Below are 56,175 nucleotides of genomic sequence, written 5' to 3'. Positions count from 1 at the left end.
GCCTCGGCTTCGCGCACGATCCGCGACACCAGCTCGGCGCAGCTCGGAATATCATGGATCAGGCCCTGCACCATCCCTGCCGACCATACGCCTTCGTCGGTGTCGCCGTTGACATAGACCATCTTGCCGCGTGAGCCGGCGACCAGCTCCTTGACCTGCTCGAAGGTCGCGCCCTGCTTCTCCAGCTCGATCACCTGTTGGCTGATCGAGTTCTTGGCGACCCGCGAGGTGTTGCGCAGGGTGCGGAAGATCAGGTCGGTGGAGCGCTCGTCATTGGCGACGATCTTCTCCTTCACCGCCTGATGGATCGGGCTCTCCTTGGTGCACATGAAGCGGGTGCCCATGTTGATGCCGTCGGCGCCGAGCGCCAGCGCCGCGACCAGGCCGCGCGCATCGGCGAAGCCGCCGGAAGCGATCATCGGGATCTTGATCTTGTCGGCGGCGGCCGGGATCAGCACCAGGCCGGGGGTGTCGTCCTCGCCGGGGTGGCCGGCGCATTCGAAGCCGTCGATCGAGATGCCGTCGACGCCCATCCGCTCCGCCGACAGCGCGTGGCGGACGCTGGTGCATTTGTGCAGCACCTTGACGCCGTGCTTCTTGAACTCCTCGACGTGCTCCTGCGGCTTGTTGCCGGCGGTCTCGACGATTTTGACGCCGCTCTCGATGATGACGCGGCGATACTCGGCGTAAGGCGGCGGCTTGATCGCCGGCAGGATGGTGAGATTGACGCCGAACGGCTTGTCGGTCATCTCGCGGCAGCGCGCGATTTCCTTGGCGAGATCTTCCGGCGTCGGCTGCGTCAGCGCGGTGATCATGCCGAGCGCGCCGGCATTGGCGACGGCGGCGACCAGCTCGGCCCGGCCGACCCATTGCATGCCGCCTTGCACGATCGGATGCTCGACGCCGAAGGCTTCGGTGAAACGGGTCTTGATCATCTGGTCCCCCTTGGACATTCCGGCGCCTGACGCGCCTGTTGCTGTTGCTGGCGGCCGGGAGATTGCCGAAGCGCCAGCGAAATGTCCAATGCGTGGGGAGGGGAGTGGTGCGCGTCTCCCGCGTCATTCCGGGGCGCTCGCGCAGCGAGCGAACCCGGAATCTCGGCGGAGTGAAAACAACTTCGGGATTCCGGGTTCGCGCTGCGCGCGCCCCGGAATGACGTGTGTTGGGGGGCGAGAGTGTCAGGCTTTCGCCGTCTGGCGGAATTCGTTGTGCAGCTCGCCGATGCCTTCGATCGCAATGGTGACGGCGTTGACTGGTTCCTTCATCACGCCGACGCCGACCGAGGTGCCGCAGCAGATCAGGTCGCCGGGCTCCAGCGTCATGTCGTGTGACAGCAGGCTGACGAGCCTGGCGGGCGCGAAGATCATGTCGGCGACCGGATAGTTCTGCCGCTCGGCGCCGTTCAGGATGGTGCGGATCGACAGCGCCATCGGATCGAGCCCGGTGGCGATCGCCGGGCCGAACGGACCGAAGCCGTCGAAGCTCTTGGCGCGCGTCCATTGCGGGAAGCTCGGATCGCGATTGAGGATATCGGCGGCGGTGATGTCGTTGACGCAGGTGTAGCCGAAGATGTGCGACGCCGCGTCGGCTTCGGAAATGTTGCTGGCGCGCTTGCCGATGACGATGCCGAGCTCGCCCTCGTACACCACCTTGCCGTCGTAGGACGCGGGACGGTTCACCACGGCGCCATGCGCAGCGACGCTGGTGGTGGCTTTGAGGAAGTACAACGGCTCCGGCGGAATCGACTGATCGAGCTTGGCCGCGAGCGCGCGAAAATTGTTCCACAGCCCGATGATCTTGCCGGGCGCGCAGGGGCTGAGCAGCTCGACGTCACCGAGCTGCAGCGTCTGCCCGGTCAGCTTGTTGGCGCCGAACATCTCGCCGTCGCGCACGGCGATCTCGGACTGCGCGATGGTGCCGAACCCGATCGCGCCGTCTTTCCGAAAACGAACCCATTTGGTCATGGCGGAGTGTTCCTCAACTCGGAAGTCATTCCGGGGCGCGCGTGAAACGCGCGAACCCGGAATCTCGATGGACTAGGCGTGCTAACAACCTCTGGATTCCGGGTTCGCTCGCTGGCGCGAGCGCCCCGGAATGACGGGGCGTGGGACGGTGAACCGTCAGTACAGCCCCGCCACCTTGGCGCGCTGGATGACGAGGCCGAGCACGGCGTCGAGCGCGGGCGTCGGGATGCTTGTCATCCGGCCCATCTCCTGCACCACGGTGACAAGGGGATCGATTTCCATCGGCCGGCCGCGCTCGAGGTCCTGCAGCATCGAGGTCTTGTGGGCGCCGACCTTGCGGGCGCCTTCGATGCGGCGCTCGACGTCGACCCGAAACTTGACGCCGAAGGTCTCGGCGATCTGCTGCGCCTCCAGCATCACCGCCTTCGACAGCGCGCGCGTCGCCGGATCGGAAGCGATCACGTCCAGCGTCGCATGGGTCAGCGCGCTGATCGGATTGAAGCAGACGTTGCCCCACAGCTTCAGCCAGATTTCGTCGCGGATGCGGTCGAGGATCGGCGCCTTCAGCCCGGCGGCTTCGAACACTTTCGACAGGTTCTCGACATCGGCGGTGGTCTCGCCCGAAGGCTCGCCGATCGGGAACTTGTCGCCATAGACGTGGCGGATCACGCCCGGGGCCTCGATCTCGGTCGCCGGATAGACGATGCAGCCGATGCCGCGCTCCGGACCGAGCTCCTTCCATTGCCGGCCGCCGGGATCGATGCTCTCCAGCGTGCGGCCTTCGAATTCGTTGCCGCCGTGCTTGTAGAAGTACCAATACGGCACGCCGTTGACCGCGGTGACGATGCGGGTGTGCGAGCCGAGCAGCGGCTTCATCGCATCGATCGCGCCGGTGATCGAATGCGCTTTCAGGCAGATGATGATGAAGTCCTGCACGCCGAGCTCTGCCGGCTTGTCGGTCGCCTTCGGCCGAACCACGCGCTCCTCGCCGTCGATCAGCAGCTTGAGGCCGTTGTCCTGCATCGCCTGCAGATGCGCGCCGCGCGCCACCAGGCTGACGTCGGCCGCGCCGGACTGGGCTAGCTGAACGCCGAGGTAACCGCCGATCGCGCCGGCGCCGTAGATACAGACTTTCATCGGATATCCTGAACTCATCGCCGCTAGCAGCCGGCGATCGTGGGTTTTGCGACCGCGCGCGGCGCGGTGCGGTGGAACTTATCGATCAGATCGGGATCGCGTGCAAGCATGCTAATCATTCCGCTCCCGCGGGGCGGGGACGTTCGCGGCGTGCGGCGAGCAGCCGGGAAAAGCCGTCATTGATCGGCGACCAGAACAGCGCGACCAGCGCCAGCACCATGATGCTGCCGACCAGGCCGTTGGAAAAGAACACGCCGAGCGAGCCCTGCGAGCCGAGCAGCGACTGCCGGAACGCTTCTTCCGCCTTGTCGCCGAGCACGATCGCCAGCACCAGCGGCGCCATCGGGTAGTTGCACTTCTTCATCAGATAGCCGATCACGCCAAAGCCGAGCATCAGCATCACGTCGAAGGTGGAGTTGTGCACCGAGTAGGCGCCGATCGCGCACAGCACCAGGATCAGCGGGGCAACGATGCTGAACGGGACCCGTAGGATCGCGGCGAAGATCGGCACGCAGGTCAGCACGATCACCAGCCCGACGATGTTGCCGAGGTACATCGACGCGATCAGGCCCCAGACGAACTCCTTCTGTTCGACGAACAGCATCGGTCCGGGCTGCAGGCCCCAGATCAGCAGGCCGCCGAGCAGTACCGCGGCGGTCGGCGACCCGGGAACGCCGAGCGACAGCATCGGCAGCAGCGCGGCGGTGCCGGCTGCGTGGGCCGCAGTCTCGGGCGCGATCACGCCCTCGATCTCGCCCTGGCCGAAATTCTTGCCGTTCTTCGAGACCCGCTTGGCGATGCCGTAGCTCATGAACGAGGCCGGTGTCGCGCCGGCCGGGGTGATGCCCATCCAGCAGCCGATCACGCAGGACCGCAGCGAACTCATCCAGTAGCGCGGCAGTTCCAGCCAGGTGTGCAGCACCACGCGGAGATTGATTTTGGCCTTGCCGCCGCGGAAGCTCAGGCCGTCCTCCATCGTCAGCAGGATCTCGCCGATGCCGAACAGGCCGATCACCGCGATCAGGAAGTCGAAACCGTTGAGCAGTTCGGTGTAGCCGAAGGTCAGACGGAGCTGCCCGGTCATCGAATCCAGTCCGACCGCGGCGAGGGCGAAACCGGCCATCATCGCCGCGACGGTCTTGAACGGCGGCTCCTTCGACAGCCCGACGAAGCTGCAGAAGGCGAGGAAGTACACCGCGAATTTCTCGGCGGGACCGAACTGCAGCGCGAACCGCGCCACCAGCGGCGCCACCAGCGTGATCATCACGATCGCGAACAGCGCCCCGACGAAGGAGGAGGTGAAGGCCGCGGTCAGCGCCTCGCCAGCCTTGCCCTTCTGGGCCATCGGGTAGCCGTCGAAGGTGGTGGCGACCGACCACGGCTCGCCTGGAATGTTGAACAGGATCGAGGTGATCGCGCCGCCGAACAGCGCGCCCCAATAGATGCAGGACAGCATGATGATCGCCGAGGTCGGCGGCATGCTGAAGGTGAGCGGCAGCAGGATCGCGACGCCATTGGCGCCCCCCAGCCCCGGCAGCACCCCGATGATGACGCCGAGCACGATGCCGATCACCATCACCAGGATGTTGAACGGCATCAGCGCGACCGAAAAGCCGTGAAACAGATTGGCGAGCTCTTCCATCCCCGATCAGTCCCCGCACTAGAGCCCGAGCCAGTCCTCGAGCGGACCCTTGGGCAGCGGCACCAGGAACCAACGCTCGAAGATCAGATAGGTGACCACCGGCGTGCCGATCGCGACCGCCAGGACGATGTGCCATCGATATTTGCCGAGCCGTCGCATGAACCAGCCGATGAACAGCGCGCTGGACACATACAGACCGAGATACGGCATCGTGCCGACGAAGATCGTGCTCGGGATCAGCACGCTCATCACGTGACCGAGCTGGCCCCATTCGGCGAACAGGCGGCCGTGGCGATCGCGCAGCGCGCTGATCAGGTTGATCACGCTCGCGGCGACGATCAGCAGCCCGACATAGAACGGGAAGAAGCCGGCGCGCGGTCCCTCGGCGCCCCAGCCGATGCCGGCCTTGAGGCTGCCGATCACGACGACGACGCCGAACGCGGCGATCAGCACGGCGACGATCGCCTCGACCGATTTGTGCGACGGGCCGAGGTTGATGTCAGGCGGGCTGGACATCGGCTGCCCCGGCGGAGCGGCGCGGCGCGACGACCGGTGTCGCGCCGCCCTGATCGATCACAGCCTCGCCCACGTCAGTTACCCTGCGCCAGAAAGCCGGCTTCCTTCATCAGCGTCTCGTGGCGCTTCTCCTCGTTCGACACCCATTTGGCGAATTTGTCGCCGGTCATGAAGCTGGTGTTGAAGGCGCCGCTCTTCATGAAGTCCTTCCACTCGGGGGTGTCGCGGACCTTCCTGAACAGATCGACATAGTAGGCGACCTGATCCGGCTTGGCCTTGGGGCCCATGAAGATGCCGCGCAGCATCACGTATTCGATCTCGAGCCCCTGGGATTTACAGGTCGGGACGTCCTTCCACGCCTTGCCGTCGGCGACCGGCTCTGCGTAGTCCATCGGCGCGGCGTCGAACACGCACAGCGGCCGCAACTTGCCACCGCGCCATTGCGCCACCGCCTCGATCGGATTGTTGACAGTGGAGTCGATGTGATTGCCGACGAGCTGCACCGCGACCTCGCCGCCGCCCTTGTAGGGGATGTAGGTGAGCTTGATTCCCGCAGCCTTCTCCAGCGCCACGGTGATGATCTGATCTTCCTGCTTCGAGCCGGTGCCGCCCATCTTGATCGAGCCGGGCGGCGCCGCTTTCACCGCCTCGACGTAGTCTTGCGCCGTCTTGTACGGCTTGTCGGCGTTGACCCAGAGCACGAATTCGTCGAGCGCCAGCATCGCCACCGGGGTGAGATCCTTCCAGTTGAACGGAATGCCGGTGGCGAGCGGCGTGGTGAACAGATTGGACAGCGTGATGATGATCTTGTGCGGGTTGTTGCTCGCCGCCTTGACGTCGAGGAAGCCTTCGCCGCCGGCGCCGCCGGACTTGTTCACCACCACCAGCGGCTGTTTCATCAGATTGTACTTGGTCACGATGCCCTGGATGGTCCGCGCCATCTGGTCGGCACCGCCGCCGGTGCCGGCAGGAACGATGAATTCGACCGGCCGGGTCGGCTCCCAGGCCGCGTTCGCCGGAGCGGCCGGAAGGCCCGCGGCGACCGCCACCACGACGCCAAACGCAAGACGAGCTAATCGACGTGTCATGCCGTTTCTCTCCCTTGGAATGAACGCCGATCTTGACCGTCGGCTTGATGCACTTATCAGTTGCTATCCGAGCGATGTTCCCTCAACCTGACGTTGCTTGCAAACGAAATCGTCGCAAAGCGAGAGTCTGATTGGAATAGTCAGTACCGTGGTGGCGCGCAGCCAGACCGCGCGGTGCCCGCGCGGTCCGCTGGTGCAGCGATGCAGCAATTACTCCGCCGCCTGCTTGCGCGGCGGCGTGGTCGCGCCCGAGTCGTGGATCTCGGCGACGTGGGCGTCGCTGTAGCCGAGGACGTCGCGCAGAATTTCATCGGTGTGTTCGCCGAGCAGCGGCGAGCGCTTCACCTCGGTGGGGGAGTCCGACAGCTTGATCGGGTTGCCGACCGACAGATACTTGCCGCGGGTCGGGTGATCGACCTCGACGATGGTTCCGGTAGCGCGCAGCGACTGGTCCTCGGCGAGTTCCTTCATCGACAGGATCGGTCCGCAGGGGATGTCGTCGGCATTGAGGATCTCCATCACCTCGAACTTGGTCTTGGTCATGGTCCATTGTTCGATCCGGGCGAAGATCTCGTTGAGCCGCGACAGCCGAGCCGGCGGCGTGGCGTAGTCCGGATGCGTCTTCCAGCCGGTCTCGCCGATCACGTCGCAGATCTTTTCCCACACGGGCGCCTGGGTGATGACGTAGATGTAGGCGTTCGGATCTTGCTCCCAGCCCTTGCATTTGAGGATACGCCCTGGCTGGCCGCCGCCGGAGTCATTGCCGGCGCGCGGCACCGCCTCGCCGAATTCGATGCCTTCGCCGAACTGGCTGTATTCCTTCAACGGGCCATGGGCGAGGCGCTGCTGATCGCGCAGCTTGACGCGGCACAGATTCAGCACACCGTCCTGCATCGCCGCGGTGACGCGTTGGCCGCGGCCGGTGTGGTGGCGCTGATACAGCGCGGTGACGATGCCGAGCGCGAGATGCAGCCCGGTCCCGCTGTCGCCGATCTGCGCACCGGTGACCAGCGGCAGGCCGTCGCGGAAACCGGTGGTCGAGGCGGCGCCGCCGGTGCACTGCGCGACGTTTTCGTAGACCTTGCAGTCTTCATACGGTCCGGGACCGAAGCCCTTGATCGAGGCGACGATCATCCGCGGGTTGATCTCCTGGATCTTCTCCCAGGTGAAGCCCATCCGGTCGAGCACGCCGGGGCCGAAATTCTCCACCAGTACGTCGCAGGTGCGGATCAGCGCGGTCAGCACCTCCTTGCCTTTCGGGTTCTTGGTGTCGAGCGTGATCGACCGCTTGTTGTGGTTCAGCATGGTGAAATACAGGCTGTCCACTTTCGGGATGTCCTGCAATTGACCGCGGGTGATGTCGCCGCTGCCGGGGCGCTCCACCTTGATCACGTCGGCGCCGAACCACGCCAAGAGCTGTGTGCAGGTCGGGCCGGACTGGACGTGGGTGAAGTCGAGAACGCGAACGCCGTCGAGCGCCTTGGTCATGGTCGTGCTCCTGTTGTCTCCTGCGCGCCGAAGCGGCATCTCTCCCGTCGGTGCGTCCGCCGCGGCGATCCGTGGCGGACGTCCTTGTTCTGTCGCATCGGCCGGTCGCCGCGTCAGGCGAACAGCTCCTGGCCGTGGGCCTCGACGTAAGCCGCCAGCCGCAGCGTGTGATCGCGCGCCAGCTTCTCGGCGAGTTCGGTGTCGCGTGCCTCCAGCGCCTCGATCATCGCCAGGTGCTCGGGCAGGGAAGCGGCGATGCGCTCCTTGCGGCCGATGGTGAGCTGGCGATAGCCACGGACGTGGATCAGGATGTCGTTGGTCATGTCGACCAGCACCGGCGACTCGCTGAGCGAGATCAGCGCCTGGTGGAACACGATGTTGGCGCGGGAATATTCGTCGATATGATCCTGCGGCAGCCGGTCGGGTCCGAACTCCTTGAACACGTCGCGGAGCGCCGCGATGTCACGCTTGCGCGCCACGATGGTGATCAGCCGCGCCGCCATGCTCTCCAGCGCCGCCCAGGCGCGGATCATGTCGACGATCTCCGCCTTGGTCCGGCGCACCACGATGATGCCCCGCCGCGGCACCGCCTTCACCAGGCCTTCCTGTTCGAGCATGGCGATCGCTTCACGGATCGGCGTGCGGCTGACGCCGAGCTTGTCCGATAGCGCGCGCTCGTCGAGCATCACCGGCTCGGGCGTGGTGTAGATGTCCATCTTCAGGATCGCCTGCTTCAGCGCCTCGTAGGCCTTGGTCTTGAAGCTGGTCTCCGGCGCGAGCCGCATGATGCCGAGCTCCGGCTCGGCAGGCATGTCGTTCGCGGTGGGGCGGGCGCGTGCGATCATCAGGCCTCTCTGGCGGCAACTGCAGGCCGTCGTCGATGCTGCTGTGGCATACCAGATGCCACACGGTCAAGACGACGGTCAGCACGTTTCCTCGTTCCTGTCATGTTCGTGCGACGTTCTGGCATGCCAGGCGGCGATCGCCGAAGCCGTGCGTTTCGCTTCAGCGCCGGAACCGGCCATGCCGTGCTTCACCGCGCTGTGATCGCTGCACTGCGCAACGCTGTTTGCTTGCGCGGGTTATGAACCAGACTTATCGTTTGCCATTGCGGCATCAGACCTGCACATCGGGAGGACCTCATGGCCTGGAAGAAACCGGAAATCGTCGAGATCGCGGTCGGCATGGAAATCAACATGTACGCCTGCGCGGCGCGCAAGTAATCGAATCGCGGCTTTGTTGTAACGACGGCGAACGGCGCGATCGGCAGTCTCTGTCGGTCGCGACTGTTTGCGATGTGTCGTCGTTGAAGGCTTTGGCGGAAGGCGGTCGATGCTGCGGGTGATCGTTCTCGGCGCAGCAGCCGGCGGCGGGGTGCCGCAATGGAATTGCGGCTGCCAAGTGTGCCGTGCGGCCTTCGCCGATCCGGACCTGCGCCGGACTCAGGCCTCGGTGGCGGTCAGCGCCGATGGCGCGCACTGGTTCCTGATCAACGCGTCACCCGACCTGCGCCAGCAGATCATCGCGACGCCGCAACTGCATCCGCGCGCAGGCTCGCTGCGTCACAGCCCGATCGCGGGCGTGATCCTGACCAATGGCGAGGTCGATGCGGTCGCGGGACTACTGTCGATGCGCGAGGGCTCGCCGTTCACGATCTATGCGCACGCCAAGGTGCTGGCGATCCTGAAGGCCAACAGCATCTTCAACGTGCTGAATGAAAAGCTGGTGGCACGGCAGCCGATCGCGGTCGATCAGCCGTTTGCACTTCGGCTGCCTGACGGCGCGCCATCTGGGCTCGAGGTGAATGCCTTTGCGGTGCCGGGCAAAGGCGCGTGGTATCTCGAAGGGCAGACCCATCCGGGCGGTGCGGACGGTGAGGGCGATACGCTCGGGCTGAGCATCACCGAGACCGCGAGCGGCCAGACGGTGCATGTGCTGACCGCGTGTGCGCGGGTCACCGACGATCTCAAGGCCCGGCTCGCCGGCGCGCCGCTGGTGCTGTTCGATGGCACGGTGTGGCGCGATGACGAACTGATCGCCGCCGGCCTCGGTGCCAAGACCGGGCAGGCGATGGGCCACATCGCGATGGCGGGCGACGACGGCGCAATCGCCACGCTTGCGGATCTCGACGTCGGCCGCAAGCTGTTCGTTCACGTCAATAATTCCAATCCGGCGCTGCTGACTCACTCGGCCGAGCGCGGGCAGCTCGAAACGGCCGGCTGGCAGATCCCGGCGGACGGCACGGAGGTGACGCTGTGAATGCGATGACCGCGTTTTCGCTGAACGGCGCCGCGCCGCTCGCCAATGCCGACGAGCTGGAAGCCGCGCTGCGCCAGATCGGCGCCGCGCGCTATCACAATCTGCATCCGTTTCACCGCCTGCTGCATGGCGGCAAGTTGAACAAGGGGCAGGTGCAGGCCTGGGCGCTGAACCGTTACTATTATCAGAGCTCGATCCCGATCAAGGACGCGGTGGTGATCTCGCGGTTTCGCGACCGCGCCACCCGGGTCGAGTGGCGGCACCGGATCGAGGACCACGACGGCGATCTTTCGAGCGAAGGCGGCATCGAGCGCTGGCTGAAACTGACCGAAGGGCTCGGCCTCGACAGCGCTTATGTCGAATCCACGCAGGGTATTCTGCCGGCGACGCGGTTTGCGGTGGACGCCTATGTGCATTTCGTCCGCGATCGAACGCCGCTGGAAGCGATCGCGTCGTCGCTGACCGAGTTATTTGCGCCCAATCTGCACGAGGAGCGCATTGCGGGCATGCTGGCGCATTACGACTTCGTCAACCCAGAGATCATGAGCTACTTCAAGCGCCGGCTGGAACAGGCGCCGCGCGATGCCAACTTTGCGCTGACTTACGTCAAGCAGCACGCCACCACGCCGGCCGAGCGCGAAGCGGTGTGCAACGCGCTGATCTTCAAGACCAACGTGCTGTGGGCGCAGCTCGATGCGCTGCATCACGCTTATGTCGATGGCCATATCCCGCCCGGCGCGTTCGTGCCGCAAGGGTCTTGAGCCGATGGCGCCGCGCCGCATCAGCGTCAGCGAGGCGAGCCGCCCGGTGCTGCCGCGGCACGCCCGGCTGAAGTTCGACGACACAAGGCAGCGTTGGGTAATCCTGGCGCCGGAGCGGGTGCTGGCGCCGGACGAGATCGCGGTCGAAATCCTGCAGCTCTGCGACGGCGCGCGCGATGTGGCGGCGATCATCGATGCGCTGGCGGCGAAGTACGCCGCGGGCCGCGCCGAGATCGGCCGCGACGTGGTGGCGATGCTGCAGGACCTCGCCGACAAGGGCTTTCTCACCGAGGCGCGGGAGACCGCGCCATGACCGAGACTGCTGCCAGCGCTACAGGGTCCGACGGCATCGCCGTGCTGGAGAAGCCCGGCAGCGTCGCCGAGACCTTCGGGATTCCGCTCGCGGTGCTGCTCGAGCTGACCCATCGCTGCCCGCTGCAATGCCCGTATTGCTCCAATCCGCTGGAGCTGGAGCGGGGCGGCGCGGAGCTGTCGACCGACGAGTGGAAGCGGGTGCTCAGCGAACTCGCGCGCATCGGCGTGCTGCAGGTGCATTTCTCCGGCGGCGAGCCGACCGCGCGCAAGGATCTGGTCGAGCTGGTGCGGCATGCGACCGAGGTCGGGCTCTACACCAATCTGATTACTTCTGCGGTGCTGCTGAGCCGCGAGCGGCTGGCGACGCTGGCCGATGCTGGGCTCGCGCATGTGCAGATCAGCTTTCAGGGCAGCGAGGCTTCGCTGGCCGACCGCGTCGGCGGCTTTGCCGGCGGGCATGCCAAGAAGCTCGAGGTCGCGCGCTGGACCCGCGAGCTCGATCTGCCGCTCACCGTCAATGCGGTGATGCACCGGCAGAACCTGCACCTGCTGCCGGACATCATCGAGATGGCGGTGCAGCTCGATGCCGATCGGCTCGAAGTCGCCAATGTGCAGTATTACGGCTGGGCGCTGAAGAACCGTGCCGCGCTGATGCCGACGATCGCGCAGATCAAGGATTGCACCGCGACGGTCGAGGCGGCGCGCGAGCGGCTGAAAGGCGTGCTGGCGATCGACTACGTGATCCCGGACTACTACGCGGCACGGCCGAAGAAGTGCATGGGCGGCTGGGGGCGGCAGTTCTTCAACATCTCGCCGAGCGGCAAGGTGCTGCCGTGCCACGCCGCCGAGACCATCACCGGGCTCGACTTTCCATCTGTCCGGGATGGCGCGTCGATCGCCGAGATCTGGCGCGACGCCGAAGCGTTCAACCGCTATCGCGGCACCGGATGGATGCAGGAGCCGTGCGCGAGCTGCGCGTTCAAGGAGATCGACTTCGGCGGCTGCCGCTGCCAGGCCTTCGCGCTCGCCGGCGACGCCGCCGCGACCGACCCCGCCTGCGCGCTGTCGCCGCTACACGACCGCATCTTCAAGACCGCAGAAGCAGAGGCCACGTCCGGCAGTGACCGCTTCCTGTATCGCAACTTCGCCGGCGGCACGGCTAAGGATGCGTAGCACCAACTCACCACGTCATTCCGGGGCGCGCGCAGCGCGAATCCGGATCTCTTCGCAAACACATCCCCTCGTTTGTCATTCCGGGGCGCCGCGCCAGCGGCGAACCGGAATCCATATCCCCGGGAGTTGATGCTGATCCACGGCCTGACAACGGCTGTGCGCAAACGTAGGCACAGGGAGTATGGATTCCGGGCCTGCGCTGCTGCGCAGCGCATCCCGGAATGACGTTGAGAGGTGAGTGGCATTGCAGATTCCGGGTTCGCGCTGCGCGCGCCCCGGAATGACGGGGCGCAGTTAGTACACCACCACCGAACGGATCGACTTGCCTTCGTGCATCAGATCGAAGCCCTTGTTGATGTCGTCGAGCTTCAGCACGTGGGTGATCATCGGGTCGATCTCGATCTTGCCGTTCATGTACCAGTCGACGATCTTCGGCACGTCGGTGCGGCCGCGGGCGCCGCCGAACGCGCTGCCTTTCCAGACGCGGCCGGTGACCAGCTGGAACGGCCGCGTCGAGATTTCCTTGCCGGCTTCAGCGACGCCGATCACCACCGAGACGCCCCAGCCGCGGTGGCAGGCTTCCAGCGCCTGGCGCATCACTTGGGTGTTGCCGGTGCAGTCGAAGGTGTAGTCCGCGCCGCCGTCGGTGAGCCCGACGAGATGCTGGACGATGTCGCCGTCGATCTTCTTCGGGTTGACGAAGTCGGTCATGCCGAAGCGGCGGCCCCATTCTTCCTTGTCGTCGTTGATGTCGACGCCGACGATCTTGTCGGCACCGACCATCTTGGCGCCCTGGATGACGTTGAGGCCGATGCCGCCGAGGCCGAACACCACGACGTTGGAGCCTGGCGTGACTTTGGCGGTGTTCACCACCGCGCCGACGCCGGTGGTGACGCCGCAGCCGATGTAGCAGCTCTTGTCGAACGGCGCGTCCTCACGGATCTTCGCGACTGCGATCTCCGGCAGCACGGTGAAGTTGGAGAACGTCGAGCAGCCCATGTAGTGATAGATGGTCTGGCCTTTGTAGGAAAAGCGCGAGGTGCCGTCCGGCATCAGGCCCTTGCCCTGGGTGGCGCGGATCGCGGTGCAGAGGTTGGTCTTCTGGCTCAGGCAGCTTTTGCACTGCCGGCATTCCGGCGTGTACAGCGGAATGACGTGATCGCCCGGCTTCACCGAGGTGACGCCGGCGCCGACTTCGCGGACGATGCCCGCACCTTCATGGCCGAGGATCGAGGGGAAGATGCCTTCGCTATCGAAGCCGTCGAGCGTGTAGGCGTCGGTGTGGCAGATGCCGGTGGCCTTGATCTCGACCAGCACCTCGCCGGCCTTCGGCCCTTCGAGATCCAGCTCGACGATTTCGAGCGGCTTCTTGGCCTCGAACGCGACGGCGGCCCGTGTCTTCATGGCGATCCTCCTGGCATCGGCAAAACTGCGATTGCCTCTCGTATCGCAAATCGGCGCGCCGACTTGAACCGTTTTCTAGCCTGTTGAGGCGACGGGGCTCACGCCGAGGCGGCGCGCGGCTCGTCTTCGAGCGGCAGATCGTCGGGCGCGTTGGGATCGCCGGGCGCGGTGGCCCAGGCGAGTTCGACCAGCGTCACGGTGCGGCGGCCGGCGCCGTCGAACTGGCAGACGATCAGGCCCTGTTCTTCGATATAGGTCAGCAGCCGCCGCGCGCGGCGCAGCGAGTGCGTGCCGTAGGCCCGCGCAATCGCGGCGTCACCCGGGCAGGGCCAACCTTCCTTGGCGGCGCGGGCGATGATCATGAACACGCCCTGCATATCGTCGGGCAGGGTGGAGGCGCGCAGCGTCACGTCCTGCCAGGCATCATCGGCGGCCATCTCGGTGGTAAGGCCGGCGCGCGCGTGCGTCAGCATCCGGCGAAACTCGGTCATGTCCGGGATCGCGGTGGCCAGGCCTTCGATCCGGCAGCGCACCACGAACTCCTGATACAGCACGCCGATGGCGCGGAAGCCGGCATCGGGTTCGGCGAGGATCGCGCGCAGGATGCGGTCGAGCCGGTCGCGGCGCTCGGCGATCTGCTCGTCGCTGAGCGGCGGCGCCTCGGGCTCTGGCGTGGGATCGATCGCCACCGACTTCGCCGCCATCAACTGGCTGAGCAGATCCGGCGCGGGGGCGCGGCGCTGTGGCCGCGTTGCGGTGGTCTCCGGCGGCGGTGCGGCGAGGATCACGGCGCGGGCGTCTTCGAGGGCCGCTTCCGGCAGCGGCATCAGGCGCGGCGTCGAGTTGCGCGGGTGGGTTTCGGTCGGCCCGATCCGCAAGCCGAGCGGCCGGCGCGACAGCGCGGGCCCGAGCGCCATGAACTGGCCGCGTTCGAGATCGCGAAAAGCTTCGGCCTGGCGCCGCTCCATGCCGAGCAGATCGGCGGCACGCGCCATGTCGATGTCGAGGAAGGTGCGGCCCATCAGGAAGTTCGACGCTTCGGCTGCGACGTTCTTGGCGAGCTTGGCGAGCCGCTGCGTGGCGATCACGCCGGCGAGGCCGCGCTTGCGGCCGCGGCACATCAGATTGGTCATCGCGCCGAGCGACAATTTGCGCGCTTCGTCGGAGACTTCGCCGGCGACGGCGGGCGCGAACAGCTGCGCTTCGTCGACCACCACCAACATCGGATACCAATGGTCGCGCGCGGTGTTGAACATGCCGTCGAGATACGCCGCGGCGCGGCGCATCTGGTTCTCGGCGTCCAGGCCTTCGAGGTTGAGCACCGCCGAGACGCGGTGAATGCGGGCGCGTTCGCCGGCGACCTGCAGGCCGCGCTCGGTGTGGTCTTCGGCGTTGATGACGAGATGGCCGAATCGCTCGGCGAGCGTGACGAAGTCGCCTTCGGGATCGATGATCGCCTGCTGCACCCAGGGCGCGCTCTGCTCCAGCAGGCGGCGCAGCAGATGCGACTTGCCCGAGCCGGAATTGCCCTGCACCAGCAGCCGCGTCGCCAGCAGTTCCTCGAGATCGAGAGCCGCGGTTGCGCCTGAATTGGTTTGCCCCATTTCGATCGCAACGGTCATGGCTCGGCCCGAGGTCTCCTTTCGCGAGCAGGGGGCTTAACAACCTAGGCGCGCCGCGTCGAGCACCTGCGGCGGTTCCGCCCGGTGTTATGCACGCACATCAGCGTTGCGTGCGCACCGCGCGAATCAGCGCCAGCCGAGCGGTGGTGCGACGTGGGTGAGGATAGCCTCGATCACATGGGCGTTGTAATCGACGCCGAGCTGATTGGGGATCGTCAGCAACAGCGTGTCGGCTTCGGCGATCGCCTCGTCGGCCTTGAGCTGTTCGATCAGCGCGTCGGGTTCGGCTGCGTAAGACCGGCCGAAGATCGCGCGGGTCTGTTCGTCGAGATAGCCGATCTGATCCTGCTGCTGGCCTTCGCGGCCGAAATAGGCGCGGTCGCGGTCGTCGACCAGCGGGAAGATGCTGCGGCTGACCGAAACGCGCGGCGTGCGGGTGTGGCCGGCTTGTTTCCAAGCGTCGCGATAGGCGCGGATCTGCGCCGCCTGCTGAACGTGAAACGGCTCGCCGGTCTCGTCGTTCTTCAGCGTCGAGCTCTGCAGGTTCATCCCGAGCCTCGCGGCCCACACCGCGGTGGCGTTGGAGCCGGCGCCCCACCAGATCCGGTCGCGTAGGCCTTCCGAATATGGCTCGAGCCGCAGTAGCCCCGGCGGATTGGGAAACATCGGCCGCGGGTTGGGCTGGGCGAAGCCCTGGCCGCGCAAGAGGTCGAGCAGCACCTCGGCGTGGCGGCGGCCCATGTCGGCGTCGCTTTCGCCCTCGGCCGGCTGATAGCCGAAATAGCGCCAGCCATCGATCACCTGCTCGGGCGAGCCGCGGCTGATGCCGAGCTGCAAGCGGCCGCCGGCGATCAGATCGGCAGCGCCGGCATCCTCGGCCATGTACAGCGGATTCTCGTAGCGCATGTCGATCACGGCGGTGCCGATCTCGATGCGTTTGGTTCTGGCGCCGATCGCGGCAAGCAGCGGGAAGGGCGAGGCGAGTTGCCGGGCGAAATGATGCACGCGAACGTAGGCGCCATCGGCGCCGAGCTGTTCGGCGGCCTGCGCCAGATCGATGGTTTCCAGCAGCGCATCGGCGGCCGAACGCGTGCGTGACTGCGGTGACCAATGGCCGAACGAGAGAAAACCGATCTTCTTCATGGAGGCAGCCCTAGCGAGGTGAAGGCTGTAGATAGTGCGCCTGCCGCTTCAGAAAAGCCTTTGCTGTCGCATGGCTTGGATTGATCAACACACGCGCGTCGCGCGTGATGATCAATCTTTCGCCAGTCCGCGCAGCAGTAGGTCGACGCTGGCTTCGGTGAAGGCGACGAAATCGACTTCCTTGCGGGTGCCGAACAACAGCGACCACAGGCTCAGCAGCACCGCGGGACTCATCACGATCTCGGTGAAGCCTGCGGCGGGCGCATTGCGGAATTCGCCGGCGGCGACGCCCTGGTCGATGACTTCCCTGAACTGATCGATGATCGGCGCGACGAATTCCTCGTAGTGACGGTCGACCAGATCGGGAAAGCGGCCGCCTTCGGCGATCAGGAAGCGCAGGATCTCGCGCGACTCGCGGTTCTCCGCAATGTGGCCGTAAGTGAAGGCGATCAGTCCGCGCAGCCGCTCGGTGGCCGATCCGCGGAGGGTGAGCGCGTAGTCCTTCAGCCCCGGCAGAAACGACTGCGATTTGTGCCTGACCATCTCTTCGAACACCCGCTCCTTGGTGTCGAAATAGAAATAGATCGTGCCCTTGGTCACGCCCGCGCGTGTCGCCACGTCCTCGAGACGGGTGGCCGCATAGCCGTGCAGCACGAATTCCTCGAACGCGGCGTCGAGGATTTCCGAGGGGCGCTCGGCTTTGCGGCGGGCGCGTTTGGTGACGGCAGGCGGCATGGGACGAACTCCTGCCGGTAGTTTTACTATTGACTTTCGAGTCAGTCAATAATATTGCAGTGCGATGCTCCTGTTCGAATGGGCGAATTCTTGATGCTCTGGCTGAGACCCGTTGTGCTGCTGATGGTTGCCACGACTCTGGCCGGATGCGGCGAGGAGGCGAAGCGGGAGCGCCCGGTGGCGCTGGTGAAGACCGAGGTGGTCCACACCCAGCCCCGCAGCACCGTCATTCGGCTGACCGGCGATGTTCAGGCTCGGGTCTCGACCGAATTGTCGTTCCGTGTCAGTGGCCGCGTGGTCGAGCGGCTGGTCGACGTCGGTGCCCACGTCAATGCCGGCGATCTGTTGGCGCGGCTCGATCCGACCGAACAGCGCGCCGATCTGGTCGGCGCCCAGGCCGCACTGACCGCCGCCGAAGCCCAGCTCCGGCTCGCCACCGCGACCTACGAACGCCAGAAGTCGCTGATGGCGTCCGGCTTCACGACCCGCGTCGCGTTCGATCAGGCGCAGGAGGGACTGCGCGCAGCCGAAGGTTCGGTCGACACCGCCAAGGCGCAGCTCGGCATCGCCAAGGACGCGCTCGGCTACACCGAATTGCGCGCCAGCGCGGCCGGGATCATCACCGCACGCAACATCGAGGTCGGCCAAGTCGCGCAGTCGGCGCAGTCGGCCTACACGCTCGCCGAAGATGGCGCGCGCGACGCGGTGTTCGATGTCTATGAGGCGATCTTCCTGATCCCGGTCGGCAGCGACACCATCAAGTTGTCGCTGGTGTCCAACCCGGCGATTACGGCGCTCGCCAAGCCGCGCGAAATCTCCCCGACCGTCGATCCGAAGACCGGCTCGGTCCGGGTCAAGCTGTCGATCGAAAATCCGCCGCCCGAGATGACGCTCGGCAGTGTGGTGGTCGGCGAGGGCTTCAGCCAGGCGGTCGACAAGATCGTGCTGCCGTGGAGTGCGCTGACCGCCGACCAGAGCGGCGCAGCCGTCTGGGTGGTCGATCCGAAGACCCACGCGGTGTCGCTCAAGAGTGTCGCGATCGAAAGCTACGAGACCGACTCGATCGTGATCGGCCACGGCTTGTCGGTCGGCGACCGCGTCGTGGTCGATGGCGGCAAGATGCTGCGGCCCGGGCTGGTCGTCGCCGAGGCGGGAGGCGCCGCATGAGCGTGTCCAGGATTCTCGCGGTGATCGCCGCGGCGCTGCTGGTCGCCGGCTGCGGCGACAAGTCGGAGACCAAGCCGGCGATCCGGCCGGTGCTGTCGACGGTGGTCGCGCCGCTGCAGGCGACCAATCTGGCGGTGGTCGGCACCGTCGAGCCGCAGTTCAAGACCGACTATGGATTCCGAATGCTCGGACGGCTGATCGCCCGTCCGATCAATGTCGGCGACGTGGTGGAGAAAGGGCAGACGCTGGCGGCGGTCGATCCGTTCGCGGCCGAACTCGCGGTGCGCTCGGCGCAGGCCGATCTTGCGACCGCGCAGGCGCAACTGGTCAATGCCAGCGGCACCGCCAACCGCCAGCGCGCGCTGATCGAGACCGGAGCCACCACCAAGGCGACGCTCGACAGCGCCGAGCAGGGCGACGCCGCGGCGCAGGCTGCGGTGGTCCGCGCCCAGTCGGCGCTGACCAAGGCCCGCGAGCAATTGAGCTACACCAAGATCGAGGCGCAATATGCCGGCGTCGTCACGGCGGTCGGGGCGCAGATCGGCCAAGTGGTCAACCCCGGCCAGATGGTCGCCACCGTCGCCCGCCCCGACATCCGCGAAGCCGTGATCGATGTCGCCGACGATATCGTCGGCGTCCTGAAGATCGGCACGCCGCTGACCGTGGCGCTGCAGCTCGATCCGCGCGTTCGAGTCGACGGCAAGGTGCGCGAGATCGCGCCGCAGGCCGATCAGGTCACCCGGGCACGGCGGGTTCGCATCACGCTGGAGAATCCGCCCGAGACGTTCCGGCTCGGCACCACGATCACTACGCTGATTCCCAGCAAGCCGAGCCGCGGCTTCCGCCTGCCGGCGACAGCGATCCTGCGCCAGGGCGATCAGGCCAGCGTCTGGGTGGTCGACACCGCCAAGGGATCGGTCAGCAAGCGCAACGTCCAGGTCGCGCCGAGCGACAACGGCACAATTCTGGTCACCGATGGGCTCGAGGCCGGCATGCGGATCGTCACCGCCGGCGTCCATCATCTGCAGGAAGGCCAAATGGTCCGGTTCGAACGGGAAGTCACGCCGTGAAGTCGTTCAACCTCTCCGACTGGGCGCTGCAGCACCGTTCGCTGGTCTGGTACTTCATGATCGCCTTCATGGCGGCCGGGCTGTTCTCGTATCTCGAGCTCGGCCGCGAAGAAGACCCCGCCTTCACCATCAAGACCATGGTGATCCAGGCGAAGTGGCCCGGGGCGTCGGCCGAAGAGACCACCCGGCAGGTCACCGACCGGATCGAGAAGAAGCTCGAGGAACTGGAGTCGCTCGACTACACCAAGAGCATCACCACGGCCGGCGAGACCACGGTGTTCGTCAATCTGCGCGACACCACCAAGGCGCGCGACGTGCAGCCGACCTGGGTGCGCGTGCGCAACATGATCAACGACATCAAGGGCGACTTCCCGCAAGGCGTGGTCGGCCCCGCCTTCAACGATCGCTTCGGCGACGTGTTCGGTAACATCTACGCCTTCACCAGCGACGGCCTGACCCAGCGCCAGCTCCGCGACAAGGTCGAGGAAGTCCGCGCCAAGGTGCTGCAGGTGCCGAATGTCGGCCGGGTCGACATCGTCGGCGCGCAGGACGAAGTGATCTATCTCGAATTCTCCCCGCGCAAAGTGGCGGCGCTCGGCCTCGATCAGCGCACCATCGTCAGCTCGCTGCAGGCGCAGAACGCGATCACGCCGTCGGGCGTGCTGCAGGCCGGACCGGAACGGATCGCCGTCCGGGTCAGCGGCCAGTTCACCTCGGAAGAGAGCCTCAAGGCGATCAATCTGCGGGTCAACGACCGGTTCTTCCCGCTGACCGACGTCGCCACCGTCCGCCGCGGCTATGTCGATCCGCCGACCTCGCTGTTCCGCTTCAACGGCGAACCGGCGATCGCACTGACCATCGGCATGAAAGCCGGCGCCAATCTGCTGCAGTTCGGCGAGGCGCTGAAAGAGCAAATGAAGCTGATCTCCGCCGATCTGCCGGTCGGCGCCGAAGTGCATCTGGTGTCGGACCAGCCGCAGATCGTCGACGAGGCGGTGTCCGGTTTCACGCGGGCGCTGTTCGAGGCGGTGGCGATCGTGCTGGTGATCAGCTTCATCAGCCTCGGCATGCGCGCCGGCTTGGTGGTCGCGATCTCGATCCCTCTGGTGCTGGCGATCACCTTCATGGTGATGTCCTATTCGGGGATCTCGCTGCAGCGGATTTCGCTCGGTGCGCTGATCATCGCGCTCGGCCTTCTGGTCGACGACGCCATGATCGCGGTCGAGATGATGGTGGCGCGGCTGGAGGTCGGCGACTCGCTCGCCAAGGCCGCGACCCATGTCTACACCTCGACCGCGTTCCCAATGCTGACCGGCACGCTGGTGACCGTGGCGGGTTTCATCCCGATCGGCCTCAACAGCAGTGCAGCCGGCGAATTCACCTTCACGCTGTTCGTGGTGATCGCGGTGTCGCTGCTGACCTCGTGGATCGTCGCGGTGCTGTTCACGCCGCTGCTCGGCGTCACCATCCTGCCCGACAAGATGAAGCACCATCACGACAGCAAGGGCCGTTTTGCCACGCTGTTCAGCCGGATGCTCGGCTTCTGCATGCGGCACCGCTGGCTGACGATCGGATTGACGCTGGCGGCTTTTGCGCTGTCGATCGTCGGCATGGGCTTCGTGCAGCAGCAGTTCTTCCCGAATTCGGACCGCAAGGAACTGATCGTCGACTGGAACCTGCCGCAGAACAGCTCGATCGCCGAGACCAACGCGCAGATGGCGCAGTTCGAACGTGAGGCGCTGGCGGGGCGGGCGGGGATCGATCACTGGTCGACCTACGTAGGCCAGGGCGCGCCGCGCTTCGTGCTGTCGTTCGACGTCGAGCCGTCCACCGCGACCTTCGGTCAGATGGTGATCGTCACCAAGAGTCTGGAAGATCGCGACCGGCTGCGGCCGGAGCTGCAGGCATACTTGCGCAAAACCTTCCCGGGCACCGACGCGCTGGTGAAGCTGCTCGACATCGGCCCGCCGGTCGGCCGCCCGGTCCAATACCGCGTCAGCGGGCCGGACGTCGCCAAGGTACGCAGCTTTGCGCAGCAGCTCGCCGGCGTGGTCGCCGCCAATCCGCATCTCGGCGAAGTGGTGTTCGACTGGATGGAGCCGGCGCGGGTGATCAAGGTCGAGGTGCTCCAGGACAAGGCCCGTCAGCTCGGCGTCACCTCGGAAGACATCGCCTCGACCCTCAACAGCATTCTCGACGGCGCCACCATCACCCAGATGCGCGACGACATCTATCTGGTCAACGTGATCGGCCGCGCCAACGACGCCGAGCGCGGCTCGATCGAAACCCTGCGCAATCTGCAACTGGCAGGAGGCAGCGGCCAGACCGTGCCGCTCGCCGCGGTCGCAACCTTCCGCTACGAGCTGGAGCAACCGACGATCTGGCGCCGGTCTCGGCTGCCGACCGTGACGGTGAAAGCCAGCGTCGTCGACGAAGTCCAGCCGGCGACGGTAGTGGAACAGCTGAAGCACTCGGTGGCCGAGTTCACTGCCAAGCTGCCGGTCGGCTACTCGGTCGCGGTCGGCGGCGCGGTCGAAGAGAGCGGCAAGTCGCAGGCGCCGATCGTCGCGGTGGTGCCGATCATGCTGTTCGTGATGGCGACCGTGCTGATGATCCAGCTGCAGAGCTTCCAGCGGCTGTTCCTGGTGTTCGCGGTGGCGCCGCTGGCGCTGATCGGCGTCGTCGCGGCGCTGCTGCCGAGCCGTGCGCCGCTCGGCTTCGTCGCCATCCTCGGCGTGCTGGCGCTGATCGGCATTCTGATCCGGAACTCGGTGATCCTGATCGTGCAGATCGAGCAGCTGCGCAGCGAGGGACGGCCGCCGTGGGACGCGGTGGTGGAGGCGACCGAGCACCGGATGCGGCCGATCATGCTGACGGCGGCGGCGGCGAGCCTGGCGCTGATCCCGATCGCGCGCGAGGTGTTCTGGGGGCCGATGGCCTACGCGATGATGGGCGGCATCATCGTCGGCACCGTGCTGACCCTGTTGTTCCTGCCCGCGCTGTACATCGCATGGTTCCGCATCAAGGACCCGGCACAAGAGGCGTAGCATGGCGAGTTCGAGTGACGGCGTCTCCGACCGGCCGCTGGGCCGCGGCATCCGCGTTCGCATGAGCGCGCTCGGCCGCGCACGGCATCCACGCTATGGTAACCGTGAAGGCGTAATCGTCGGGCAGGGCTCGCCGAGCAGCTGGCGGGTGAAATTCGACGATCGCAAGACCGTTCAGGCGATCCATCAGGACTATCTCGAGCGTGCCGGCTCGCCGGGACAACGTTTCGACACCGTCGATGTGCAGAGCAGTTCACCGGCCGACACGCAGTCGGCTCCTTGAGTTCAGTTCCTGGTCCGGCGGGTGTGTCTGATGGCTCGTGTGCTGCGTTTCTTCATCGTGCTATCGGCGCTCGCATCGAGCGGCTGGCTCGCCGGCTGCGCCAGCATGCCGCGGATGCCTTACACCGCCGCCGAAGCCGCCCAGGCCAGGGTGCTCGATCGTGACGACCTGCGCCGCTACGTCGATGATCCGCTGTCCGCATTCGGCGGAGAGCGGGCGTTCGGCGGCCCGCGAAACTACCTGGCGCTGTCGGGCGGTGGCGCCGACGGAGCTTATGGCGCCGGCGTCCTGGCGGGGTGGAGCGCGGCCGGCAACCGGCCGTCCTTCTCGATCGTGTCCGGCGTCAGCACCGGCGCTCTGATCGCGCCGTTCGCGTTTCTCGGCCCGAGCTACGACGAGACGCTGCGCCAGCTCTACACCAGCGGAATCGCCGAGAGTCTGCTGGAAGATCCCAATCCGCTCAACGCGATCTTCGGCTCCGGGCTGTTCGGCAATCAGCGCCTGCGCGAACTGGTCGCGAGCTACATCGATGCGAAGTTCGTCTCGGACGTGGCCGACGAATATGCCAAGGGACGGCTGCTGTTCGTGGTCACCACCAATCTCGACTCGCAGCGCTCGGTGATCTGGAACATGGGCCGGATCGCGTCGTTGCGCACGCCGGCCAGTCTCGAACTGTTCCGCAACGTGGTGGCGGCCTCGGCCAGCATTCCCGCGGTGTTCCCGCCGATGCTGGTGACGGCCGAAGCCTCGAACGGCGCCACGTTTCAGGAGATGCACGTCGATGGCGGCGTGATGTCGCCGGTGCTGACGCTGCCGGAAGCCTATCTGCTGCGCAGCGCCTCCGGGCCGAAAGCGTTGAGCCTGCAGCTCTACATCCTGATGAACAACAAGATCGAACCGGAATTCCAGGTGGTGCGCGACAGAACGCTGGACATCGCCGCGCGGGCATCGTCGACGATGATCAAGGCGCAGACCCGATCGATCCTCTACAACACCTATGCGGTGGCACGGCGCAACAAGTTCGGGTTTCATCTGAGCTATATCGAGAGCGACCGGCCGCCGTCGCCGGCCGGATTCGAAACCGCCTATATGAGAGACTTGTACCAATACGGTTACGACCGTGCCCGCAGCGGCCGTGCCTGGTCGAGCGCGCCGCCATCCGACGATGCCGCCCCGGCACCGGTCGCGACGCAGAGCTCGGTGCGGCGTGTGGCCGGTGCCCGCTGACGACGCGCTGTCGATCGTGGAACCGGCGCGGGATGGGTGAGGCGACGATGCCGGCAAACCGGTTCGCGACCGCGATGGCGGCGGTTGTCCTGTTGCTGTGTCCGGCCGCGCCGGCCTGGGCCGATCGCGGCGGCGATACCGCCCCTCAGCCACCGGCGGCGCGCCCAGGCGACGAGCCGATCGGCTCGGTGACCCTCGCGCCCGGCAGCGGCGCGGATCTGATCCGGCTGGTGGAGAAGACGCTGCCCGGGGCGCGGGTCTACGACCTGAATTTGAGCGACGACGGGGCGGCGCCTTACTTCGAGCTCAAGGCCGATCGCGGCGGCGAAGTGTGGACCGCGATCGTCGACGCGGCGACCCGCAAGATGCTGCGGGCGCAGGCCGAGATGCCGGTCTCCGAACTCGGCCCCGAGACCCAGCGCGAACTCGCCGGGTTTCGGCGAGCCCGAATGAGGCTGTCGGAAGCCGTGGTGATCGCCGAAAAGGTCGGCCGCGGCCGCGCGATCAGCGCCGGGCTGCATCTGAACGGCGGCAGGCTGGTGTTCGTGGTGGTGGTGCTGTCGGACGGCGCGCTGAAGGAGATCACCGTCGAGCCGGACAAATAACCAGCGTCGACGCGTTCGTTCGCCTCACTCAGGTCCTGTCGAGATCCTCGACCACCTGCGCCAGCGTCTGCTTCACCTCGGTGCGGTCCGCCGCTCCGGTGTCGATGAACAGCCGCATCCCGGGCAGTTCCTTGCGGATCACCGCGGTCGACGCCGCCGCCTTCAGGCCGCGCACCTCATAGGCGCGCACCGGCTCGGCGAAGCCCTTCACGGTGAGGGCGGGGCGCTCTTCGGCGTCGATCAGATCGTTCACCAGCGACCAGGTGACGTGTGAGATCAGGATCGAGCCGGGCTCGCAGTTCTGCTCCAGCCGCGACGTCAGGTTCACCGCGCCGCCCACGATGGTGTAGTCCATCCGGTCCGGGCTGCCGAAATTGCCGACGGTGCAGAACCCGGTGTTGATGCCGATGCGGACCCGGAACGGGCGCTCGGCGCCGGCGTCGATCCATTCCATTTCGAGCTGCTTCAGCTTGTCCTGCATCTCGATCGCCATCATCACGCAGGCGACCGCGTCCTCCTTGACGCCGCGGCTCTCCGGATCGCCGAAGAACGCCAGCACCGCGTCGCCGACATATTTGTCGATGGTGGCGCCGTGCTTGAGCGCGATCTGCGCCATCTCGGCGAGATAGCGGTTGAGCATCGCGGTGAGATCTTCCGACTCCAGCTTGTCGGTGGTGGCGGTGAAGTTGGCGATGTCCGACAGGAAGATCGTCAGCTTCTTGCGTTTGGAGGCGATCTCGGCGCCCTGATGACCGCTGAAGATCGAGGAGTAGACCTGCGGCGACAGATACTTCGAAAGCGCCGCGGACAGCCCTTCGAGGCTGCGGTTGCGGGTCTCCAGCTCCTCGGTGCGCTGCTTCACCATCGAGTCGAGATATTCCTCGCGCGCGGCGACCTGTCCGGCCATGCCGGTGAACACCCGCGCGAGCTGGCCGAGCTCGTCGCGGCGTTCGGAGACGGGAGCGAGCAGCGCCGGATCGAATTTCTGCGATTCCAGCGCAGCGGCGGCGCGGGTGATCTGGCGCAGCGGTGCCGACTGATAGCGGGCGACCCCGATCGACAGCAGGATGCCGAGCGCAGCGATCGCGGACGCCGTCACCGCGGCGATCTCGGCCTGGCTCTGCACCGTGGCCCAGACCCGGTTCATCGGCAGCCGGACCAACGCGGCGCCGACGATCTCCTTCTGATCGTTGCGCACCGGGGCGATCACGCTGAGATTCTGGCGGCTCTCGACGTGCCGGGTCTGGCCGTCGGCGATCACCAGCCGCACCGGGCCGAGTTCCTTGGCGTTGGGACCGTCGCGACTGTCGGCGCCGTAGACACCGGGGCCGACCAGCGCGTCCAGCTTGCGGTCGAACACCCACACCGCGTCGATGTCGCCGTCGGCGAGCAGATTTTCCACCGTGCGCGGCAACCCGATCTTCATCGTCAGTTGCTGCAGGAACTTGGCGCTGCGCCCGACCTGGATGATGCGCGGCTTGTCGATACCGCCGACGCCGACATATTTGAAATGCTGGTTGTCGATGTCGCGCTTGCGGGCGTCCTGATCGACCACCTTCTTGTTGCCGGTGAGCAGATCGTAGAAGGCATAGGCCTGCGGCTGCAGCTGCGGCGAATTGCTGAAGGTGAAATCGACATCCGGCAGGCTGTGCAGATAGGCGTGCCCCTTGTCGTCGGTGATCCAGATTTCGTCGAGCGTCGTCTGATCGGTGATCGACTTCAGCCGGCGGTTGATCTCCGTCGTCGTCATCCCGGCCCGCTCCGCCGCTTCGACAAAATGCGCCAGCAGGGTGCCTTCCGCGGCCATCTCTTCGGCGATGATGCCTTCGACTTCGGTCGGGATCGACGCGGCGAGGCTGGCGCTGCGCGCCAGCAGCCGCGCCACCTTCTCGCCCGACGCTTCGGCCTCGGTGATGATCGCGCGCCGGGTGGTCCAGGTCAGCAGCGCGGCGGTCACGAGGGTTGCGCCGACGGTCAGCACCGTGACCAGCAGGACCAATCGTGTGGTGAATTTCATCGAAGAACCTGTGCTTGCCGCCGCCCGTTCGGCCGCCGCCGGCAGAGCCGCGCGAGGCGGCGCGAACACCGCGCAGCCCTGCCCCGCGCTGCGACCGGCGGACTATCCACGCGGACGGACGGAGCTGTCAAATCGCGTCATGACACTGCACCCGGCGTGCTGCGCAATCGACATCGTAGCAAAGCCTGCCGCGCGCCGGCATTGTGGCCCATCAACCCGCCGGTCGCATTTGAATCGAAGGCGAGAGAGCGTGCGCGAGGGCCCCTTGACGCCGCCTGCCAATCCGCCGACATACTGAAAGATGCAGCCCGCACATCGCTTCTCCGTCGCGCCGATGATGGAATGGACCGACAGTCATTGTCGCGTCTTTCATCGGCTGCTGACCAGGCGCGGCCTGCTCTATACCGAGATGGTCACCACCGGAGCGGTGATCCACGGCGACCGGCAGCGGCTGCTCGGCTTCGATCGAAGCGAACATCCGGTGGCGCTGCAGCTCGGTGGCTCCAATCCGGCCGATCTTGCCACCGCGGCGAAGATCGGCGAGGACTTCGGCTACGACGAGATCAACGTCAATGTCGGCTGCCCGTCGGATCGGGTGAAGGAGGGGCGGTTCGGCGCCTGCCTGATGGCGGAGCCGGAGCTGGTCGCCGAAGGCGTCGCCGCGATGAAGCGCGCCGCTTCGGTGCCGGTGACGGTGAAGTGCCGGATCGGGATCGACGATCAGGACCCGGAAGTCGCGCTCGATGCGCTGGCGCGGGCGGTGGTCGCCGCCGGTGCCGACGCGCTGATCGTGCACGCCCGCAAGGCGTGGCTGAACGGGCTGTCGCCGAAGGAGAATCGCGATATCCCGCCGCTCGACTACGGTCGGGTGTATCGGCTGAAGCAGGCGTTGCCGCAGGTGCCGATCATCATCAACGGCGGCATCGGCAGCATCGCCGAGGCCAAGCGGCATCTCGATCACGTCGACGGCGTGATGCTCGGCCGCGCCGCGTATCAGGAGCCGTGGCGGCTACTGGAGGTCGATCCGGAGCTGTTCGGCGAACCGGCGCCGTATCCCGCGATGAAGGACGCGCTCGAAGCGCTGATCCCGTATATCGAGCGCCAGCTCGCGCAAGGCCCGCGGCTGCACGCAATCACCCGGCATGTCATCGGCGCGTATCAGGGCGTGCCCGGCGCGCGCGCGTTCCGGCGCTATCTGTCGGAGTTCGGCGTCAAGCCGGACGCCGACGCCAGCGTGCTACTCAAGGCGATGGTGGCGGTGACGGAGCGGGCGGAAATTGCTGCCGCTTAGCGGCGGTGCGGCTACGGATAGCCGCGCAGCCGGAGTTGGTCGGCGCGGACTTCCCAGCTCTCCAGCCGGTCGAGGAAGCTCATCCCGAGCAGGTTGGTTTTCATCTGCCCGCGCGGCACCACCAGCGCGGGGACCGAGCGCTCGACCAGTTTGCCGATCGCCAGGCTGTCGAGCGAGAGCCGCGCCGCGCGGGTGGGGCCGCCCGCAGTCTCCAGCTCGACATTGAAGGTCAGAAGCTCCAGCGGCAGGCCGGCGGCCTTGGCGGTCTCGTAGGTCAGCACCACCGAGGTCGCGCCGGTGTCGATCACCATCGGCGCCGCCACGCCGTTGACCTTGGCGCGCACCGCGAATTCGCCGCCGGTGCCGCGCGGAATTTCGACCATGCGGGATTTGGCGGCCTCCGCTGCGGCGGTGGCGGCGGCGACGCGCTTCTTCAGCATCGTCGACATTACGTCGCCGGCCTCGGAGATCCGCTTCGGATCGCCATAAGCGACCACCGCGCCGGCGGTGCCGATCAGCACCATCAAGACCAGCAGCAGCCGGCTCATGGCGCACCTGAAGCAGATCTGGCTAGGACAGCGCGTCGGTGGTCGGCGCGCGGCGCGGGCGCGGCTTCGGCACGTCCATGCCGGCGTCGGCCATGCGCTGCGGCAGGCCGGCCATGATGGCGAGCCGTTCGGAACTGGTCATTCGCGGCCAGCGCGCGATCTCCGGCATGCTGCGGCCGCAGCCGTAGCAGAGGTTGGTCTGCGGATCGATCATGCAGACCGCGATGCAGGGCGTTTCGATGCTCATACCGGATGGTGGCTGACATTGGTCGCCTCCCGCAAGTCCCGATCTAAAGTCCGGTGCCGGCGTTCATGATCGGCTGCCGGCGCACGCGCGCGGTGGGCGCAGTCTCGGTCGAGTCCGGCTGCAGCGGCGGCGCCTCGTCGGCCAACGGCGCCAGCGCCGACATCACCCGCTCCGGCGGGAAGGTCACGATCACTTCGGTGCCGATCCGCAGCTTGGACTTCAGCGTGAAGGTGCCGCCGTGCATGTCGATCAGGCTCTTGGCAATCGGCAGGCCGAGGCCGGCGCCCTGTTCGGCGGACTTGATCGAGTTGGAGCCCTGGCCGAACGACGCCAGCACGATCGGAATTTCCTCTTCCGGAATTCCGGAGCCGGTGTCCTTGACGCTGAGATACTGCCCGCCGGACGCGGTCCAGCCGGCCTTCAGCCAGATCTCGCCGCCCTGCGGGGTGAATTTGATGGCGTTCGACAGCAGGTTGAGCACCACCTGGCGCACCGCGCGCTCGTCCCCCCAGATCCGCGGCATGCCCTGTTCGAACACCTCGTGGATGGTGATGCCGCGGCTGGTGGCCCGCAGCTTCAGCAGGTGATGGCAGTCGCTGACCACGTGCACCAGCGAAATCGCCTCTTCGTTCAGCTCGTAGCGGCCGGCCTCGATCCGCGACAGGTCGAGGATCTCGTTGATCAGGTTGAGCAGGTGGACGCCGGAATTGTGGATGTCGGCCGAGTAGTCCTTGTAGGCCGGCACCGCGTGGGCGCCGAAGATCTCGCTCTTCATCACTTCCGAGAAGCCGAGAATGGCGTTGAGCGGCGTGCGCAGCTCGTGGCTCATCTGCGCCAGAAACCGCGACTTGGCGACGTTGGCGGCCTCGGCGCGGTGCCGTGCCTCGTCGGAGATCGCCTTGGACTGTTCGAGTTCGGCGATCAGCACGTCCTTTTCGGCGCGCGCCTGCAGCGTCGCCAGCGTGGTCGAGTGCAGCCGGTGGGCGAGCAGCGCGAAGTAACCTTCCGCCGCGACTGTCAGCGCCGCCAGCACGTATTTGTCGAACGAGCCGCTGAGCGCGAAGTTCACCGCGATCGCCGCGGTCACCGGCACCGTCGCGGCCAGGGCCGCGATCGGCAGGCTCGCCGCCAGCATCGACGACACCGCGACCACCAGCAGCATCAGGAACATCAGCAGCGTGCTGGAGACCACGCTGAGGCCGGTCGGATGGATCAGGATCGCGGTCCAGGCCAGGCCGTACAGCAGGTCGAGCAGGACGAATCGCCGCCGCCAGACCCGGGTGCGCGGCACCGAAGCCGGCTCCTTGAGGAAGCGCGTACAGTTGCGGATCACCACGGCGTGGATGCTGAGCATCCCGACCGTCCAGGCGCCCGCCGCCAGCGGATCCATCCACACGCCGAACAACGCGCCGGTGACCACCACCAGCAGCATCACCACGTAAGAGGCGGACAGCCGGGTCTCGGCGTATTGGCGGACGAGTTCGTGATCGAAGGCCGGGCGCGTGCCGCTGGTCGAGGTCAGGCGGTCGCGCGCCTCGCGGACCCGCTGAGCCGCCGCCCGCCGGTTGCGCGCCGGCGTGGCCACCGGAGGTTCAGCCGGAAGCTGGAAGACTTCGGGCTTTTCGGCGGACTCACTCATCAACAACACAAATCCTGCGCGCAAACGCGCGCGGTTTCCCCAGCCTATATCTGGCCACAAATCCTTAAGAGCAGCCTTAGAGGGAAAATTATTCCGGTTAACAGTTGGCTAACAACCGCGGTGAACGAGCCGTGAAAACCGCGATTGCAGCCCTGTTGCGCGCTGGCTCAGCGTTCCAGCCGCGCCAGCAGGCTGGAAGTGTCCCAGCGCCGGCCGCCCATCTTCTCGACCTCGGCGTAAAAGGTGTCGACCAGCGCGGTGACCGGCAGGCTGGCGCCGTTGCGACGCGCCTCGGCGAGGCAGATCGACAGGTCCTTGCGCATCCATTCGACCGCGAAGCCGAAGTCGTATTTGCCGTCGTTCATGGTCTTGTGGCGGTTCTCCATCTGCCACGACTGCGCCGCGCCCTTGGAGATGGTGTCGATCACCGCATTGACGTCGAGCCCGGCCTTCTTGGCGAAGTGAATGCCTTCCGACAGGCCCTCGACCAGCCCGGCGATGCAGATCTGATTGACCATCTTGGTGAGCTGGCCGCTGCCGGCCGGGCCGAGCAGCTTGCACATCCGCGCATAGGCCCCGATCACCGGCTCGGCTCTGGCGAAATCCTCGGGCCGGCCGCCGCACATCACCGTCAGCACGCCGTTCTCGGCGCCGGCCTGGCCGCCCGACACCGGAGCGTCGATGAAGTGAAAACCGATCTCGCTGGCTGCGGCATCCAGCTCGCGCGCGACCTCGGCAGAGGCGGTGGTGTGGTCGACGAAGATCGCGCCCTTGCTCATCGCTGCGAAGGCGCCGTCCGCCCCGGTGGTCACCGCGCGCAGGTCGTCGTCGTTGCCGACGCAGGCCATCACGAAATCCTGGCCCGCCGCCGCCTCGGCCGGCGTCGCCGCCGTGCGGCCGCCGAACTTGTCGGCCCAGTCTTTCGCCTTCGCCGCCGTGCGGTTGTAGACCGTCACCTCGTGGCTGCCCTTGGTCACCAGATGTCCGGCCATCGGAAACCCCATGACGCCGAGACCGAGGAAAGCGACTTTGGCCATGTCTGGACCCTTCATGTGCGAAGCGCGCGCCGCGGCGCGCCCGATCGAGTTGCGGGGAGGGCGGCCCGTTGCGGGCGCGCGAGGAGGTGCCGTCAGCATACGGCGCGAGCCTCGCGGAGCAAGCCTTGCGAGCGCGTCTTGCGAGTGCGGGCCACCAACCGAATCCTGCACCGCAGCATGGCTCCGGCGACCGATCCACCTGGCGCCGATGGCGGCCGATCCGGCGGCCCCGGTGGGGGAACCATTTCCCCGCTTGAACAGATCGATCGCATGTGATCGGTGAGCGCCGAAGCCGGCAGGAGACTTGCAGTGAGCGTGACCCAGCAACAGATTCTCGACAGCCTGGCCAAGGTGACGACGCCGCGCGGGGTGCCGCTGACCAAGGCCGGCGTGCTGTCGGAGATCGCCGTGACCGACGGCAAGGTGTACTTCTCGATCAACGTCGATGCCGCCGAGGCTCGCGCCTGGGAGAGCGTGCGCAGCGATGCTGAAGCGGCCGTGCGCGGCACCCCCGGGGTCGCCAGTGCACTGGTCGCGCTCACCGCCGAGCGCAAGCCCGGAACCGCACCGGCGCCGCAAAGGCCCGGCGTCGCCCCGGTTTCCGCGCATCGTCCGGCCGGCGCCCCGGGAGCGGGCCTGCCGAAACAGGCGGAGATTCCGGGAGTCGGCGCGATCATCGCGGTCGCCTCCGGCAAGGGCGGCGTCGGCAAATCCACCACCGCACTCAACCTCGCGCTCGGTCTGCGCGCGCTCGGACTCAAGGTCGGACTGCTCGACGCCGATATCTACGGGCCCTCGGTGCCACGGCTGACCGGCATTCACGAGAAGCCGCAGCTCGACGACAGCCGGCGGATGATTCCGATCGCGCGGTTCGGCCTGTCGATCATGTCGATCGGCTTCCTGGTCGACGAGGAGGCGCCGATGATCTGGCGCGGGCCGATGGTGATGTCGGCGATCACGCAGATGCTGCGCGACGTCGACTGGGGCCAGCTCGACGTGCTGGTGGTCGACATGCCGCCCGGCACCGGCGATGCGCAACTGACGCTGGCCCAGACCGTGCCGCTCAAGGGCGCGGTGATCGTCTCGACGCCGCAGGACCTGGCGCTGATCGACGCCCGGCGTGGGCTGGCGATGTTCACCAAGGTGAACGTGCCGGTGATCGGCATCATCGAGAATATGAGCTACTTCCTTTGTCCGGAATGCGGCACCCGGTCGGATATCTTCGGGCACGGCGGCGCACGGCATGAGGCCGAGCGGCTCGGCGTGCCGTTCCTCGGAGAAATCCCGCTGCACATGGAGATTCGCGCCACCTCGGACGCGGGCCGGCCGGTGGTGGAGAGCGAGCCGAACGGGCCGCATGCGACGATCTATCGCTCGATTGCGGCCAAGGTACGCGACCGGCTGAAGACCCTCGCGACGAATTGATGCAGTGCGAAGTGACTGCGCGGACTCGGCCGCCGACGGCGGCCGAGTCGTCGCGGAGGTGACGCGGGCGGCGCCGGAATTTCGACCTTCGACTTTGGTTGAATCTCAGATATCTACTTGGTCGCAGCGTTTTCCGCGGGTGACCATCCGTGTTAGAGACGCTTCGCCATCAACGGCTCCGCGGTTCACCTGTTTGGTCGGGCGCGCATGGAATCCGGGAAAACGCCGGCAACAAGGAGATGCCTTATGAAACGTCGTGACTTTCTCAAAGTGTCAGCTACCGGCGCCGCGGCGGCGACCGCAGTGGCTTCCCCGGCGATCGCGCAGTCGTCGCCCGAGGTGAAGTGGCGGCTGACCTCCAGCTTCCCGAAGTCGCTCGACACCATCTACGGCGGTGCGGAATATCTGGCGAAGCAAGTCGCCGAGATGACCGACAATAAATTCCAGATCCAGGTGTTCGCGGCGGGCGAAGTCGTGCCCGGCCTGCAGGCGCTCGATGCCACCTCCAACGGCACCGTCGAGATGTGCCATACCGTGTCGTACTACTACGTCGGCAAAGATCCGACCTTCGCGGTGTTCGCCTCGGTGCCGTTCGGCCTCAACGCCCGTCAGCAGAACTCCTGGCTGTACCAGGGCGGCGGCAACGAGCTCGCCAATGAATTCTACAAGAAGTACGGCGTGATCGGCTTCCCGAGCGGCAACACCGGCACCCAGATGGGCGGCTGGTTCCGCAAGGAGATCAAGACCGTCGCCGACATGAGCGGGCTGAAGATGCGGATCGGCGGCATCGCCGGCCAGGTGCTGCAGAAGGTCGGCGTGGTGCCGCAGCAGATCGCCGGCGGCGACATCTACCCGGCGCTGGAGAAGGGCACCATCGACGCCGCCGAGTGGGTCGGCCCGTACGACGACGAGAAGCTCGGCTTCCAGAAGGTCGCGAAGTACTACTACTATCCGGGCTTCTGGGAAGGCGGCCCGACCGTGCACGCCTTCGCCAACCTCGAGAAGTTCAACGCGCTGCCGAAGAACTACCAGGCGATCCTCGCCAACGCGGCGGTGAACACCAACACCTGGATGAACGCCCGCTACGACATGCTCAACCCGACGGCGCTGAAGCGTCTGGTGGCGAGCGGCACGCAGCTCCGTCCGTTCTCCAACGAAATCCTCGACGCCTGCCTGAAGGCCACCAACGAGCTGTGGGCCGAGCTGTCGGCCAAGAACCCGGACTTCAAGAAGGCGATCGACGCGATGCAGGCCTATCGCTCGGACGAGTATCTGTGGTGGCAGGTCGCCGAATACACCTACGACAGCTTCATGATCCGCTCGCGCACCCGCGGCTGATCACGAACGAAAACGCTAGATAAAGCGGCCCGGCCCTCGCGAGAGGGCCGGGCTTTTTGCTGCAGCTTCCGTCATTGCGAGGAGCGCAGCGACGAAGCAATCCAGCGCCGCGCAGCAGCCGGATTGCTTCGCGGAGCCTGTCCTCGGGCCGGCCGAAGGCCGGACCCGTTGGCTCGCTATGACGGAGCGGCTTGGTCTCAGAACTTCGGCGGGCCGAGGTCGATCTGCGGCATCTCGATCTGCGGGATGTCGATCTTGACCTTGGAGGGGTCGATGGTCGAGGCGATGCCCTTGTAGTGCATCACCATCGCCGGGAAGGCGATCACCAGGGCTACCATGATGAGCTGGATGACCACGAACGGCACCGAGCCCCAGTAGATCTGGCCGGTGGTGACCGGCGCCATCTGCTTGCCGCTGACACGGTCGATATACGGCACCTTCGGCGCCACCGAGCGCAGATAGAACAGGGCGAAGCCGAACGGCGGATGCATGAACGAAGTCTGCATGTTGACCGCCATGATCACGCCGAACCAGATCAGGTCGATGCCGAGCTTCTCCGCCGCCGGACCGAGCAGCGGGATGACGATGAAGGCGAGCTCGAAGAAATCGAGGAAGAACGCCAGCACGAACACGAAGACGTTGACGAAGATCAGGAAGCCGAGCTGGCCGCCCGGCAGCGACACCAGCAGCTCTTCGACCCAGCGGTGGCCGTCGACGCCGTAGAAGGTCAGCGAGAACACCCGCGCGCCGACCAGGATCATCACCACGAAGGCGGTGAGCTTGGCGGTCGACTCGGTGGCCTGCCGGGTCAGGTCGAAGGTCAGGCGGCGCTTGGCCAGCGCCAGCAGCATGGCGCCGGCGGCGCCCATCGCGCCGCCTTCGGTCGGCGTCGCGACGCCGATGAAGATCGTGCCGAGCACCAGGAAGATCAGGCCGAGCGGCGGCACCATCACGAACACCACCTGCTCGGCGAGCTTGGACAGCAGCTTCAGCCGCAGCAGCCGGTTCAGCACCGCGATGACGAACGACAGCGCCACGGTGACAGACATCGTCAACACGATGTAGTCCGCTCCCGCCTTCACGTCGGTGAAGCTCATCGTGACGATGCCGGCTACCGTCGAGGCGATCACCACCAGATACAGCGACATCGTCATGGTGCGGATGATGCCGATGAACGGCCGGAACAGCACCGCGGTCAGGACCACGAACCAGAAAGCCTGCATCACCAGCTTGGACAGGCCGACCTTGTCGAACGCGGGCATGCTCCAGGCGAACAGGTCCCAGTGCACGGCGAGCAGATACGCCGCGCCGCCGGCGGAGAGCGCGGCCAGCGGCATCATCATCGGATGCCGGACCGTCTCGGGCTCGCGCAGAGTCTGCGCTTCGAGCGGCAGGCCGGGGGCCGCCTTCGGTGCGAACACCGTCACCAGAAAGATGTAGCTGGCGTACAGCAGCGACAGCACGATGCCCGGAATGAAGGCGCCCTCGTACATGTCGCCGACCGAGCGGCCGAGCTGGTCGGCCATCACGATCAGCACCAGCGACGGCGGGATGATCTGCGCCAGTGTGCCGGAAGCCGCGATGATGCCGGTGGCGACACGGCGGTCGTAACCGTAGCGCAGCATGATCGGCAGCGAGATCAGCCCCATCGAGATCACCGAAGCGGCGACCACGCCGGTGGTGGCGGCGAGCAGGGCGCCGACGAACACCACCGCGTAGGCGATGCCGCCGCGGACCGAACCGAACAGCTGGCCGATGGTCTCGAGCAGATCCTCGGCCATGCCGGATCTCTCCAGCACCAGCCCCATGAAGGTGAAGAACGGAATCGCCAGCAGCGTTTCGTTGTTCATCACCCCGTAGACGCGATCGGGCAGCGCCTGCAGGAAGTCGGGACGAAACAGGCCGAGTTCGATGCCGAGGAAGGCGAACATCAGGCCGTTGGCGGCGAGCGAGAACGCGACCGGATAGCCCAGCAGCAGGAACACCACCAACGACGCGAACATGATCGGCGCCATGTAGTGGATCAACAGTGCGGTCATGCGGACCGGCCCCCCAATGCGATGACCACGAAGTGAACCTATTTCCTGTCGCTATCGACCTTCAGCAACAGCCGCTCGGCTTCGAGTTCCGCCGAGCTGTGCGAGCCCTGCGCCGAGGCGTTGCTGTCGGGAATTGCGCCGACCATCATGGCGAAGCGCTTGATGATCTCGGAGATGCCTTGAATGATCAGCAGCACGCACATGATCATGATCAGCGACTTGGCCGGCCATTGCGGCAGGCCGCCGGCGCTGAACGACTGCTCGTTCTGCTGCCAGGAGACCAGGAAGAACGGGACCGACCACCACAGCAGAATGATCGCGAACGGCATCAGGAAGAATACGTGGCCGATCATGTCGATCCAGCCGCGCAGCTTGAGCGGCAGGTTGTGATTGATGATGTCGATGCGGATGTGTTCGTTGCTGAGCAGCGTCCAGGGTGAGCACAGCATGAACACCACGCTGAACAGGACCCACTGCAATTCCAGGTACGAGTTCGACGACATGTCGAACAGCTTGCGGACGACGGCGTTCACTGCCGAAATCAGAACCGCCGCGACGATCAACCACGACAGCCAACGGCCGACGAACGTGTTGAAGGCGTCGATGATCCTGCTCAGTCCAAGCAATGCCCGCAACGCTCGGTCTCCTCCCGTTTCGCCCGACCTGCGCGATAACGACGCAAAGCGGCTTTGGCAGCCGAGGGCCCGCGAAGCGAGCGCACCAAATCAGCGCATCACCGTTCCGTCAATTGGAAAATGGCAATCAGGAGCGTGATATACAGTATCGATAGTGATTAGATCGTCTCGGGGGCGCTGCTCAGCCGCCGGTGACGCTCATGTGCCGGCTGACGCTCGGCCGGTTGTGCCGGCGGTCGATGATGAAGTCGTGGCCTTTCGGCTTGGTGCCGATCGCCCGATCGATCGCGGCGCTGAGCAGGGCGTCGTCGGCCGAGGCGCGTAGCGGCCGCCGCAGGTCGGAGGCGTCCTCGTGGCCGAGGCAGGTGTGGATGGTGCCGGTGCAGGTGATCCGCACCCGGTTGCAGGATTCGCAGAAATTGTGCGTCAGCGGGGTGATGAAGCCGAGCCGGCCGCCGGTCTCCTCGACGCGCACGTAGCGGGCCGGACCCCCGGTGCTGTCCGGCAGGTCGGTCAGCGTGTAGTTGGTGGCGAGCCGGGCGCGAACCAGCGACAGCGGGACGTACTGATCGATCCGGCCTTCGCCGATTTCGCCGAGCGGCATCACTTCGATCAGGGTCAATCCCATGCCGAGGCCGTGGGCCCAGCGCATCAGCGACGGAATTTCGTCCTCGTTGGTGCCTTTCAGCACCACGGTGTTGATCTTGATCGCCAGCCCCGCAGCGCGTGCGGCGTCGATGCCGGCGAGCACCCGGTCGAGGTCGCCCCAACGGGTGATGCGGCGGAACTCGGCCGGGTCGAGCGTATCCAGCGAGACGTTGACCCGGCGGACGCCGCAATCGGCGAGCTCCGCTGCGAAGCGGGCGAGCTGCGAGCCGTTGGTGGTCAATGTGAGTTCGTCGAGGGCGCCGTTCTTCAGATGGCGAGACAGCGAGCGCACCAGCGACATCATGTTGCGGCGGACCAGCGGCTCGCCACCGGTCAGGCGCAGTTTGCGCACGCCCTTGGCGATGAAGGCCGAGCAAAGCCGGTCGAGTTCTTCCAGCGTCAGCAGATCGGCACGGGGCAGGAAGGTCATGTCTTCCGCCATGCAGTACACGCAGCGGAAGTCACAGCGGTCGGTGATCGAGACGCGCAGGTAGTCGATGGTCCGGCCGAACGGATCGGTCATCGGCCGATGCGTGTCGAATCCTGGCGGTGTGATCGCGGCGCTGGTCATGCGGCGTGCCCTGTCGCGGTCGCCGCCGTTTGCGGCTGGTGTCCCGACACTATCTAGGCACGATCAGCGCCGCGCACAATCGCGCGACGTGATGCGGTGCAGCAACTCAGCGCGCGGCCGGCGGGGCAGGGAACGGCGATGCCGCCGCCGGGGCCTCGGCCGCGGGCGCCGCCTCGGCCGGCTTCGGCTTGCGCGGCTTGCGCACCGACCTTGCCTTGCGGGCCGGCTTGGCCGGCTGCAGTTCGGCAGTGACGGGGTTCGGAGTCACCGTCGTGGTGCCCTCCGACATGAAGCCGCCGGGTGTGACCACGACCTGCACCGGAACCGTCGTCGGCTGGAACTTGTCCATCGTGAACGTCACGTTGAAATCTGCCGGCTGCACTTTGATCGAGCACGGAGTCTTGCAGCTCTGGCCTGTCGAGGCGACGGCATCCGCACCGGACGGCACCGAGTCGAGCTGCACCGTGACGTCCGGCGGCGTCGACTTGAAGGCGTCCGACATCGACGCACAGCCGCCCAGCGAGAGCCCTGCTAGGGCGATGACAACGAGTTGACGCATGTGATCCCATCCGTTCAGTGCGGCCAACAGCCACAGTCCCGGGCGGACCATAGGAGCCTGTCGTAACGCTGGCAACCACGCGTCCGACAAACTTAAGAGTTAGTTAACGCGGCCTGTTAGCAAACTAAATTCTGCCACAATCTCAACGGTATCGACTTCAGGTCAGCGCCGCGGCAGCAGCCGTGAGACGGCGGTCGGGAGTTCGCGCATATGGCCGACCAGCAGGTCCGGCTCGAGCTCCGCGATCGGCACTTCGGTGTAGCCGAACTCCACGCCGATCACCGGCACGCCGGCCCGGCGCGCGACGCCGACATCCGGGCCGGCATCCCCGACCATCACCGCCGCCGACAGCTCGCCGCCGGCTTTGGCGACGGTCTCGCGCAGGATCGCCGGATCGGGCTTGGCGACGCCGAAAGTGTCCGCGCCGCAGATCGCGGCGAAGCGCGGGCTGAGCCCGAGCCGGTCGAGCAGCAGCTTCGACAGCCACTCCAGCTTGTTGGTGCAGACGGCGAAGCGGTAGCCGAGCTCGGACAGCTCGTCCAAGGTCGCTTCGAGCCCCTCGAACGGACGCGACTCGTCGGCGATGTGCGCGGCGTAATAGTCGATGAAGTCGACCGTCAGCCGGTTGACATCGTCTTGGGCGATCGTCCGGCCATCGAGTTCGAGGCCACGTTCGAGCAGGCGGCGCGCGCCTTGCCCGATCATGTTGCGCGCGACGGCCATCGGAACGGCCGGCATGCCTTCGCGGATCAGGATGAAATTCAGGGCATTGATCAGGTCGGGCGCAGTATCGATCAGCGTCCCGTCCAGATCGAACACGACGATAGGAGATGCGGTCATATCCGACCGCTAACCTTCTCCGCGCTTTTCTGCAACTGTCGGGGGAGGGCCGATCGCAGAATCCACGCTGTTCGTGGTGGGCAAACGCCGCTAGATATGCCACGCCGCGCCGCGGGGACTTCGATGTGTGTGCGGAAACGGGGTAGGCCGGGTCATGGACAAGGAAGAGTTGAAGCGTCGGGCTGCGGCGCGGGCGCTGGATGAGGTGCGGAGCGGTATGAAGCTCGGCCTGGGCACCGGCTCGACCGCGAAGCATTTCGTTGAACTGCTTGGCGAAAGGGTGCGCGACGGACTCGACGTGGTGGGCGTGCCGACCTCGGAAGTGACGCGCGCCGATGCCGAACGCTGCGGTATCCGGTTGACGACCCTGGACGAAATCGACCGGCTGGATATTACCGTTGACGGTGCCGACGAGGCCGATGGGAAGCTCGACCTGATCAAGGGCGGCGGCGGCGCGCTGTTGCGCGAGAAGATCGTGGCCGCGGCGTCGGATCGCATGATCGTGATCGCCGACGAATCCAAGCTGGTCGACACGCTCGGCCGCTTCCCGCTGCCGATCGAGGTGATTCCGTTCGGCCTGGCGGCGACCCGCCGGGCGCTGCAACTGGCGTTCGACGCGGCGGGTTGCGCCGGCGAATTAAAGCTACGGCCCGGCAAAGACGGCCATGCTTTCGTCACCGATGGTGGCCACTGGATCGTCGACGCCCGGCTCGGGCGGATACCCGATGCTCCCCGTCTGGCCCAGTTGCTGTCCGCAATTCCGGGTGTGGTCGAGCACGGGCTGTTCGTCGGGATGGCGAGCACTTTGGTACTCGCAGGGGCCACCGGAATCCGAACCATCGAACGCGCATGAGCGCCGATAATCTCAGGAGAATTGGAATGAAGTATCTGTCGAAGGCGTTGCTGGCCGCCGTTCTGGTGTTCGGCGTGGCAATGGTCGGGCATCAGGCCGAGGCGCAGACCAAGCAGCCGTCGCCGGCCGCGATCGCCTCCGCCAAGGAAATCCTGGAGCTGAAGCGTGCCGGCGGCATCTACGCCCAGGCGGTGCCCAACATCATTCAGCGCACCATGGACACGCTGATGCAGAGCAACCTGAACTATCAGCAGGATCTCAAGGACGTCGCGGTGGTGATCGCCAAGAAGATGGCCGGCCGCGAGAAGGAGATCGGCGACGGCATGGCGAAGATCTACGCCGCCGATTTCACCGAGCAGGAATTGAAGGACCTCGTCACCTTCTACAAGTCGCCGCTCGGCCAGAAGCTGCTCACCCAGGAGCCGAAGTCGATCGCCGAAAGCATGCAGTTCATGAACCAGTGGGCGCAGAAGTTCGCCGAGGAAGTGAACGGCGAATTCCGCGCCGAGATGCGCAAGCGCGGCAAGAACATCTGATCGACCAGCGAGGCGACATGACCGACTTCGACGCGGACCTGTTTGTCATCGGCGGCGGCTCGGGCGGCGTTCGGGCCGCGCGGATCGCCGCCGGCTACGGCGCCCGCGTCGTCGTCGCCGAGGAGTACCGGTTGGGCGGCACCTGCGTGATCCGCGGCTGCGTGCCGAAGAAGCTGATGGTGTACGCCTCGCACGTCCACGAAGAGATCCGCGACGCCGCCGGCTTCGGCTGGACGATCCCGACCGCCGAGTTCGACTGGGCGACGCTGATCGCCAACAAGGACAAGGAAATCGCGCGGCTGGAGCAGGTCTACGCCAGCAACGTCGAGAAGTCGGGCGCCCGCACCGTCAAGGCGCGCGCGGTGTTCGAGGACCCGCACACGCTGCTGCTGTCGACCGGCGAGAGGGTGCGGGCCAAGACCATCCTGATCGCGACCGGCGGCGCGCCCAATCACGGCCAGCCGATTCCCGGCATCGAGCACGTAATCTCGTCCAACGAGGTGTTTCACCTCGCACGGCAGCCGAAGCGGATCCTGATTCAGGGCGGCGGCTACATCGCGCTGGAATTCGCCTGCATCTTCGCCGGCCTCGGCTCCGACGTCACGCTGGTCTACCGCGGCGACAACATCCTGCGCGGCTTCGACGAGGACGTCCGGGTCCATGTCCGTACCGAGATGGAGCGGGCAGGCATCAGCATCATCACCGGCTGCACTGTGACCGCGGTGGAGAAGCTCGGCGAGGAATACACCTCGCATCTGTCGGGCGGCTCCAGCGTCGCGTCCGACCAGGTGATGTTCGCGATCGGCCGGCATCCGGCCGTCGCCAATCTCGGGCTCGAGAAGGCCGGGGTCGCGATCAATCCGGACAACGGCGGCATCGCGGTCGACGAGCACTGCCGCACCTCGGTGCCGCACATCTACGCGGTCGGCGACGTGACCCATCGCACCAATCTGACCCCGGTGGCGATCCGCGAGGGCCACGCCTTTGCCGACACCGTGTTCGGCGGCAAGCAGGTGCAGGTCGACTATTCCTGCGTGCCCACGGCTGTGTTCTCTCAGCCGCAGGTCGGTACCGTCGGGCTCACCGAGGCCCAGGCGCGGACGCTGTACGACGTCATCGATGTCTACAAGGCCGATTTCCGTCCGATGAAGGGGACGATGTCGGGCAGCCAGTCGCGCATCCTGATGAAGCTGATCGTCGACGGCACCACCGACCGCGTGCTCGGCTGCCATATTGTCGGCCCGGAGGCCGCCGAACTGGTCCAGGTGATCGCGGTCGCGATCCGGATGAAGGCGACCAAGGCCGATTTCGACGCCACCATGGCGCTGCATCCCACCGCCGCCGAAGAACTGGTGACGATGCGCACCCGGACCGCGCGCTACCAGCGCGAAGCCGCCGAATAGCCGGCGGCCGCGCTCGCCGGCCTGCGAGGGGGCGGGCGAGGCTGCGGCTCCAACGAATTAGGCTTTTGCCGCAAGGGGTTGTATTCTGCCCCCTGATTTCCAACTAGCGGTTGGCGGAGCGGCTGTGTATAACCCGGCCGCCGCGACCCATTTTTAACTGGCGGCATGTTTCTTCAGGAGTGGCCCCATGTCCGAACGATGGACACCCGATAGCTGGCGCGCCAAGCCGGTGCAGCAGATGCCGCAATATCCCGACGCGAAAGCGCTGGCGGATGTCGAGGCGCAGCTCGCGAGCTTTCCGCCGCTGGTGTTTGCCGGCGAGGCGCGCAACCTGAAGAAGCAGCTCGCCACCGTGGCGGCCGGCGATGCATTCCTGCTCCAGGGCGGCGACTGCGCCGAGAGCTTCGCCGAGCACGGCGCCAACAACATTCGCGATCTGTTCCGCGTCTTCCTGCAGATGGCGATCGTGCTGACCTATGCGGGCGCCTCGCCGGTGGTGAAGGTCGGCCGCATTGCCGGCCAGTTCGCCAAGCCGCGCTCGGCCCCCGTCGAGAAGCGCGACGGCGTCGAGCTGCCGAGCTATCGCGGCGACATTATCAACGACGTCGCCTTCACCGAGGAAGCCCGCGTGCCCGATCCGCGCCGGCAGATCGAAGCGTATCGGCAGTCGGCCGCGACGCTGAACCTGCTGCGCGCCTTCGCCAAGGGCGGCTACGCCAGCGTCGAGAACGTGCATCGCTGGATGCTGCAGTCGGTCAGCGACAGTCCGCAGTCGAAGGCCTATGCGGATCTTGCCGACCGCGTCTCCGGCGCGCTGGATTTCATGCGCGCCTGCGGCCTGACTTTCGCGGTCGATTCCTCGCTGGGCACCACCGATTTCTACACCAGCCACGAGGCGCTGCTGCTCGGCTACGAGCAGGCGATGACCCGCGTCGACTCCACCACCGGCGACTGGTACGCGACCTCCGGCCACATGCTGTGGATCGGCGACCGCACCCGTCAGCTCGACCACGCCCATGTCGAGTATTTCCGCGGCATCAAGAATCCGATCGGCCTGAAGTGCGGTCCGTCGCTGAAGACCGACGAACTCTTGAAGCTGATCGACATCCTCAATCCCGACAACGAGCCGGGGCGGCTGACGCTGATCGGCCGGTTCGGCCACGAGAAGATCGGCGAGCATCTGCCGGCGATGGTCCGCGCCGTGAAGCGCGAGGGCCGCACCGTGGTGTGGTCGTGCGATCCGATGCACGGCAACACCATCACGTCGAACTCGGGTTACAAGACCCGGCCGTTCGACCGTATCCTGTCGGAAGTACGGTCGTTCTTCGCGGTTCACGCCGCGGAGGGGACGCATGCCGGCGGCGTGCATCTGGAGATGACCGGCCAGAACGTCACCGAGTGCCTCGGCGGCGCCCGCGCCATCACCGACGAAGACCTCAACAACCGTTATCACACCGCCTGCGATCCGCGGCTCAACGCCGAGCAGTCGATCGACATGGCGTTCCTGATCGCGGATCTGCTCAAGCAGGGCCGCGCCGGCAAGGCCAGCCCGCTGCAGGCGGCCGCCGGGCTGTAGAGGCTCTGCTGCAATCGAAGCGGCGCGCGATCGGGATGCCCGCCGCACGCACAACCTCATGGTGAGGAGGCGCGCAGCGCCGTCTCGAACCATGGGGCCACTGGTGCAGTGTGGCCCCATCCTTCGAGACGCCCGGCTGCGCCGGGCTCCTCAGGACGAGGACTCAGTGCAAGGTGGCGAGGGCGATATTGCATCGATCAAGCGCTCGAGACCTGCTCTCCGCGGATGGCCGACGAGCAGGCGATCCGAGCCTTCACTTGCTTGGCTTTCCAAGACGCAGGCGCCCGCGACACGCGCGGGCATGACGAGACATAGGGGCGGTGGGTCAAGTGCTGAGGTTCTGGCGGGCGACGATCAATTCGTGGCGCGGGCTGAAATTCGCGATCCGCTCCGAGCAGGCGATCCGCGAGGAACTGGTTGCGCTGGTGCTCGCTCTCCCGGCCGCATGGCTGATCGGAACCACTCCGATGCGTCGGGTCGAACTGGTCGCGGTGGTCGCGCTGGTGATCGTGGTCGAACTGCTCAACACCGCGATCGAGAAGCTCAGCGACCGGCTCACCACGGACCACGATCCGCAGATCGGCCGGGTCAAGGACATGGGGTCGGCCGCGGTCGGCGTCGCGCTGGCGATCGCCGGCCTGTTCTGGCTGTTCGCGCTGGCCGAGCGGCTCGGGCTGGTCTGACGGTGCCCCGATTGCGGAGGCGGCGGGCTGCGGTTACATCTCGGCTATGACCGAAAATGCCGCCCGCCTGACGATCTCGCTCGCCCAGCTCAACCCGACGGTCGGCGACATCGCCGGCAATGCCGACAAGGCGCGCGCCGCGCGCCGGCAGGCCGCCGCCGACGGCGCCGATCTCGTCGTCTATCCGGAACTGTTCATCGCCGGCTACCCGCCGGAGGATCTGGTGCTGAAACCGGCGTTCCAGTCGGCCTGCCGGGCGGCGATCGAGGAGCTGGCGCGCGAGACCGCCGATGGTGGCCCGGCGATGCTGATCGGCTCGCCCTGGGTGGATGGCGGCAAGCTGTACAACGCCTGTGCGCTGCTCGACAGCGGCCGCATCGCCGCGCTCCGGTTCAAGGTCAATCTGCCGAACTACGGCGTGTTCGACGAGAAGCGGGTGTTTTCCCGCGGACCCGTTGCGGGTCCGATGACGATCCGCGGCGTTCGGATCGGAGTGCCGATCTGCGAGGACACCTGGCTGGAGGAATCCGACGACTACGAGAACGTCGTCGAGTGTCTGGCCGAGACCGGCGCCGAGATCCTGATCGTGCCGAACGGCTCGCCTTACGCAGGCGGCAAGACCGATCTGCGGATGTCGGTGTCGGTGGCCCGCGTCACCGAGAGCGATCTGCCGCTGGTCTATGTCAATCAGGTCGGCGGCCAGGACGAACTGGTGTTCGATGGCGCCTCGTTCGTGCTCAACGCCGACCGCACCCTGGCGGCGCAGCTACCCGGTTTCGTCGAGAGCATCACCACGCTGAGCTTCGTCAAAGGCGCGGCGGGCTGGCGCTGCGACGGACCGGTGGCACCGGTGCTCGAAGGCGACGAGGCGGACTACGCCGCCTGCGTGCTGGGCCTGCGCGACTACGTCCGCAAGAACGGCTTTCCCGGCGTGCTGCTCGGCATCTCCGGCGGCATCGACTCGGCGCTGTGCGCGGCGATCGCGGTCGATGCGCTCGGCGCCGACAAGGTTCGCGGCGTGATGCTGCCGTTCCGCTACACCGCGCAGGTGTCGCTCGACGACGCCGGCCGTCTCGCGAGCGCGCTCGGCTTCGGCTACGAGGTGCTGCCGATCGCGCAGGCCGTCGAAGGCTTCGAGGCGATCCTGGCGAAGCCGTTCGCAGGTCTCGCGCGCGACATCACCGAGGAGAATCTGCAGGCGCGCACCCGCGGCACGCTCTTGATGGCGATCTCCAACAAGACCGGCGCGATGGTGGTGACCACCGGCAACAAGTCGGAAATGAGCGTCGGCTACGCCACGCTGTACGGCGACATGAACGGCGGCTTCAACCCGATCAAGGACATCTACAAGACGCAGGTGTTCCGGCTGTCGTCGTTGCGCAATCGCTGGAAGCCGGACGACGCGCTCGGTCCGGACGGCGAGGTGATCCCCGAAAGCATCATCATTCGCCCGCCGACCGCGGAGCTGCGCGAAAACCAGACCGATCAGGATTCGCTGCCGCCCTACGACGTGCTCGACGCCATCCTGCAGCGGCTGGTCGAGCGCGAAGAGCCGCTGGCGGGGATCGTCGCCGAAGGCTTCGACAAGGACACGGTGGTGCGGATCGACCGCCTGCTCAACATCGCCGAATACAAGCGGCGGCAGGCGGCGCCGGGCGTGAAGGTCACGCGGAAGAATTTCGGGCGGGACAGGCGCTATCCGATTACTAACCACTTCCGCGACAAGGCCGAAGCGCTGCCGGTGCCGGACGAAACGCTGGTGATGAAGGCGGGGCGGGCGTCGAGCGAGGCGTTCGAGGGGTAGGGGCGGATCGGAAAATTGCTTGCTGGACCATTGCTGTCCTGCCCCTTTTTGCTCAGATCAAAAACTCAGTCCACGAAGAGACTTCATCCCGAGCGCTTTGCCGTAGGTAATCGAACGAGAGACGTATATGGCTAACTTGCCGATATTCGCTCTTTCTGGTTGAGTGGACTTATGAGTGATCTTAATCCATTTCGATCTGAAAGCCGTGTGTCGCTCACTGTTGGTGCGCGCATCATCCGAGGCTTCACTCGGATTGGTTTAGCTGTGGCTATCTTGACCATTATGATTGGAGTCACGATCACAGGTTTTGTCGCTAACGATAGCTATTCCACTGAAGTCAATGCGTATAATAACGCGAGATGCATAGCGAAACTAGCGCGTGCTGGCTTCAGCTTTAGACAGAAGTATCCAAATTTGGACAGCCAAACGTTGGATTATGAAGTGAGTGGCTGCCGCGATTCCGGCATCTATGGAAAAGAAGTTAGCGAAGTACTTGCTATTGCCGATACGCCCCCGCCGTCCTTTATGAAGAGCGGAGGCCGTGATACTCTTGGCATCGGCCTCCTAATCACAGGAGGGGGTGCATTTTTAGCATACGTTCTCTTTTGGATGATCGGCTGGGTGTTCGCTGGCTTTACTAGGGATGGTTAGCCGTCGTCTGTGTCCGGATGAAGCGCAGTGCAATCGGGATCTCTAAGTTGCGCGCTGCTGCACCGGTCTCGTTCCATAATCAGGGTTACGAGCTAGTCCCCCTCCGCCCAGTCCTCGACCCGCAGCGGCGAAGGCACGCGGCCGAACGTCTTGTCCCGCGTCACTAGTGTCGCGTCTGTCGCGACCGCGTGGGTGGCGATCATCATGTCGAGAGGGGCGAGGGTGACGCCTTTGGCTTCGTAGGCTGCGCGTAGGTCGGCGTAGGTCTTGGTGACATCGTGATCCCACGGCAGGACGTCGACGCGCAGCAGGAATTCCCGGACGCGATCGGAGAGAGCGGTAAGGTAGCCGCATTTGGCGAGGTCGTGGAGGAGTTCGCCCGGTGATCGACGAGATGACGACGTCCGAAATCGGCAGTGCGACCAGTCGCTCGATAATCTCGCGCCTCTCGCTTCTGGTGACGTGGTTGGGACGTTGGTGTCTCCAACCCTACCGCTCATTCGCTCCAGCCTTCGAACGGATCGCGATCCTGCGGCGGCTGGATGCGGTCGGTCGGCCTCATGAAGTCGTCGGGCACTGCTGCCGTCTTGTGAAGCTCGAGCAGGCCGTCCCAGGAGTTCGGCTTTCGCGACAGGATGACATCACCCGTCTTCGCATCGCGGCGCACGAAAACCTCGCTGCCCTCGAAGCGAAACTCCGCGGGGAGCCGGACGGCCTGGCTGCGGCCGATGGTGAAGATCTTCGCGGTCCGGGACGCCATGTCGCCTCCGTGCCTCTGATATATGTCATTATATAGCGCGACGAGCGTTCGGGAAGGGGGACTGGCCGGCGGTCTTCGAGAGCTGGCTTGCCCCGTTGGCCCGCAGCCGATTTGATAGGCGTATCGCCACCAGAAGGCGCCGTCGCCCCGCGATCGGGACCGCCACGCCTTCCGATCCCAGCGAGCTGTGCATGACGATTCCTGTCCCTACCGCCATCGCCCCCGATCTGCTTCACCGCGCTACGCCGGCGGCGTTCGCGCAAGCCGCGATGCTGTCGTTGCGGCCGGTGTTCGGGGCGTCGCGTGCGGTGCTGTCGGATCGGCGGGGCGGGCGGCCGGGGGAGATGCACTTCGTCAACTGGCCTTCGTGGTGCCAGGCGCATTATTGCGCCGAGGTGCGGGCGCGCGATCCGATCCGGAGCTGGCTCGATCGGGAGGCGTCGGACAACGGCGTGGCGCGGTTGTCGGAGTTGCTGCCGGCTGCCCGCCGCGCAACCCTGCCGCGCGAGCCGTTGTTGGCGGGCAGCGGCGCCGGCTTCGTGCTGATCCTGGCGCTGCGCGAGCAGAACCGCATCGTCGGCGCGCTCAGCCTGGTGCGTGACGCCGGGCACCGCGATTTCGACGAGCGTGACCGCGGGCTGGCGCTGGCGCTGCTGCCACTGCTGGAGATGGCGTATCACGGCGTCATCGCGCGCGGCGCGGCGACGGTGCCGCTCTCTACCGGCAACGATCCGCTGCGTGCGCTCACCCCCCGCGAGCGCGAGGTCGCGGCTCTGGCTGCGGCCGGCCATTCCAACAAATCGATCGCCCGCGTGCTCGATACCAGCCCGTGGACGATCAAGAATCAGATGCGCGCAGTGCTGCACAAGGCCGGCGTGCGAAATCGCACCGAGTTGAGTGCGCTGTGGACCGCACAGTCCGCTCCCCAGCGCTGATCGTACCGGCACTGCGCAGGTTCGCTCAGAGCCGCGCCATCAGTTCCTGTGCGGCGGTCAGCCCCGACCAATGCGCCTGGCCGACGGTGCTGTTGGTGAGATAGTCGCCGCAGAACGCCACCCGCGGCAGCGGCCCGAGATCGAGGAAGCGGCGCAGATTGCCGATGTAACCCTTCGGCCGCTTGCAGATCGCGTCGGGCTGCTGGGAGATGAAGCTGTCGATCACGCGGGTGTCGGCGAGCTGGGGCAGCGCGTCGACGACGTCGCTCCAGGCGATCGTTAGCAGGTCCGCGGTGCTGGCGTCGGCCTGCTGGCGGCAGCCCCAATCCTTCCACTGCGAATGCGCAAAAGTCGTGCCGTCGCCCATGTCGGTGAAGCGCAGATTGCCGGTGCGGCGGAAGCCGTCGGCGGCGGGCAGCACGTAGGTGCCGAGCAGGTCGCCCTTGGGGCGGTCGAGCAGGTAGTACACGATGTGATGGCCCGCATAGTCGATCGCGTCGAAGAACGCGCGCCGCTCCGCGTCCAGCGCCGGCATCAGCGCCGCCACTTTGTTGCCGGGCGCCGCCATCACCACCGCGTCGCCGCGGAGCGTTTCGGCACGGCCTTCGGCGACGATATCGACCTCGACGCCGTCTTGGTGATGCCGGACTTCTACGGCGCGGCAGCCGAGCCGGACTTCGACCCTGGGATCGGCGGCGAGGCTGCGGCCGAGTTCGAAGGTGATCCGCCCGGCGCCGCGCTCCTTGAAGCTCCAGATCCGGTCGCCGGACCAGGACAGCCTTCCGGCGGTGCTCCACGCCGTCCAGCCGAGCGAGTAGTCGTCCTCGCCGTAGCCGCAGAACATTGCGACGCAGGGCTCCAGGAAGTAATCGACGAAGGTCGGCGAAAATTTGCGGAAATACTCGCAGGCGTTGACGTCGTCGAGCGCCGCCGCGCTGGTGATGTCGCGCGGATCGCCGGCGACCGCGACCTGCGCCAGCTTCGGCAGCGTCGCCAGCAGCTTGGCTTTCTCGAGCAGTGGAATCGCCGGATGCTTCGCGGCGCTGATCAGGTCGAAGGCGCCGAACGCCTCGGTTCGCTTGCGCTCGACCAGCACGTTCCATTGATGCGCGGCGGTGAGGTCGACCATGCCGTCGGGCTGATCGATGCCGAGCTTGCGGGCGAGGTCGGTCAGATTGGTCTCGGCGCAGAGAAAGGCGAAGGCCCCGGTGACCGCCCAGACACCGTGCCACTGCACCGAGCGGCAGCGTCCGCCGGCCTCGGCGTCCTGTTCGAGCAGGACGATGTCGTGGCCGGCCTCGCGCAGCCGATCCGCTGCGCCCATGCCGGCGATGCCGCCGCCCACAACGATGATCCGCATCTGTCCTCCCGAGCCGTAACGCGATGCGAAAGGCTAGGGGAGGACGGTCGGAGCGGGCTATAGCTCCGATGGGCTATGGAGGCGGCGCTGATCGCGGCCTACTGCGCACTCGGCGGGGTCTGGTAGAATTTCGGACCGACCGTGCGGATCTTGCTCGGATCGGTCGACGGCGCGCCGGGGTCCGGCTGATTGGATGCGGTCGCGGGCGCGGCCTTGCTGCCGCTCTTGGCCGAGGTGCGCTGCGCCGGCGGCGCCGACAGCTTCTTGGCGCTTTCTTCGGTGACGATGATGTCGCCGTGCTCGGCGGCCGAGCGATCGTCGACGCCCTTCATGGCGTCGGCCCAGGTCTGGTTCGCCGGCTTGCAGCTGCAGGACGGGTTGAACTCCTGGCGATAGCGGAACGCGTTCGGCAGCGAGGTGTAGGGCTGGCCGTTGATCGACACCGCCTGGTTCATGTCCTGGCCGGGGTTGCGATAGGCATACAGCGACGCCTCCGAGGCCGGGCACAGGCTCTTGCAGGTCTTCTCGTCGTCGCCGAACCGGCTCGGCACGGTGGCGAACGAGATCGGGAAATAATAACCGTCGCAGGTGCGGACGCAGACGGTGCGGAAGGTGCCGCCCTCGGTGCTGCTGAAATCGCCGGCCGGGGCGCCGCTGTTGCCGCCGTTGAACAGGTTGTCGAGCAGTCCGCCGCTCTGCTGCGCGGCGGCAGTGTATTGCGGCCCGCAATTGTTCTGCGCCAGCGCCTGGATCACCGAGCGGCGCTGGTTCTCGCGATCGTTGCCGCCGGGGCCGCCGCTGCGCAGCCGCTCCAGCGACGAGTTGATCTGGTCGAGATTGCCGCGCATCTGCTGGATCTGGTTGTTGACCGGACCGCATTGCGCCGGCTGGCCGCTGAACAGCGAGAAGAACCCGGAGCTTTCGCAGCCCATCCGCTTCGCCTGCATGCCGACGCGGTCGAGCTCGGCCTGCTGGCGGGCGGCGGCGTCCTCGAATCGGCGGATCTGGTCGGCGCGGGCCGGGTCCATGCCGCCGCGGTCGATCGAGGCGAGCTGCGCTTCCAGCCGCGGGCACATCGGATTGGCGGCGGGACCGCCCGGTTGGCCGCCCGGGGGGGCCTGCTGATAGCCCGGCTGATTGTAGCCTTGCGACGGATAGCCTTGCTGGGCGAGCGCTGCGGAGGGCAGCGACGCGGCGGCGACGATCAGGGCGCCGGCCAGCCAGCGGAAACGGGTGGCGTTATCGAACATGTCGGGCATTCAGGAATCCGAGCGGGTGATTCCGGCGATCCGCCGAATCACATCCAGCAAATCCGCGCGATCGGGCCGCGGATCGATCCCTCTGAAACCGCGACGTCGACCGTTTCTAGCCGCTTCTTTCGGCAGGGTCACGTCGTTTCCGGGGCGTCTCTGTGGCGAAGCCGCCCGCCGGCTGTGGTGCCGGGTCAGCGCTGGCAGGTGATGGCGACGTATTCGCTGCAGACGCCGTGGGCACAGGCCGGGCCGCTCGCTTTCGGCACCGCGCCGGTGATTTCGTCCGGGTCGACCCGGCGATAGGCCACCGCCTGGGCGAATTCGCGGGACTGGCAATAGGCTGCCGCAGCGGGAGCGCCACATTTTTCGCCGCGGGCGAGGCACAGGTCGATGCCGTAGCCGTCGGGTTGGTTGGCGACGATGAAGACCCGGCTGTCGGCATAGGCCGCCGTCGCCGCAAGCAGCGCTGCGCCGGCAAAGAAGGCAGGAATCAGGTTCATGCTGCACCAGGAACGAGGGGATGACCTCCGTCCGTACCCTGAAAAGGGTTAAAAAACGTTAACCATAGTGGCTGGCGCATCGGCTCGGCGCCGATCGAGGCCGGAATTGGCCGGAGCGGGCGGTTCGCGGTGGTGGCGGTCGGGCGATGGGGCGAGCCGGAGGGCGACCCTCCGCGTACCAGCGCTGGCGACAATTCGATTCGCAGCCGGAAAAACAAGTCGGACCTCCGGCGATCGACGGACTTGACGGATTTAAGGCCGGTCGCCATGGTGCGGCGATGAACGGTTTCCTCGCCATTTGCATTCGCTGCGAGATTATTAGCTAGCTGACACGCTGGCTGAGGCCGTCTTTTCTCCTATCGAGAGCACTGGACGCCCGGCCGCAGGGGACGGGTATCCATGGAATTGCGCCTTTACGACACGCTGACGAAGGAGAAGCGCAACTTCGCGCCGATCGATCCGGCCAACGTCCGGATGTATGTCTGCGGCCCGACGGTCTACGATTTCGCCCATATCGGCAACGCCCGGCCGGTGATCGTGTTCGACGTGCTGTTTCGGCTGCTGCGCCATCTCTACGGCGAGGCGCATGTCAAATACGTCCGCAACATCACCGACGTCGACGACAAGATCAACGACCGCGCCGCGCGCGACTATCCCGGCCTGCCGCTGAACGAGGCGATCCGCAGGGTCACCGAGCAGACCGAGCGGCAATTCCACGACGACGTCGATGCGCTGGGCTGCCTGCGGCCGACCGTCGAGCCGCGCGCCACCGAACATATCGGCGAGATGTGCAGCATCATCGAAAAGCTGGTCGCCGGCGGCTTCGCTTATGTCGAGCAGGACCATGTGCTGTTCTCGCCAAGTGCGATGAACGCCGCCAACGGCGTGCTGCCGCGCTATGGCGCCCTGGCCAACCGCTCGCTCGACGAGATGATCGCCGGCGCCCGCGTCGACGTCGCGCCGTACAAGCGCGACGCCACCGACTTCGTGCTGTGGAAGCCGTCCAAACCCGGCGAGCCGTCGTGGCCGTCGCCGGCCGGCATCAGCACGCCGGGCCGTCCCGGCTGGCACATCGAGTGCTCGGCGATGTCGTGGAAGCACCTGGGCGAGACCTTCGACATCCACGGCGGCGGCATCGACCTCGTCTTCCCGCACCACGAGAACGAAGTCGCGCAAAGCTGCTGCGCCTTCCACACTTCCCGCATGGCGCAGACCTGGATGCACAACGGCTTCCTGCAGGTCGAAGGCGAGAAGATGTCGAAGAGCCTCGGCAACTTCATCACCATCCGCGAGCTGCTGGCGACGGACAAGTTCGGCGGCAGATCGTGGGACGGCGCGACGCTGCGGCTGGCGATGCTGAAGACGCACTATCGGCAGCCGATCGACTGGACCGCCGATGCGTTGCACGAAGCTGAGAAGGCGATCTTCGACTGGTCGGACTTCACCAAGGATGCGACGCCTGCACGTTGCGACGAAGTGATCGCCGCGCTGACCGACGATCTCAACACGCCGAAGATGATCGCCGAACTCCACGCCCTGCGCCGTGCCGGCAAGGCGGATGAACTCCGCGGTGCGATGCAGCTGTTGGGGATCAATCCGGTGGTCCGCGCTCCGGTCGATCTCGATGCGACCGCGAAGTCGCTGATCGAAGCCCGCACCGCCGCCCGCGCCAATAAAGACTGGAAAGAGTCCGACCGCATCCGCGACGAACTCGCCGCGATGGGCGTGGTGCTGAAGGACGGCAAGGACGCCGACGGCAAACCGGTGACGACATGGGAGATCGCGCGGTGAGGTACATATCTCACCGCGTCATTCCGGGGCGCCCGCCCAGCGGGCGAACCCGGAATCTCGTCGCCACAATCTCGGGATTCCGGGTCTGCGCTGCTGACGCAGCGCATCCCGGAATGACGAACGACAGGGGCCTTGCGTCGGCGAATAAGGAGTCTTCACGATGACCGAGCAGAAGCCGACCGGGCGGCCTGATACGCCGTTTCCGAAGCACTGGCTGTACTACATCGCGCTGAAGATCGTGCTGCTCGCCGGCGCCACCGCGCTGGTACTCAAGCTGTACGGGTTCTGGTGATGAGCGCGGGCGCGACACCGGCGCTGCGGCCGTATCTGCCCGAGGATGCCGCGGTCGCTGCTGCGATCTTCGTAGCGGCGGTCGAGCAGCTCACCGCGGACGATTACAGCGAGGAGCAGCAGGAAGCGTGGGCGTCGGCGGCCGATGACGATGCCAAATTCGCCGCGCGGCTCGCCGGCCAGCTGACGCTGATCGCGACGCTGGAGGGCGTGCCGGTCGGCTTCGCCTCGCTGAAAGGGCCCGACCACATCGACATGCTGTACGTGCATCCCGATTACGTCGGCCGCGACGCCGGCACGACGCTGATCGATGCGCTGGAAAAGCTCGCCGGCGCGCGCGGCACCTTGGTGCTCACCGTCGATGCCAGCGACAACGCCGCCGAATTCTTCGCCAAGCGTGGCTATGTCGCCAAGCAGCGCAACACCGTCTCGATCAATGGCGAATGGCTCGCCAACACCACGATGACAAAATCGCTGGCGGATTCCGCCGCGCCCGGAGCCTCCTCATGAGCCGCGAACGTCTCTATCTGTACGACACCACGCTGCGCGACGGCGCCCAGACCAACGGCGTCGACTTCACCTTGCACGACAAGAAGCTGATCGCTTCGCTGCTCGACGATCTCGGCATCGACTATGTCGAAGGCGGCTACCCCGGCGCCAATCCGCTCGACACCGAGTTCTTCGGCCAGGATCAGAACCTCGAGCGCGCCACCTTCGCGGCGTTCGGCATGACGCGGCGGCCCGGCCGCTCGGCCTCGAACGATCCCGGCATCGCGATGCTGCTCGACGCCAAGGCGGATGCGATCTGCTTCGTCGCCAAGTCGTCGGAGTATCAGGTCCGGGTCGCGCTGGAGACCACCAACGAGGAGAACATCGCCTCGATCCGCGACAGCGTCTCGCTCGCCAAGGACAAGGGCCGCGAGGTGCTGGTCGATTGCGAGCACTTCTTCGACGGCTACAAGGCCAATCCGGAGTTCGCGCTGCAATGCGCCAAGGCGGCGTACGAATCCGGCGCGCGCTGGGTGGTGCTGTGCGACACCAATGGCGGCACCATGCCGGACGAGGTCGAGGCCATTGTCGGCGAGGTGGTCAAGCACATCCCCGGCGCGCATGTCGGCATCCACGCCCATAACGACACCGAGCAGGCGGTGGCGAATTCGTTCGCCGCGGTGCGGGCCGGCGCGCGGCAGATCCAGGGCACGCTGAACGGTCTCGGCGAACGCTGCGGCAACGCCAATCTGGTCTCGATGATCCCGACCCTGAAGCTGAAGAAGGAATTTGCCGACAAGTTCGAGATCGGCGTCTCCGACGACAAGCTGGCGAGCCTGGTGCAGGTGTCGCGCGCGCTCGACAATATCCTCGACCGCGCGCCCAATCCGCACGCGCCCTATGTCGGCGGCAGCGCCTTCGTCACCAAGACCGGCATCCACGCCTCGGCGGTGCTGAAGGATCCGCAGACCTACGAGCACGTGCCGCCGGAGTCGGTCGGCAATCATCGCAAGGTGCTGGTGTCGGATCAGGCCGGCAAGTCCAACGTGCTGGCCGAGCTGGCGCGCACCAATATCCAGTTCGATCGCGACGATCCGCGGCTGTCCCGCCTGGTCGAGAAGCTGAAGGAACGTGAGGCGGCCGGCTACGCCTACGAGTCGGCCAACGCCTCGTTCGATCTGCTGGCGCGCAGCACGCTCGGCACCGTGCCGGAGTTCTTCCGGGTCGACAAGTTCGACGTCAATGTCGAGCAGCGCTACAACTCGCACGGCCAGCGCGTGACGGTGGCGATGGCGGTGATCAAGGTGGAGGTCGACGGCGAGACGCTGATTTCGGCCGCGGAAGGCAACGGCCCGGTCAACGCGCTCGACGTCGCGCTGCGCAAGGACCTCGGCAAGTATCAGAAGTACATCGAGGGCCTGAAGCTGGTCGACTACCGCGTTCGTATCCTCAATGGCGGCACCGAGGCCGTGACTCGGGTGCTGATCGAGAGCGAGGACGAGGACGGCCGGCGCTGGACCACGATCGGCGTGTCGCCGAATATCATCGACGCCTCGTTCCAGGCGCTGATGGATTCGGTCGTCTACAAGCTGGTGCAGTCGAACGCGCCGGTGTGATGCTGAAGCGGTGCTGTCCGCCTGAATAACGTCGACTGGGAATTAGGTACCTTTCCCCGTCATTGCTGTGCAAGTTCAATAATTCGGTGATCGAATCCACCCATCAGGGAGGCTTCGATGCGCGACAACAGTTTCGACCGGACGATCGAGCGGAATTACATCCAGAAATGGCGGTTTCTGATGGCCGAGTACGA

The 56,175-nt window shown here is 66.2% G+C and carries 52 protein-coding genes and 1 pseudogene (1 of these 53 only partly in view); 26 read left to right on the top strand and 27 right to left on the bottom strand.

The window, feature by feature from the left end:
- The 8 genes from DWA33_RS20620 to DWA33_RS20585 all read right to left on the bottom strand — a co-directional run.
- Positions 1-935: the 5' portion of an NAD(P)H-dependent flavin oxidoreductase gene (locus DWA33_RS20620; protein ID WP_114360384.1), read on the bottom strand. 61 nt of this gene lie to the left of the window's left edge; the window shows 935 of its 996 coding nt (coding positions 1-935); its start codon is at positions 933-935; the stop codon falls past the left edge of the window.
- 243 nt (positions 936-1,178) lie between these two features.
- Positions 1,179-1,964 carry a fumarylacetoacetate hydrolase family protein gene (locus tag DWA33_RS20615; RefSeq protein ID WP_114360383.1) on the bottom strand — a complete coding sequence of 262 codons (786 nt, stop codon included), beginning with the start codon at positions 1,962-1,964 and terminating at the stop codon, positions 1,179-1,181.
- A gap of 156 nt (positions 1,965-2,120) precedes the next feature.
- Positions 2,121-3,101 carry a 2-dehydropantoate 2-reductase gene (locus DWA33_RS20610; RefSeq protein WP_114360382.1) on the bottom strand — a complete coding sequence of 327 codons (981 nt, stop codon included), beginning with the start codon at positions 3,099-3,101 and terminating at the stop codon, positions 2,121-2,123.
- Between the two features lie 115 nt (positions 3,102-3,216).
- A complete protein-coding gene (locus DWA33_RS20605) occupies positions 3,217-4,743 on the bottom strand; it encodes a tripartite tricarboxylate transporter permease (RefSeq protein ID WP_114360381.1) in 1,527 nt (508 codons plus the stop codon).
- A gap of 18 nt (positions 4,744-4,761) precedes the next feature.
- Positions 4,762-5,259, bottom strand: a complete 498-nt coding sequence (locus DWA33_RS20600; RefSeq protein ID WP_114360380.1) for a tripartite tricarboxylate transporter TctB family protein — start codon at positions 5,257-5,259, stop codon at positions 4,762-4,764.
- Positions 5,260-5,333: 74 nt separating this feature from the next.
- Positions 5,334-6,347, bottom strand: a complete 1,014-nt coding sequence (locus DWA33_RS20595; RefSeq protein ID WP_114360379.1) for a Bug family tripartite tricarboxylate transporter substrate binding protein — start codon at positions 6,345-6,347, stop codon at positions 5,334-5,336.
- A gap of 210 nt (positions 6,348-6,557) precedes the next feature.
- Positions 6,558-7,835: a formyl-CoA transferase gene (gene frc, locus DWA33_RS20590; RefSeq protein WP_114360378.1), complete on the bottom strand. Its 1,278-nt coding sequence runs from the start codon at positions 7,833-7,835 to the stop codon at positions 6,558-6,560.
- A 113-nt stretch (positions 7,836-7,948) separates the two neighbouring features.
- Positions 7,949-8,680: a GntR family transcriptional regulator gene (locus DWA33_RS20585; protein WP_114360377.1), complete on the bottom strand. Its 732-nt coding sequence runs from the start codon at positions 8,678-8,680 to the stop codon at positions 7,949-7,951.
- Between the two features lie 297 nt (positions 8,681-8,977).
- Between DWA33_RS20585 and pqqA the strand changes: the two genes are divergently transcribed.
- The 5 genes from pqqA to pqqE all read left to right on the top strand — a co-directional run bounded on the left by pqqA (position 8,978) and on the right by pqqE (position 12,343).
- Entirely contained in the window at positions 8,978-9,058 is an 81-nt protein-coding gene (gene pqqA / locus DWA33_RS20580) for a pyrroloquinoline quinone precursor peptide PqqA (RefSeq protein WP_013503240.1), read from the top strand.
- 109 nt (positions 9,059-9,167) lie between these two features.
- The gene (gene pqqB / locus DWA33_RS20575) at positions 9,168-10,094 is read left to right on the top strand and encodes a pyrroloquinoline quinone biosynthesis protein PqqB (protein ID WP_114360376.1); all 927 of its coding nucleotides are present in this window, start codon (positions 9,168-9,170) and stop codon (positions 10,092-10,094) included.
- Positions 10,091-10,855, top strand: a complete 765-nt coding sequence (gene pqqC / locus DWA33_RS20570; protein WP_181902436.1) for a pyrroloquinoline-quinone synthase PqqC — start codon at positions 10,091-10,093, stop codon at positions 10,853-10,855. Before pqqB ends, pqqC begins: the two co-directional genes overlap by 4 nt.
- 4 nt (positions 10,856-10,859) lie before the next feature.
- The gene (pqqD, locus tag DWA33_RS20565; protein WP_114360375.1) at positions 10,860-11,168 is read left to right on the top strand and encodes a pyrroloquinoline quinone biosynthesis peptide chaperone PqqD; all 309 of its coding nucleotides are present in this window, start codon (positions 10,860-10,862) and stop codon (positions 11,166-11,168) included.
- Positions 11,165-12,343 (top strand): pyrroloquinoline quinone biosynthesis protein PqqE, encoded by a 1,179-nt coding sequence (gene pqqE / locus DWA33_RS20560; protein WP_114360374.1) that lies wholly within the window; start codon positions 11,165-11,167, stop codon positions 12,341-12,343. The genes pqqD and pqqE overlap by 4 nt, the downstream gene beginning before the upstream one ends.
- Positions 12,344-12,637: 294 nt before the next feature.
- Here pqqE and DWA33_RS20555 read toward each other — a convergent pair whose 3' ends face one another.
- The 4 genes from DWA33_RS20555 to DWA33_RS20540 all read right to left on the bottom strand — a co-directional run bounded on the left by DWA33_RS20555 (position 12,638) and on the right by DWA33_RS20540 (position 17,247).
- Positions 12,638-13,747: an S-(hydroxymethyl)glutathione dehydrogenase/class III alcohol dehydrogenase gene (locus tag DWA33_RS20555; protein ID WP_114360373.1), complete on the bottom strand. Its 1,110-nt coding sequence runs from the start codon at positions 13,745-13,747 to the stop codon at positions 12,638-12,640.
- 98 nt (positions 13,748-13,845) lie between these two features.
- Positions 13,846-15,369, bottom strand: coding sequence for a helicase HerA domain-containing protein (locus DWA33_RS20550; RefSeq protein WP_114360372.1), 1,524 nt, complete (start codon positions 15,367-15,369; stop codon positions 13,846-13,848).
- A gap of 126 nt (positions 15,370-15,495) precedes the next feature.
- Positions 15,496-16,512 carry an LLM class flavin-dependent oxidoreductase gene (locus DWA33_RS20545; protein ID WP_114360371.1) on the bottom strand — a complete coding sequence of 339 codons (1,017 nt, stop codon included), beginning with the start codon at positions 16,510-16,512 and terminating at the stop codon, positions 15,496-15,498.
- 111 nt (positions 16,513-16,623) lie between these two features.
- Positions 16,624-17,247 (bottom strand): TetR/AcrR family transcriptional regulator, encoded by a 624-nt coding sequence (locus DWA33_RS20540; RefSeq protein WP_114360370.1) that lies wholly within the window; start codon positions 17,245-17,247, stop codon positions 16,624-16,626.
- 78 nt (positions 17,248-17,325) lie between these two features.
- On the opposite strand from DWA33_RS20540, the gene DWA33_RS20535 reads away from it, so the two are divergent.
- The 6 genes from DWA33_RS20535 to DWA33_RS20510 are packed head-to-tail and all read left to right on the top strand — an operon-like array spanning position 17,326 to position 24,646.
- Positions 17,326-18,414 carry an efflux RND transporter periplasmic adaptor subunit gene (locus DWA33_RS20535; protein ID WP_114360369.1) on the top strand — a complete coding sequence of 363 codons (1,089 nt, stop codon included), beginning with the start codon at positions 17,326-17,328 and terminating at the stop codon, positions 18,412-18,414.
- Complete coding sequence (locus tag DWA33_RS20530) at positions 18,411-19,484, top strand: efflux RND transporter periplasmic adaptor subunit (protein ID WP_114360368.1); 1,074 nt, start codon at positions 18,411-18,413, stop codon at positions 19,482-19,484. Before DWA33_RS20535 ends, DWA33_RS20530 begins: the two co-directional genes overlap by 4 nt.
- Positions 19,481-22,531: an efflux RND transporter permease subunit gene (locus DWA33_RS20525; RefSeq protein WP_114360367.1), complete on the top strand. Its 3,051-nt coding sequence runs from the start codon at positions 19,481-19,483 to the stop codon at positions 22,529-22,531. Before DWA33_RS20530 ends, DWA33_RS20525 begins: the two co-directional genes overlap by 4 nt.
- A 1-nt stretch (position 22,532) precedes the next feature.
- Positions 22,533-22,814, top strand: a complete 282-nt coding sequence (locus DWA33_RS20520; protein ID WP_244601356.1) for a hypothetical protein — start codon at positions 22,533-22,535, stop codon at positions 22,812-22,814.
- A 30-nt stretch (positions 22,815-22,844) separates the two neighbouring features.
- Positions 22,845-24,041 carry a patatin-like phospholipase family protein gene (locus DWA33_RS20515; protein WP_114360366.1) on the top strand — a complete coding sequence of 399 codons (1,197 nt, stop codon included), beginning with the start codon at positions 22,845-22,847 and terminating at the stop codon, positions 24,039-24,041.
- A 47-nt stretch (positions 24,042-24,088) separates the two neighbouring features.
- Positions 24,089-24,646 (top strand): hypothetical protein, encoded by a 558-nt coding sequence (locus tag DWA33_RS20510; RefSeq protein ID WP_114360390.1) that lies wholly within the window; start codon positions 24,089-24,091, stop codon positions 24,644-24,646.
- A gap of 28 nt (positions 24,647-24,674) precedes the next feature.
- Here DWA33_RS20510 and DWA33_RS20505 read toward each other — a convergent pair whose 3' ends face one another.
- Positions 24,675-26,663 carry an adenylate/guanylate cyclase domain-containing protein gene (locus DWA33_RS20505; protein WP_114360365.1) on the bottom strand — a complete coding sequence of 663 codons (1,989 nt, stop codon included), beginning with the start codon at positions 26,661-26,663 and terminating at the stop codon, positions 24,675-24,677.
- Positions 26,664-26,964: 301 nt separating this feature from the next.
- Here DWA33_RS20505 and dusA point away from each other — a divergent pair, with 301 nt between their 5' ends.
- On the top strand, positions 26,965-27,954 hold the full coding sequence (dusA, locus tag DWA33_RS20500; RefSeq protein ID WP_114360364.1) for a tRNA dihydrouridine(20/20a) synthase DusA: 990 nt from the start codon (positions 26,965-26,967) through the stop codon (positions 27,952-27,954).
- An 11-nt stretch (positions 27,955-27,965) separates the two neighbouring features.
- Here the strand turns inward: dusA and DWA33_RS20495 are convergent, their stop codons facing one another.
- From DWA33_RS20495 to DWA33_RS20480, 4 genes are all read right to left on the bottom strand, one after another.
- A complete protein-coding gene (locus DWA33_RS20495; RefSeq protein ID WP_114360363.1) occupies positions 27,966-28,502 on the bottom strand; it encodes a TIGR02281 family clan AA aspartic protease in 537 nt (178 codons plus the stop codon).
- Positions 28,503-28,524: 22 nt separating this feature from the next.
- A complete protein-coding gene (locus tag DWA33_RS20490; protein ID WP_114360362.1) occupies positions 28,525-28,749 on the bottom strand; it encodes a DUF1289 domain-containing protein in 225 nt (74 codons plus the stop codon).
- Positions 28,750-28,792: 43 nt separating this feature from the next.
- Positions 28,793-30,388 carry a sensor histidine kinase gene (locus DWA33_RS20485; RefSeq protein WP_114360361.1) on the bottom strand — a complete coding sequence of 532 codons (1,596 nt, stop codon included), beginning with the start codon at positions 30,386-30,388 and terminating at the stop codon, positions 28,793-28,795.
- 167 nt (positions 30,389-30,555) lie between these two features.
- Entirely contained in the window at positions 30,556-31,425 is an 870-nt protein-coding gene (locus DWA33_RS20480) for an NAD(P)-dependent oxidoreductase (RefSeq protein WP_114360389.1), read from the bottom strand.
- Between the two features lie 309 nt (positions 31,426-31,734).
- Between DWA33_RS20480 and DWA33_RS20475 the strand changes: the two genes are divergently transcribed.
- The gene (locus tag DWA33_RS20475; RefSeq protein ID WP_114360360.1) at positions 31,735-32,850 is read left to right on the top strand and encodes an Mrp/NBP35 family ATP-binding protein; all 1,116 of its coding nucleotides are present in this window, start codon (positions 31,735-31,737) and stop codon (positions 32,848-32,850) included.
- Positions 32,851-33,096: 246 nt separating this feature from the next.
- The gene (locus DWA33_RS20470; RefSeq protein WP_114360359.1) at positions 33,097-34,188 is read left to right on the top strand and encodes a TRAP transporter substrate-binding protein; all 1,092 of its coding nucleotides are present in this window, start codon (positions 33,097-33,099) and stop codon (positions 34,186-34,188) included.
- 197 nt (positions 34,189-34,385) lie between these two features.
- Here the strand turns inward: DWA33_RS20470 and DWA33_RS20465 are convergent, their stop codons facing one another.
- The 5 genes from DWA33_RS20465 to DWA33_RS20445 form a co-directional block, all read right to left on the bottom strand.
- Positions 34,386-36,227 (bottom strand): TRAP transporter large permease, encoded by a 1,842-nt coding sequence (locus tag DWA33_RS20465; protein ID WP_114360358.1) that lies wholly within the window; start codon positions 36,225-36,227, stop codon positions 34,386-34,388.
- A gap of 38 nt (positions 36,228-36,265) precedes the next feature.
- Entirely contained in the window at positions 36,266-36,862 is a 597-nt protein-coding gene (locus DWA33_RS20460) for a TRAP transporter small permease subunit (RefSeq protein WP_114360357.1), read from the bottom strand.
- A gap of 181 nt (positions 36,863-37,043) precedes the next feature.
- Positions 37,044-38,081, bottom strand: coding sequence for a GTP 3',8-cyclase MoaA (moaA, locus tag DWA33_RS20455; RefSeq protein ID WP_114360356.1), 1,038 nt, complete (start codon positions 38,079-38,081; stop codon positions 37,044-37,046).
- A 106-nt stretch (positions 38,082-38,187) separates the two neighbouring features.
- Positions 38,188-38,640: a hypothetical protein gene (locus DWA33_RS20450; protein ID WP_114360355.1), complete on the bottom strand. Its 453-nt coding sequence runs from the start codon at positions 38,638-38,640 to the stop codon at positions 38,188-38,190.
- A 162-nt stretch (positions 38,641-38,802) separates the two neighbouring features.
- Positions 38,803-39,480, bottom strand: coding sequence for an HAD-IA family hydrolase (locus DWA33_RS20445; RefSeq protein WP_114360354.1), 678 nt, complete (start codon positions 39,478-39,480; stop codon positions 38,803-38,805).
- Between the two features lie 154 nt (positions 39,481-39,634).
- On the opposite strand from DWA33_RS20445, the gene rpiA reads away from it, so the two are divergent.
- The 7 genes from rpiA (at position 39,635) to DWA33_RS24965 (ending at position 46,986) form a co-directional block, all read left to right on the top strand.
- Complete coding sequence (rpiA, locus tag DWA33_RS20440; RefSeq protein ID WP_114360353.1) at positions 39,635-40,333, top strand: ribose-5-phosphate isomerase RpiA; 699 nt, start codon at positions 39,635-39,637, stop codon at positions 40,331-40,333.
- 26 nt (positions 40,334-40,359) lie between these two features.
- Entirely contained in the window at positions 40,360-40,869 is a 510-nt protein-coding gene (locus tag DWA33_RS20435; protein WP_114360352.1) for a DUF2059 domain-containing protein, read from the top strand.
- Between the two features lie 17 nt (positions 40,870-40,886).
- Complete coding sequence (gene gor / locus DWA33_RS20430; protein ID WP_114360351.1) at positions 40,887-42,272, top strand: glutathione-disulfide reductase; 1,386 nt, start codon at positions 40,887-40,889, stop codon at positions 42,270-42,272.
- 187 nt (positions 42,273-42,459) lie between these two features.
- Positions 42,460-43,848 carry a class II 3-deoxy-7-phosphoheptulonate synthase gene (locus tag DWA33_RS20425; protein ID WP_114360350.1) on the top strand — a complete coding sequence of 463 codons (1,389 nt, stop codon included), beginning with the start codon at positions 42,460-42,462 and terminating at the stop codon, positions 43,846-43,848.
- A gap of 329 nt (positions 43,849-44,177) precedes the next feature.
- Positions 44,178-44,531 carry a diacylglycerol kinase gene (locus DWA33_RS20420; RefSeq protein WP_114360349.1) on the top strand — a complete coding sequence of 118 codons (354 nt, stop codon included), beginning with the start codon at positions 44,178-44,180 and terminating at the stop codon, positions 44,529-44,531.
- A 46-nt stretch (positions 44,532-44,577) separates the two neighbouring features.
- On the top strand, positions 44,578-46,335 hold the full coding sequence (locus DWA33_RS20415) for an NAD+ synthase (RefSeq protein WP_114360348.1): 1,758 nt from the start codon (positions 44,578-44,580) through the stop codon (positions 46,333-46,335).
- A 171-nt stretch (positions 46,336-46,506) separates the two neighbouring features.
- Positions 46,507-46,986, top strand: a complete 480-nt coding sequence (locus DWA33_RS24965; RefSeq protein ID WP_147270261.1) for a hypothetical protein — start codon at positions 46,507-46,509, stop codon at positions 46,984-46,986.
- A 92-nt stretch (positions 46,987-47,078) separates the two neighbouring features.
- Here DWA33_RS24965 and DWA33_RS20410 read toward each other — a convergent pair.
- Both DWA33_RS20410 and DWA33_RS20405 read right to left on the bottom strand, forming a co-directional pair.
- A pseudogene (locus DWA33_RS20410) lies at positions 47,079-47,486 on the bottom strand (PIN domain-containing protein).
- Entirely contained in the window at positions 47,483-47,746 is a 264-nt protein-coding gene (locus DWA33_RS20405; protein WP_114360347.1) for an antitoxin, read from the bottom strand. The pseudogene DWA33_RS20410 and the gene DWA33_RS20405 overlap by 4 nt, the downstream one beginning before the upstream one ends.
- A 191-nt stretch (positions 47,747-47,937) precedes the next feature.
- Here DWA33_RS20405 and DWA33_RS20400 point away from each other — a divergent pair, with 191 nt between their 5' ends.
- Positions 47,938-48,681 (top strand): helix-turn-helix transcriptional regulator, encoded by a 744-nt coding sequence (locus DWA33_RS20400; protein ID WP_244601355.1) that lies wholly within the window; start codon positions 47,938-47,940, stop codon positions 48,679-48,681.
- A gap of 25 nt (positions 48,682-48,706) precedes the next feature.
- Here the strand turns inward: DWA33_RS20400 and DWA33_RS20395 are convergent, their stop codons facing one another.
- The 3 genes from DWA33_RS20395 to DWA33_RS20385 form a co-directional block, all read right to left on the bottom strand.
- The gene (locus tag DWA33_RS20395) at positions 48,707-50,041 is read right to left on the bottom strand and encodes an FAD-dependent oxidoreductase (RefSeq protein WP_114360346.1); all 1,335 of its coding nucleotides are present in this window, start codon (positions 50,039-50,041) and stop codon (positions 48,707-48,709) included.
- A 98-nt stretch (positions 50,042-50,139) separates the two neighbouring features.
- Complete coding sequence (locus DWA33_RS20390; RefSeq protein WP_114360345.1) at positions 50,140-51,300, bottom strand: DUF2865 domain-containing protein; 1,161 nt, start codon at positions 51,298-51,300, stop codon at positions 50,140-50,142.
- 185 nt (positions 51,301-51,485) lie between these two features.
- Positions 51,486-51,794: a hypothetical protein gene (locus DWA33_RS20385; RefSeq protein ID WP_114360344.1), complete on the bottom strand. Its 309-nt coding sequence runs from the start codon at positions 51,792-51,794 to the stop codon at positions 51,486-51,488.
- A 399-nt stretch (positions 51,795-52,193) separates the two neighbouring features.
- Between DWA33_RS20385 and cysS the strand changes: the two genes are divergently transcribed.
- The 4 genes from cysS to cimA all read left to right on the top strand — a co-directional run bounded on the left by cysS (position 52,194) and on the right by cimA (position 55,981).
- On the top strand, positions 52,194-53,585 hold the full coding sequence (gene cysS / locus DWA33_RS20380) for a cysteine--tRNA ligase (RefSeq protein WP_114360343.1): 1,392 nt from the start codon (positions 52,194-52,196) through the stop codon (positions 53,583-53,585).
- Positions 53,586-53,745: 160 nt separating this feature from the next.
- Positions 53,746-53,877, top strand: a complete 132-nt coding sequence (locus tag DWA33_RS25620) for a hypothetical protein (protein ID WP_271102509.1) — start codon at positions 53,746-53,748, stop codon at positions 53,875-53,877.
- Positions 53,877-54,386, top strand: a complete 510-nt coding sequence (locus tag DWA33_RS20375) for a GNAT family N-acetyltransferase (protein ID WP_114360342.1) — start codon at positions 53,877-53,879, stop codon at positions 54,384-54,386. Before DWA33_RS25620 ends, DWA33_RS20375 begins: the two co-directional genes overlap by 1 nt.
- Positions 54,383-55,981, top strand: a complete 1,599-nt coding sequence (gene cimA / locus DWA33_RS20370; RefSeq protein ID WP_114360341.1) for a citramalate synthase — start codon at positions 54,383-54,385, stop codon at positions 55,979-55,981. The genes DWA33_RS20375 and cimA overlap by 4 nt, the downstream gene beginning before the upstream one ends.
- Positions 55,982-56,175 lie beyond the last annotated feature (194 nt).

Source organism: Rhodopseudomonas pentothenatexigens (assembly GCF_900218015.1).
Lineage (GTDB): Bacteria > Pseudomonadota > Alphaproteobacteria > Rhizobiales > Xanthobacteraceae > Rhodopseudomonas > Rhodopseudomonas pentothenatexigens.
This window is presented reverse-complemented; position numbering and strand designations above follow the sequence as displayed.

Coding starts and splice junctions, on each gene's coding strand:
- DWA33_RS20615 (WP_114360383.1), bottom strand. CDS start 1,964: ATGACCAAATGGGTTCGTTTTCGGAAAGACGGCGCGATCGGGTTCGGC.
- DWA33_RS20610 (WP_114360382.1), bottom strand. CDS start 3,101: ATGAAAGTCTGTATCTACGGCGCCGGCGCGATCGGCGGTTACCTCGGC.
- DWA33_RS20605 (WP_114360381.1), bottom strand. CDS start 4,743: ATGGAAGAGCTCGCCAATCTGTTTCACGGCTTTTCGGTCGCGCTGATG.
- DWA33_RS20600 (WP_114360380.1), bottom strand. CDS start 5,259: ATGTCCAGCCCGCCTGACATCAACCTCGGCCCGTCGCACAAATCGGTC.
- DWA33_RS20595 (WP_114360379.1), bottom strand. CDS start 6,347: ATGACACGTCGATTAGCTCGTCTTGCGTTTGGCGTCGTGGTGGCGGTC.
- frc (WP_114360378.1), bottom strand. CDS start 7,835: ATGACCAAGGCGCTCGACGGCGTTCGCGTTCTCGACTTCACCCACGTC.
- DWA33_RS20585 (WP_114360377.1), bottom strand. CDS start 8,680: ATGATCGCACGCGCCCGCCCCACCGCGAACGACATGCCTGCCGAGCCG.
- pqqA (WP_013503240.1), top strand. CDS start 8,978: ATGGCCTGGAAGAAACCGGAAATCGTCGAGATCGCGGTCGGCATGGAA.
- pqqB (WP_114360376.1), top strand. CDS start 9,168: ATGCTGCGGGTGATCGTTCTCGGCGCAGCAGCCGGCGGCGGGGTGCCG.
- pqqD (WP_114360375.1), top strand. CDS start 10,860: ATGGCGCCGCGCCGCATCAGCGTCAGCGAGGCGAGCCGCCCGGTGCTG.
- pqqE (WP_114360374.1), top strand. CDS start 11,165: ATGACCGAGACTGCTGCCAGCGCTACAGGGTCCGACGGCATCGCCGTG.
- DWA33_RS20555 (WP_114360373.1), bottom strand. CDS start 13,747: ATGAAGACACGGGCCGCCGTCGCGTTCGAGGCCAAGAAGCCGCTCGAA.
- DWA33_RS20550 (WP_114360372.1), bottom strand. CDS start 15,369: ATGACCGTTGCGATCGAAATGGGGCAAACCAATTCAGGCGCAACCGCG.
- DWA33_RS20545 (WP_114360371.1), bottom strand. CDS start 16,512: ATGAAGAAGATCGGTTTTCTCTCGTTCGGCCATTGGTCACCGCAGTCA.
- DWA33_RS20540 (WP_114360370.1), bottom strand. CDS start 17,247: ATGCCGCCTGCCGTCACCAAACGCGCCCGCCGCAAAGCCGAGCGCCCC.
- DWA33_RS20535 (WP_114360369.1), top strand. CDS start 17,326: ATGGGCGAATTCTTGATGCTCTGGCTGAGACCCGTTGTGCTGCTGATG.
- DWA33_RS20530 (WP_114360368.1), top strand. CDS start 18,411: ATGAGCGTGTCCAGGATTCTCGCGGTGATCGCCGCGGCGCTGCTGGTC.
- DWA33_RS20520 (WP_244601356.1), top strand. CDS start 22,533: ATGGCGAGTTCGAGTGACGGCGTCTCCGACCGGCCGCTGGGCCGCGGC.
- DWA33_RS20515 (WP_114360366.1), top strand. CDS start 22,845: ATGGCTCGTGTGCTGCGTTTCTTCATCGTGCTATCGGCGCTCGCATCG.
- DWA33_RS20510 (WP_114360390.1), top strand. CDS start 24,089: ATGCCGGCAAACCGGTTCGCGACCGCGATGGCGGCGGTTGTCCTGTTG.
- DWA33_RS20505 (WP_114360365.1), bottom strand. CDS start 26,663: ATGAAATTCACCACACGATTGGTCCTGCTGGTCACGGTGCTGACCGTC.
- dusA (WP_114360364.1), top strand. CDS start 26,965: ATGCAGCCCGCACATCGCTTCTCCGTCGCGCCGATGATGGAATGGACC.
- DWA33_RS20495 (WP_114360363.1), bottom strand. CDS start 28,502: ATGAGCCGGCTGCTGCTGGTCTTGATGGTGCTGATCGGCACCGCCGGC.
- DWA33_RS20490 (WP_114360362.1), bottom strand. CDS start 28,749: ATGAGCATCGAAACGCCCTGCATCGCGGTCTGCATGATCGATCCGCAG.
- DWA33_RS20485 (WP_114360361.1), bottom strand. CDS start 30,388: ATGAGTGAGTCCGCCGAAAAGCCCGAAGTCTTCCAGCTTCCGGCTGAA.
- DWA33_RS20480 (WP_114360389.1), bottom strand. CDS start 31,425: ATGGCCAAAGTCGCTTTCCTCGGTCTCGGCGTCATGGGGTTTCCGATG.
- DWA33_RS20470 (WP_114360359.1), top strand. CDS start 33,097: ATGAAACGTCGTGACTTTCTCAAAGTGTCAGCTACCGGCGCCGCGGCG.
- DWA33_RS20465 (WP_114360358.1), bottom strand. CDS start 36,227: ATGACCGCACTGTTGATCCACTACATGGCGCCGATCATGTTCGCGTCG.
- moaA (WP_114360356.1), bottom strand. CDS start 38,081: ATGACCAGCGCCGCGATCACACCGCCAGGATTCGACACGCATCGGCCG.
- DWA33_RS20450 (WP_114360355.1), bottom strand. CDS start 38,640: ATGCGTCAACTCGTTGTCATCGCCCTAGCAGGGCTCTCGCTGGGCGGC.
- DWA33_RS20445 (WP_114360354.1), bottom strand. CDS start 39,480: ATGACCGCATCTCCTATCGTCGTGTTCGATCTGGACGGGACGCTGATC.
- rpiA (WP_114360353.1), top strand. CDS start 39,635: ATGGACAAGGAAGAGTTGAAGCGTCGGGCTGCGGCGCGGGCGCTGGAT.
- DWA33_RS20435 (WP_114360352.1), top strand. CDS start 40,360: ATGAAGTATCTGTCGAAGGCGTTGCTGGCCGCCGTTCTGGTGTTCGGC.
- gor (WP_114360351.1), top strand. CDS start 40,887: ATGACCGACTTCGACGCGGACCTGTTTGTCATCGGCGGCGGCTCGGGC.
- DWA33_RS20425 (WP_114360350.1), top strand. CDS start 42,460: ATGTCCGAACGATGGACACCCGATAGCTGGCGCGCCAAGCCGGTGCAG.
- DWA33_RS20415 (WP_114360348.1), top strand. CDS start 44,578: ATGACCGAAAATGCCGCCCGCCTGACGATCTCGCTCGCCCAGCTCAAC.
- DWA33_RS24965 (WP_147270261.1), top strand. CDS start 46,507: ATGAGTGATCTTAATCCATTTCGATCTGAAAGCCGTGTGTCGCTCACT.
- DWA33_RS20405 (WP_114360347.1), bottom strand. CDS start 47,746: ATGGCGTCCCGGACCGCGAAGATCTTCACCATCGGCCGCAGCCAGGCC.
- DWA33_RS20400 (WP_244601355.1), top strand. CDS start 47,938: ATGACGATTCCTGTCCCTACCGCCATCGCCCCCGATCTGCTTCACCGC.
- DWA33_RS20395 (WP_114360346.1), bottom strand. CDS start 50,041: ATGCGGATCATCGTTGTGGGCGGCGGCATCGCCGGCATGGGCGCAGCG.
- DWA33_RS20390 (WP_114360345.1), bottom strand. CDS start 51,300: ATGCCCGACATGTTCGATAACGCCACCCGTTTCCGCTGGCTGGCCGGC.
- DWA33_RS20385 (WP_114360344.1), bottom strand. CDS start 51,794: ATGAACCTGATTCCTGCCTTCTTTGCCGGCGCAGCGCTGCTTGCGGCG.
- cysS (WP_114360343.1), top strand. CDS start 52,194: ATGGAATTGCGCCTTTACGACACGCTGACGAAGGAGAAGCGCAACTTC.
- DWA33_RS25620 (WP_271102509.1), top strand. CDS start 53,746: ATGACCGAGCAGAAGCCGACCGGGCGGCCTGATACGCCGTTTCCGAAG.
- DWA33_RS20375 (WP_114360342.1), top strand. CDS start 53,877: ATGAGCGCGGGCGCGACACCGGCGCTGCGGCCGTATCTGCCCGAGGAT.
- cimA (WP_114360341.1), top strand. CDS start 54,383: ATGAGCCGCGAACGTCTCTATCTGTACGACACCACGCTGCGCGACGGC.